We start from the raw sequence: 55,728 nt of genomic DNA, 5'->3' as shown, positions 1-55,728 counted from the left end.
TCGCCCTCCAGGCGCACGTTGAGTTCGTGCCGGGCGAGCGCGCCGCCCAGTTCCAGGTCCATGCGCCGGTACTGCGCGTCGCGCGCCAGCACCGCGTCGGTGCGCAGCAGCGCGGTGACGCCGGCCGCCTCGTCCTGCACGCGGGCGTGGGTCAGCTGCGCGCCGGCGGCCAGGTGCACGTGCGCCAGGCTGTTGCTCAGGTGCGCGGCGTCGCCGGCATGCAGGTGATGCTCGACCAGCGCCAGCGTCGCGTCCTGGCGCAGTTCGATCAGGTGGCGATGGTGCCAGGCCAGATCGGAATCGGCAGCGGTGGAGACGAACACCAGGTGCAGCGGCTGCGCCACGCGCACGCCGGCATCCACCCGCAGCACACTGCCTTCGTCGGCGAGGGCAGCGTTGAGCCGGGCGAACACCTCGTCGCTGCGCTCGAAGCGGCGGCCGAGGAAGCGCATGGCATCGTCGCCGCTTTGCAGGATCGTCGACAGGCGCTGCAGCTCCACCCCGGCCGGCAGGCCGGACAGGTCCGACAGCGTATCGCTGGCGCGGCCGTTGACGAACACCAGGCGCGGTGCCGGGATGCCGTCGAGCAGTGCCGCATCCACTGCCGGTGCGGTCTGCGGTGCGGGCGCGAAGCTGCGCCGTTCCAGCGCGCGCAGCGAGGTGTACTTCCAGGCTTCGCTGCGCGCGCCGGGCAGGCCGTCGCGCAGCGCCTGCTCCAGCGGCGCGCGGCGCGCGCCATCGCCGTGGAACGCGGCGGCCAGCGAGTCGAGCAGGGCGCTCATTGCACCGCCGCCTCGGGCGCCACGCGCTCCTTCAGCCAGGCATAGCCGTGCGCTTCCAGCTCCAGCGCCAGCTCGGGGCCGCCGGTCTGCACGATGCGACCATCGGCCAGCACATGCACCACATCGGGCTTGATGTAGTCGAGCAGGCGCTGGTAGTGGGTGATCACCACGAACGCGCGCTCCGGCGAACGCAGCGCGTTGACGCCTTCGGCGACGGTCTTGAGCGCGTCGATGTCCAGGCCGCTGTCGGTCTCGTCGAGGATCGCCAGCTTCGGTTCCAGCACCGCCAGCTGGAAGATCTCGTTGCGCTTCTTCTCGCCGCCGGAGAAGCCCTCGTTGACGCCGCGATGCAGCAGTTCGTCCTTGAGGTGCAGCACCGCCAGCTTCTGCCGCACCAGCTTGAGGAACTGCATCGAATCCAGCTCGGCCTCGCCGCGCGCCTTGCGCTGCGCATTGAGCGCGGCGCGCAGGAAGTAGGTGTTGTTCACGCCGGGGATTTCCACCGGATACTGGAAGGCCAGGAACAGGCCGGCGGCGGCGCGCTCCTCCGGTTCCAGTTCGAGCAGGTCGGCGTCGTCGAAGCGCACGCTGCCGTCGGTCACGGTGTAGCCGTCGCGGCCGGCCAGCACGTTGCCCAGGGTGGACTTGCCGGCGCCGTTGGGGCCCATGATGGCGTGCACTTCGCCGGGCTTCACCTGCAGCGACAGGCCCTTGAGGATGTCCTTGCCGGCGACGGAGGCGTGGAGGTTGTCTATGGTCAGCATGATATTGGGAATCGGGACTCGAGAATGGGGAATAGGGAAGAGCAGGTAGAGGTGCAGCGGAAAGATGCGGGAAGAGAACCGATTCCCGATTCTCCATTCCCGATTCCCGGCTTCGCAGGCGTCAGCCCACCGAGCCTTCCAGCGACACTTCCAGCAGCTTTTTGGCTTCCACCGCGAACTCCATCGGCAGTTCGCGGAACACCTGCTTGCAGAAGCCGTCGACGATCATCGACACCGCGTTCTCCTGGTCGATGCCGCGCGCGCGGCAATAGAACAACTGGTCGTCGCTGATCTTGGAGGTGGTGGCCTCGTGCTCGACGGTCGCGGTGGGGTGGCGCACCTCGATGTACGGGAAGGTATGCGCGCCGCACTGCTTGCCGATCAGCAGCGAGTCGCACTGGGTGTAGTTGCGCGCGCCCTCGGCGCTGCGTTCCACCTTGACCAGGCCACGGTAGGTGTTCTGCCCGCGACCGGCGCTGATGCCCTTGCTGACGATCTTGCTCTTGGTGCGCTTGCCGACGTGGATCATCTTGGTGCCGGTGTCGGCCTGCTGGCGATGATGGGTCAGCGCCACCGAGTGGAATTCGCCCACCGAGTCGTCGCCCAGCAGCACGCACGAGGGGTACTTCCAGGTGATCGCCGAACCGGTCTCGACCTGGGTCCAGGTGATCTTGCTGCGCGCGCCGCGGCACTCGCCGCGCTTGGTCACGAAGTTGTAGATGCCGCCGCGGCCTTCCTCGTCGCCCGGATACCAGTTCTGCACGGTGGAATACTTGATCTCGGCGTCTTCCAGCGCCACCAGCTCGACCACCGCCGCGTGCAGCTGGTTCTCGTCGCGCATCGGCGCGGTGCAGCCTTCCAGGTAGGACACGTAGGCCTTGTCCTCGCACACGATCAGGGTGCGCTCGAACTGGCCGGTGTGGCCGGCGTTGATGCGGAAATAGGTGCTCAGCTCCATCGGGCAGCGCACGCCCTTGGGAATGAACACGAAGCTGCCGTCGGAGAACACCGCCGAGTTGAGGGCGGCGAAGAAGTTGTCGCCGACCGGCACCACGCTGCCGAGGTACTGCCTGACCAACTCCGGGTGTTCCTTGATCGCCTCGGACATCGAGCAGAAGATCACGCCCTTTTCGGCCAGTTCCTTGCGGAAGGTGGTGCCGACCGAAACCGAGTCGAACACCGCGTCCACCGCCACGCCGGCGAGCTTGGCGCGCTCGTGCAGCGGCACGCCGAGCTTGTCGTAGGTGTCCAGCAATTCCTTCGGCACCTCGTCCAGCGAGGCGTACTTCGGGCCCTTGGGCGCGGAGTAGTAGCTCAGCGCCTGGAAGTCGATCGGTGCGATGTCCAGCTTGGCCCAGTGCGGCATCGGCATCTTCAGCCAGTGCCGGTAGGCGGCCAGGCGCCATTCGGTCATCCATTCCGGCTCGTCCTTCTTCACGGACAGGGCGCGCACGACGTCCTCGTTCAGGCCGGGCAGGAACGAATCGGATTCGATGTCGGTGACGAAGCCGGCGTCGTAGCGACGTCCCAGCCGTTCCAGGATTTCAGCGTTTTCGGTGGCCATCGGGCTGCCTACAGGTCAGGTGGTCGCGAACCGCACGGCGATGGGACGCCGTTTCGGATCGCCGGAGGGGAGGAGGGGGTGAAGCATCTGCGCCAGGGTCACGCCGCGCAGCGCGTCGGCGACCACGTCGTTGATCAGCCGCCAGTTGGAGCGCACGCCGCAGGTCTGGGCGATGCTGCACTGGCTGCCGTGGTGGCTGCATTCGGTGATCGCCAATGGGCCTTCCATCGCCTCGACGATCTGGATCAGGGTGATGGCGTCTGCCGGGCGCGCCAGCCGGTAGCCGCCGCGCACGCCGCGCAGGCCTTCGACCAGGCCGGCCTGGGCCAACGGCTTGAGCAGCTTGCTCACCGTGGGCGACTCCAGCCCGGCCTGCTCGGCCAGTTCGGTCGCGCTCAACACTTCGTTCGGACGCGCGGCGAGCACGGTCAGGACGACGGTGGCGTAATCGGTGAGCTTGGTGACGCGGAGCATGGCGACACGGTCGAATTTCAATGCGGACCGAAATTGTACTCTTTTGCGCCGCAGGGTCCAACCCGGCCGTTCATCTTTTCTTTCGATCGTGGCGATTCGGCCTCGCCGGGGTGGCGTCTGACGGCCTGACACGCGCGGGCTTGGGATCGCGGGCGATGTGCGCCAGAATCTAGGCTTTCCTGTCCGGATCGCCGCATGCCCCGCAAGATCGCCGCCCGCAAGTCCCGCATCCATGGCAACGGCGTGTTCGCCGTGCTGCCGCTCAAGAAAGGCGAGCGGGTCATCGAATACAAGGGCCGCCGCCGCACCCACGCCGAGGTCGACCGCGACGAGGCCGGCGACGTCGAGACCGGGCACACCTTCCTGTTCACCCTCAGCGACGACTACGTGATCGACGCCAACTACGAGGGCAACGACGCGCGCTGGATCAACCACAGCTGCGCGCCGAACTGCGAGGCAGTGATCGTCGAGGCCGAGGGCGAGGACCGCCGCAAGGACAAGGTGGTGATCGAGGCGCTGCGCGACATCAAGCCCGGCGAGGAGCTCACCTACAACTACGGCATCACCCTGGCCGAGCGGCACACGCCGCGGCTGAAGAAGATCTGGGAATGCCGCTGCGGCGCCAGGAATTGCACCGGTACCATGCTGCAGCCCAAGCGCTAGCGTCACGTCCAGCCGTGCACGCCGCGCCGACGCGTGGTTCACGGCCTTGCCACCGCGGCGCTCCTAGGGTGGGTGTTCCCCCATTCGAGGAGTGTCCCATGAGCGCAATGCCTTCCCTTGCCGGCAAGCAGGTGGCTGTCCTGGCCACCGACGGTTTCGAGCAATCGGAACTGCAGGAGCCCAAGCGCTTGCTGGAATCCTGGGGCGCCCAGGTCGACGTGATCGCGCCGGGCGAGGCCACCAGCATCCGCGGCTGGAACAAGAAGGACTGGGGCGACAGCGTGCCGGTGGACAAGCGCCTGCAGCAGGCCCAGGCCGGCGACTACGACGCGCTGGTGCTGCCGGGTGGGGTGATCAATCCCGACAACCTGCGCACCGAGCCTACGGCGATCGCCTTCATCCAGTCCTTCGCCAGTGCCGGCAAGCCGGTGGCGGCGATCTGCCATGGGCCGTGGCTGCTGGCCGAGAGCGGGCTGGTGCGCGACCGCCAGGTGACCTCGTGGCCGTCGCTGAAGACCGACCTGTCCAATGCCGGTGGACGCTGGGAGGATCAGGAGGTGGTGGTGGACGGCAACCTGATCACCAGCCGCAAGCCGGACGACATCCCGGCATTCGCGCAGGCCGTGGCCAAGGCGCTGGGCTGAGTCCGCGGCGGTGCGCCTGCGCCGCCATGCTGGTGGCGTAGGCCGAAGCGCGATCGACGTAGAAACGGCGGCCTTGGCCGCCGTTTCTTTGCGTGCGCGGTGCGCCGGACGCCCTTCGCCGGCATGCGCAGGCCAGCGTGTGGGTTATTGCCCGGGAAGCATGCCTGCAGGCACCAGCTTGCTGATGTCCTGATTGAAACGCACTACCAGCGCGCCGTTCTCCACGCCGGCCGACTGGATCTGCACGTCGCCGAGCATGGCGGTCAGGCGCGGATCCAGCTTGTAGATCGGCTCCTTGCGCGCATAGTCCTCCAGCCAGGCATTGAGCAGTTCGCGCGTGTTGGCGTCGAGCTTGCCGCCGTTGGCGGCCGGGCGGAAGTCGTCGATGGTCGGGGACTGCAGGTGGAAGCTCTGGCTCTGCTGGTCGTAGCGCAGCGCGCTGGTCAGCAGCACCTGCCCCAGCGGCGTCGCCGCGCCGCCGCCGGTGGTCATGCTCAGGTCGAACTGCATCTTCAGCCGATCGCCCGGCGGCAGGCTCAGCTTCGGGTCGCGAACGGTCATCTTGATCAGCCCGCCGAGCGCCTTGTGCGTCTGCGGGAAGCTGCCGTCGAGATAGTGCTGCACGTCGGCGGCACCGACGCTGACCTGGCGGCCCTGGATGGTCGGCTCGGCCTGGACCTGGGCGGCGGTGGCGAGCAGCAGCAGCGCCGCGGTGCGCAGGGTGAACTGGCGGAAGGTCATCGAGCGGGCCCTGGCAATGAAGAGGGGTTTCACCATAACCGCGGGCGGTGAATGCGCGATTAGCGGAATCGCTGCGCTCCCCGCGTCGCGGCCTTACGCGACAGGCGCAGGCGCCAGCCGCGCGAGCAGGGCATTCAGCGCCGGCTGCAACGGCGCCAGCAGCGCGCGCGCCTCGCCGTCGCTGCGCTCGCCCAGGCTGCGCAGCAACTGCGTGCCGACGATCAGCGCGGCGCGCTCGTCGCCGCGCAGTCCCGGCTGGCGCTGCGCCGCCTCCAGCAGGCGCATCCAGTCCTGCCGGCAGCGTGCCTCCAGTTCGATGGTGCAGCGGCCCTGGCAGGGCAGGCCGTCGTCCTGGATCGGGGTGACGGTGACGCGGTAGCGTTGGGAGGCGGTCATGGCAGTGGCGCACGCGGTGTGTGCCTCCAAGATAGGCGCGGCCAGGCGCCACCACGAGCCTGCTGCCCGCGACGCTCTGTTCCAGTGCTTCCGTTCAGCGTCCGGCGCGCAGCAGCGGCAACGGGTCGTAGGCGCCGCCCTCGGCGTAGATGCCGTAATGCAGATGCGGTGGGGTGCCGCGCGCGTTGCCGCTGTCGCCCACCGCGCCAAGCGGGTCGCCGGGTTCCACCAGGTCGCCGACCTGCAGCCCCGGCGCCCATGTCTCCAGGTGCGCGTAATAGTGCCGCTGCCGGGCCGGACCGAGCACCCAGACCTGGCGGCCGCCGAGGCCGCGGTCGGCGATGGCCACGACGATGCCGCGCGTGGCCGCCACCACCGGCGTGCCGCGTTTGGCGAAGATGTCCACGCCGGCGTGCTGGCGGTCGCGCCCGCGCGGCGCGCCGAAGGTGGCGGCGACGCGGCGCGGATCTACCCCTTCGACCGGCATGTGCAGCGCAGTCGGCGCCGGCGCCCGGGCCAGCTCCCAGCCGACGCGCAGGCGCTGCGCCCACGGATGCCGCCAGGCCCACGCGGCAGCCACTGCCAGTGCGGCAAGCAACGCCGCGCGCAGCAATTCGCGGCGCAGGCGCTGCGCTGGCGAAGGCGCGGGCGCAGCGGTCATGCGCTCAGTCCGCGTGCAGCGTCGCGGCCTGTTCCTGCAGGCGCTGCTTCAGGGCGTCGTCGATGCCGAGCTGCCGTGCCAGTTCGTCCAGGTAGCTGCGCTCCATGAAGCTCTGCGCGTCGGCGGCGAGCAGGCTGGCCAGGTACATTTCCGCGGCCATCTCCGGGGTGGTCGACGCGCGCGCCACCTCGGCCGGATCCAGCGGCTTTTCCAGTTCCGCATGCAGCCACTGCTGCACGTCGGCGTCGTTGCCATGGAGGCGGGCGAACTCGCCTTCGATCAGGCTGCGTTCGCGTTCGTCCAGGTGGCCGTCTGCCTTGGCCGCGCCGACCAGCGCGCGCAGCACCGCCTGACTGTGCTGTTCCACTTCCAGCGGCGGCAGCCGGTCCAGCGTCTGCGGTTCGGGTGCGGCGGCGCCGAGTTGCTGGCGGCGATAGTCGCCGTAGGCGCGATAGGCCATCAGTCCCAGCGCGGCCAGGCCGCCGTAGGTCGCCAGCTTGCGGGTGGTGCGGTGTTTGCCGAGCAGCAGGCCGAGCGCGCCGCCGCTGAGGGCTCCCTTGCCGAAGTCGGCGTTGAGCAGGCCGCCCAGGCCGCCGGCGGCCTGCTGCGCCGGTGCGGTCGGAGCGGCGGTGCCGGTCTTGCCCATGGCCTGGCCGGCGGCGCCCTGCGCCGATTGCAGCAGTTGGTCGAGAAAGCCCTGTAGTTTCATGCAGGTGATCCTGTCGAAGGGAAGCACCGGTATAGCCGCCGCGGCCTTAGCGGGCCGTCAACCCGATGCGCGGGCGGCCAAAAAAAACGAGACGGCCGAAGCCGTCTCGTCGATGTGCTTGCCTGGATCAGGCGACGCTGCTCAGAGCGCGGCGTCCTTGAGCTTCTTCAGCGGGCGCACCTTGAGCTTGGTGGTGGCCGGCTTGGCGGCGAACCACTGCTCTTCCTTGGTGAACGGGTTGATGCCCTTGCGCTTCGGCTTGGCCGGCACGCTGACGGCGGTGATCTTCAGCAGGCCCGGCAGGGTGAACGAGCCGGCGCCCTTCTTGCTGACCGAACCGGCCACGGCATGCTCCAGCGAGGCCATCACGGCGCGCACGTCCTTGGCGATGACGCCGCTGGTCTCGGCGATGTGCGCCACGAGCGCGGACTTGCTCAGCACGTCCTTGATCGGCTTGGGAGCGGCCGGTTTGGCGGCGGCCTTGGTCGCTACCTTCTTCACTGCCTTCTTCGGGGCAGCCTTTTTTGCGGTCTTTGCCATGATGTCCTGATTCCGTATTTGGTGGTTTTGGGTCGCGCCGACCCCGTCGGCATGGCGAAATGTAGGGCATGTGCTACGCCGCGCCAATAGGCCGGAAGCAAAAAAGCGCGAATATTCGCTGCGAACGCGGACTTTTCTGTCGGCGGCCGGCGCCGGCACCTTCAAATCCGCGGGGTGCCGCGGGTCCTTGCTACGGCACGCGCGGCCAACGCGATGGCCGCGCAGGAGCACGCATGCATAACGCCGCCTGGCCTATGGTCCGCGTTCCACTCACCGACAGGAGCCTCGCATGGGCATTTCGCGTCACGCCACCGCGCATTGGGAAGGCGATCTCAAGACCGGCCAGGGCCGGTTGCACACGCCGCAGAGCGGCCTGCTGGAGAACACCCGCTACGCGTTCAACAGCCGCTTCGGCGAGGAGAAGGGCACCAACCCCGAGGAGCTGATCGCCGCCGCGCACGCCGGCTGCTTCACCATGGCGCTGTCGGCCAAGCTGACGGAAGCCGGCTTCCCGCCGACCGCGCTGGACACGCGCGCCGACGTCGACCTGTCGATGGAAGGCGGTCCGCAACTGTCGCAGATCCGCCTGAAGGTCAAGGCCGTGGTGCCGAACATCGAGGCTGCGCGCTTTCGCGAGCTGGCCGACGACGCCAAGCAGAACTGCCCGGTGTCCAAGGCGCTCAGTGCGGTGCCGATCAGCCTGGAAGCGGAGCTCGGCTGAGCCCGACGCGGCCCGGCAGCAGGCCGGGCCGCCATTGCGGACATCGCGCCTGCGGCGCCACCGGCACGATGTCCGGCACGCAGCGCGCTTCGTTCTTAGCGCTTTTTCTCTCTCTGGCACGAGCGCTCGATGCAGTGCCTAGCTGTCGCGACGCTAAATGCGCGCGCCGCGGCGGTCCCAATTCAGTCTGGTTTCACCGCGTCGGATCGAGCATGCAGTCGCGCGATCCACGCGCTTGGAACCATCGCCATGAACAAGCTCTCGACCCGTCTGTTGACCGCTGCGCTCGCTGTCGGCGTCATCGGCTCCGCCGCCGCGCAGGATTACGGTTACACCCGCTACGACGACTACCGCGACCGCGGTTATGCGTCCGGCACCTACGAATACGCGCGCGTGGTACGCGCCGACCCGATCCTGGTGCAGGTCAATGGTCCGCGCGAGACCACCGAGCGCTGCTACGACCGTCCGGCCTCCGGCAGCTACGCCAGCGACTACGGCTACCGCGGCACCGATGGCGGCCGCACCGCCTCCTCGGTGGTCGGCGGCATCGCCGGTGCCGTGCTGGGCAGCCGCGTCGGCGGCGGCAATGGCCGTTTCGTCGGTACCGCGGTCGGCACCATGCTCGGCAGCCTGGCCGGCCGCTCGATCTACGACACCAATACCCGCGCCTATGGCGGCGGCTACGGTGGCGGCGTGGTCCACGAATGCGATCCGGTGTCCTATCGGACCGAACGCTACGACCGCGTCGACGGTTACGACGTGACCTACGAATACGGCGGCCGCTACTACCACACCCGCACCGCCTCGCCTCCGGGCGACCGCATCCGCGTCCGCGTCGACGTCCTGCCCGACTGACGTATTGCCTGGCTGACTTAAAGGGCGCCTCCTCGCGAGGCGCCCTTTGTTTTGCGCGCCCGTCCGCAGCTGCAGACGGGCGCGGCGACCGACGGCGATCAGGGCCAGTCGATGTGGCCTTCGATCACCGTCTGCACCTGCCCGCCCGACCACACCTCGCCGGCCGCGTCCACGTGCAGCGTCAGCAGCGCATCGTGGCCGACCTCGCGGCCCTGGCTGGCGACATAGCGGCCGCCGTGGCCGGGCAGGGCGTCGCTGTGGTCCAGCCATGCCGCCAGCACCGCATTGGCGGCGCCGGAAGCGGCGTCCTCGAACCGCCGGCCGTTGCCGACGAAAGCGCGTACCGCCAGTGCATAGGCCTGGCCGCTGGCGCGGGCGTAGGCGAACACGCCCATGCTGGCGGTGCTTTCGGCCAGGGCGGCGATCGCATCCCAGTCCGGTGCCAGCGCGCGCAGCGCGGCTTCGTCGGCCACTTCGACCAGCCACCAGCAGCGTCCGCCGTCCATGCGCACCGGCGGCAGCGCGCCCAGGGCCCAGCCGCGCAGCGCCGCCTGCAGGCGCGGATCGGCGGCATCGGCGATCTCGGCCACCTGCGCGCGCGGGGTACGGATGGCGATGCTGCGCACGCCAGCGTCCACGTCGACCCGGAGCGGCAGCAGGCCGGCGATGCCGTCCTGGACCAGCACGCCGTCGCGTGGCGTGGCGATGCCCGCTTCCAGCACGACGTGCGCGGTGCCGACGCTGGGATGGCCGGCGAACGGTACCTCTTTCTGCGGGCTGAACATGCGCAGGCCGTAGCTGGCGTCCGGCCGCGTCGGCGCGAATACGAAGGTGGTTTCCGGCAGGCGCGTCCAGCGCGCGATGGTCTGCATCGTGGCGGCGTCCAGGCCATCGGCATCGAGCACCACGGCCAAGGGATTGCCGTTGCCGGCGCGGGCGGAGAAGACATCGACCTGGAAGAAGCGGCGTGCGGCCATGGCGGGGAACTCCGGACGGCGGTGGGGGAGGCCGGAGCTTACCAAGCGATCTTGCAAACGATCACCGCTTGTACGAGGCCTCCCGATCCACACCTCTTCCCCATCACCAGGCGCTCGACGCGGGCGTCTCGGGCCAGTTCGCATCCCTGGTTGGCGACGCAGCGCCCGCCACGGCCCGGCAGTCGTCCCTGCGCGGGCAGCATGGCGGCGGTCAGTGCGTTGGCACTGCCGGTGACCGGGTCCTCGGCGACGCCGACGCCGGGAACGAAGGCGCCTACCGTCAGCCGGTGTTCGTGCGTGTCGTGCGAACGCGGCCAGCCCGTCTCCGGCAGGTTCGGCCAGGCTGCCAGGCGCTGCATGCGCCGTGCGCCCGGGTCGACGGCGCCGAGCATCACGCCTAGCGGATTGCCCAGCCCCGGGCCCGCGGAAACGCCGTCCAGTCGCTGGTCGCGGCGCTCGCTCACCGGCGCGCCGTTGGCAGTAGAATCGGGGGTTCCGCCCGAGCATTCGGGCGTTTTCCCCACACTCCAGACACCCCACTCCATGTCAGCTTCCTCTCCTGCCGATCGTTGGATCGTCCTCAAGTTCGGCGGCACCTCGGTGTCGCGTCGTCATCGCTGGGACACGATTGGAAGGCTGGCGAAAAAACGCGCGGACGAGACCGGTGCGCGGGTACTGGTGGTGGTGTCGGCCTTGTCCGGGGTCACCAACGAGCTGACCGCGATCGCCGACGGCAGTGCCGACAGCGCGCAGCGCGTAGCCGCGCTGGAGCAGCGCCACCGCGATTTCCTGGCCGAACTGGAGCTGGACGCCGAGGCGGTGCTGGGCGAACGCCTGGCGGCGCTGCGCGGCCTGCTCGCCGATCCGCGCGCGGTCGAGCGCACGCTGGACTGGCAGGCCGAGGTGCTGGGACAGGGCGAACTGCTGTCCTCCACTCTCGGCGCGGCCTACTTGCGCGCCAATGGCCTGGACATGGGCTGGATGGATGCGCGGCAGTGGCTGGACGCGCTGCCGCCGCAGCCGAACCAGAGCGCCTGGTCGCGGCGCCTGTCGGTGTCGTGCCAGTGGCAGTCCGATCCGCAGTGGCGCGCGCGCTTCGTCGCCCAGCCCACGCGCATGCTGATCACCCAGGGCTTCATCGCCCGGCACGAGGACGGCGGCACCGCCATCCTCGGCCGCGGCGGCTCGGACACCTCGGCGGCGTACTTCGGCGCGCTGCTCGGCGCCAGCCGGGTGGAGATCTGGACCGACGTGCCGGGCATGTTCAGCGCCAATCCGCGCGAGGTGCCGGATGCGCGCCTGCTGACCCGCCTGGATTACTACGAGGCGCAGGAAATCGCCACCACCGGCGCCAAGGTGCTGCACCCGCGCTCGATCAAGCCGTGCCGCGACGGCGGCGTGCCGATGGCGATCCTGGACACCGAGCGCCCGGAACTGCCCGGCACCAGCATCGACGGCGACGCCCGCACCGTGCCCGGGGTCAAGGCGATCAGCCGCCGCAACGGCATCGTGCTGGTGTCGATGGAAGGCATCGGCATGTGGCAGCAGGTCGGCTTCCTCGCCGACGTGTTCGCGCTGTTCAAGAAACACGGGCTGTCGGTGGACCTGATCGGCTCGGCCGAGACCAACGTCACCGTGTCGCTGGACCCGAGCGAGAACCTGGTCAACACAGACGTGCTGGCGGCGCTGTCGGCCGATCTGGCGGAGATCTGCCGGGTCAAGATCATCGTGCCGTGCGCGGCGATCACCCTGGTCGGGCGCGGCATGCGCTCGCTGCTGCACAAGCTCTCGGACGTGTGGGCCACGTTCGGCAAGGAGCGCGTGCACATGATCTCGCAGTCGTCCAACGACCTGAACCTGACCTTCGTCATCGACGAAACCGACGCCGACGGGCTGCTGCCGATCCTGCACGCCGAACTGATCGACAGCGGCGCGATGCCGGTGGAGGAGACCGAGGTGTTCGGTCCGCGCTGGCGCGAGATCGCCGGCACCGTGCGGCCGCGGCCGGTGCCGTGGTGGCAGGGCGAGCGCGCGCATCTGCTGCGCCTGGCCGAGGCCGGCACGCCGCGCTACGTCTATCACCTGCCGACGCTGCGCGAGCGCGCGCGTGCGCTCAAGGCGATCGCGGCGGTGGACCAGCGCTACTACGCGATCAAGGCCAATGCGCATCCGGCCATCCTGCAAACGCTGGTCGAGGAGGGCTTCGGCCTGGAGTGCGTCTCGCACGGCGAACTGCGCCGGGTGTTCGAGATCGTGCCGGAGCTGTCGCCGCGGCGCGTGCTGTTCACCCCCAGCTTCGCGCCCCGTGCCGAGTACGAAGCCGCGTTCGCGCTGGGCGTGACCGTGACCGTGGACAACGTCGAGGCGCTGCAGCGCTGGCCGGAGCTGTTCCGCGGCCGCAGCCTGTGGCTGCGCATCGACCTGGGCCATGGCGACGGCCACCACGAGAAGGTCAACACCGGCGGCAAGGCCTCCAAGTTCGGGCTGTCGGCGACCCGCGTCGACGAGTTCGTCGAGGCCGCGCGCGCGCTGGATATCCGCATCGTCGGCCTGCACGCGCACCTGGGCAGCGGCGTGGAGACGGCGCAGCACTGGCGGCGCATGTGCGATGAACTGGCCGGGTTCGCGCGGCGCATCGGCAGCGTCGAGGTCATCGACATCGGCGGCGGCCTGCCGATCCCGTACAGCGCCGACGACGAGCCGTTCGACCTGGACACCTTTGCGCAGGGCCTGGCCGAGGCCAAGGCCGTGCATCCGGCGTTCCGCCTGGCGATCGAGCCGGGCCGCTACCTGGTCGCCGAATGCGGCGTGCTGCTGGCCCGGGCCACGCAGGTGATCGAGAAGGACGGCATCCGTCGGGTCGGCCTGGACGCCGGCATGAACACCTTGATCCGTCCGGCGCTGTACGACGCCTGGCACGACGTGGCGAACCTGAGCCGGCTCGAGCAGCCGGCCGAGACCGTGTTCGACGTGGTCGGGCCGATCTGCGAATCCAGCGACGTGTTCGGCAAGCGCCGGCGCCTGCCGGCGGGCACCGCGCCCGACGACGTGATGCTGATCGCCGACGCCGGTGCCTATGGCTACAGCATGGCCAGCACCTACAACCAGCGCGAGTTGCCCCGCGAGGAGGCGATCGATGCGCGCACGGACTGAGTTCGTCGCGGGCAGCGCCGTGGCCGGCGCGTTTGCGATGGCGGCTGCCACCGCGGTGGATCAGTCCGGCACGTCGCTGCCGTGGACCGACAGCCTGAAGTGGGCGTTGCCGGCGCTGGCCGCCGCTGCCATCGGCGCATGGCTGGCGCTGCGCTGGCAGCGCCGCGGGCCCGTGGCGAGCACCGGCGCGCTCGCCCTGCGCACCTCGCTGCTGGCCGCGTTGGCCTACCTGCCGGCGCTGGCGCTGTATGTGCTGGTGGCCGTCCTGGCCTCCGCCGCGTCGGTGCCGGCCGGGCAGCACTGGCAACTGCTGCTGATGGCCTTCGTGTTCGGCTGCCTGCCGCTGCTGTGGGCCGCCTTGCCGTTTTCGATGCTCGAATTTCTTCTGTGCCGCCGCTATCTGCGGCACACCCGTGTGCTTGCAGGACGTCCATGACCGCTTTCGACAAACAGCAGATCGCCACCTTCCGCTTCGTGCGCTGCGGCTTCGACGCCGACAGCGGCGTGGCGCGCCTGGTCTATGCGTTCGACGACGGCCCGGAGCTGGTGGAGACCATCACCGTGCCCGGCGCGCCGTTCGCGCTCGATCCGGTGCGCGCGCAGGCGGCGCAGCGCGCCCTGCGCCTGCTGCACCTGATCGCCGGCGTCAGCTACTACAAGGCGGCGGTGCCGCCGCGCATCGTCATCGACGATTACGCGATCGATGCCGAGACCGCCGCGCTGCTGGACAGCGTGTACCTGCACGGCCTGGGCGAGTTCGCCTATCGCAACGGCCTGGACCTGCGCGGGCGCATCCGCTTCCCGGCCGCCGAGGCCGGCGTGGCCGATGCGGCAGCGCTGGGGCTGCGCGACCAAGCCCTGGTGGCGATCGGCGGCGGCAAGGATTCGCTGGTCAGCATCGAGGCCTTGCGTGCGGCCGGCGTGACGCAGACGGTGACCTGGATCGGCGGCTCGCAGCTGATCCGCGCCTGCGCCGAGCGCACCGGCCTGCCGACCTTGAACATTGGTCGCACGCTGGCGCCGGAGCTGTTCGAACTGAATCGGCAGGGCGCGTGGAACGGGCATATCCCGGTGACCGCGGTGAATTCGGCGATCCTGGTGTTCGCCGCGGTCCTGCACGACGCCGGCCAGGTGGTGTTCTCCAACGAACATTCGGCCAGCTACGGCAGCCAGATCGCCGGCACCGGCGAGGTCAACCACCAGTGGTCCAAGGGCTGGGCCTTCGAGCAGGCGTTCGGCACGCAGGTGCAGCGCTACGTGTCCGCGGACCTGCGCTACTACTCGCTGCTGCGCCCGCTGTCGGAACTGGCGGTGGCGCGGCAGTTCGCCAAGACCGACCACTACGACGCGCATTTCTCCAGCTGCAACCGCAATTTCCACATCCTCGGCGAGCGTCCTGCGCACCGCTGGTGCGGGGTCTGCCCGAAGTGCCATTTCGTGTTCCTGGCGCTGGCGCCGTTCATGCCCAAGACGCGGCTGGTGCGCATCTTCGGCCGCAACCTGCTCGACGACGCCGGCCAGGCCGGCGGCTTCGATGCGCTGCTGGAGTTCCAGGACCACAAACCGTTCGAGTGCGTCGGCGAAGGCCGCGAATCGCGTGCGGCGATGGCCGCGCTGGCGGCGCGCGCGGAATGGAAGGAGGACGCGCTGGTGGCGCGCTTCATCCGCGAGATCCAGCCGCAGCTCGACCCCACCGACCTGCGCGTGGAACCGCTGCTGGAACTGGACGCGCAGCACCGCATCCCGGCCGACCTGTGGGAACGCGTGCGTGCGAATTTCGCGGCTTGAGGCGCAGCGCGTCGCGTTGTGGGGCTGGGGCCGCGAGGGCCGTGCGGCCTATGCGGCGGTGCGAGGGCGGGAATCGGGGGCCGGGAACGGAGAAGCGCGACGTGCGCTGCCGCTGACGGTGTTCTGTTCGGCCGACGAGGCGGCGGAGATCGCCGCCTTGCACGATCCCGACCTGCACGTGGACACCGAGGCCAGCGCCGAGCGCCTGGCCGCGTTCGATGTGGTGATCAAGTCGCCCGGGATCAGTCCGTACCGGCCCGAGGCGCAGGCCGCCGCCGCGCGCGGCACGCGCTTCGTCGGCGGCACCGCGCTGTGGTTCGCCGAGCACGCCGGCGCGGACGGCGTGGTGCCCGGCAGCGTCTGCGTCACCGGCACCAAGGGCAAGAGCACCACCACCGCGCTGCTGGCGCACCTGCTGCGCGCCGGCGGCCACCGCACTGGCCTGGTCGGCAACATCGGCGTGCCGCTGCTGGAAGTACTGGCGCCCACGCCGCCGCCGCAGTACTGGGCGATCGAATTGTCCAGCTACCAGACCGGCGACGTCGCCCGCAGCGGCGCGCGGCCGCAGTTGGCGCTGGTGCTGAACCTGTTCCCCGAGCATCTGGACTGGCACGGCAGCCAGGCGCGCTACATCGCCGACAAGCTCGAACTGGTGACGCACGCGCGGCCGCGCATCGCCCTGCTCAATGCCGCCGATCCGCAGCTGGCCAGCCTGCAACTGCCCGACAGCGAGGTGCGCTGGTTCAACCGCGAGGACGGCTGGCACATGCGCGGCGAGGTGGTCTACCGCGGCGATACCGCGGTGTACGACAGCGCGCAGGCGCCGCTGCCGGGCCGCCACAACCGCGGCAACCTGTGCGCGGTGCTGGCCGCGATCGAGGCGCTGGGCCTGGACGCGGCGGCGTTGGCGCCGGCGGCCGATCGCTTCCGGCCGTTGCCGAACCGGCTGCAGACCCTGGGCACGCGCGACGGCGTGACCTATGTGAACGACTCGATCAGCACCACGCCGCATGCCAGCCTTGCCGCGCTGGAGTGCTTCCGCGGGCGGCGCATCGCGCTGCTGGTCGGCGGCCACGACCGCGGCCTGGACTGGCAGGACTTCGCCGCGCACATGCGCGACGGTGGCGCGCCGCTGGAGATCGTCACCCTTGGCGCCAACGGCCCGCGCATCCATGCGCTGCTGGCGCCACTGGCCGCCGGCGCCGGCTTCGGCCTGCATGCCGCGGCCGACCTGGCGGAAGCAGTGGCGCTGGCGCGCACGGCACTGGGCGAGCAGGGCGGCGTGGTGCTGCTGTCGCCCGGTGCGCCCAGCTTCGGCGCCTACCGCGACTACGTGGCGCGCGGCCGCCATTTCGCCGCGCTGGCCGGCTTCGACCCGGACGCGATCAGCGCCATTCCGGGGTTGGGCATCGCCTGAACCTCGGCGCCTCGGCGCATACATCGCGCTGGCGGCGCCTTGCGTACACTCCCGCGCGGGTTCCCACGGGAGAAGGGCGATGCGCACACGTTCGATGATGCGGTGGACCGGTTTGCTGGGGCTGGCCCTGGCGCTGCCGCTGCCGGCCTTGGCGGCGATGCAGGCCAAGCCGGTGGAATGGCAGGTCGGCAAGGACAGTTTCAGCGGCGTGTTGGTCTACGACGATGCCGAGCACGAGAAGCGCCCCGGCCTGGTGATGGTGCCGAACTGGCGCGGCGTCAACGACTCCGCGGTGGAGAAGGCCAAGCGCCTGGCCGGCGACGACTACGTGGTGCTGGTGGCCGATGTCTATGGCAAGGGCAAGCGACCGGCCAACGATACCGAGGCCGGGCAGTTCGCCGGCGCGTTGAAGAAGGATCCGGCCACGCTGCGCGCGCGGGCGTTGGCGGCGGTGGCGGCGCTGAAGGCGCAGGCCGGCAAGGCGCCGCTGGATCCGGCCCGGATCGGCGCGGTGGGCTTCTGCTTCGGCGGCACCACGGTGCTGGAACTGGTCCGTGCCGGCGCGCCGCTGGCCGGGGTGGCGAGCCTGCACGGTGGCCTGGCCACCGCCGCCCCGGCGGCCGCGGGCAGCGCCAAGGCACCGGTGCTGGTGCTCAACGGCGCCGACGACAAGAGCGTGAGCCGCGACGACATCGTCGCCTTCGAGCAGGAGATGAACCGCGCCGGCGCCGACTGGCAGTTCGTCAACTTCAGCGGCGCCGTGCACTGCTTCGCCGAAGCCGACGCCAACAGCCCGCCGGGCTGCCAGTACAACCCTCGCGCGGCCAAGCGCGCCTATCGCATGCTCGAGGACTTCTTCGAGGAGCGCTTCGGGCGGGATTAGGGAGGTGCCTCCGGGATTCGGGAGGTGCCTCGCGCTACGCGCTTGGCGGGATTGGGGATTGGCAAAAGCGGTACATCGCGCTTTGCCAATTCCACTGCGTAACCAGATCTAAGGCGTGTGCGCCGTTGACTTGGTCTGTGATCCAGCGGTGCGTGCGTCGGATCTCAGACAAGCCGCTTTTAACCAATCCCGAATCCCGACTCCCTAATCCCAATCCGGCGCGCGCAGCGCGCCGGCGATCAATGCTTCCGCGACACCGCGTACCGCGCCAGCCCGCGCAGGGCAGCCACGGCTTCGTTTTCCGGCAGGCCGTCCAGGGCGCGCTCGGCGGCGGTGGCGTAGTCGGCCGCACGGCGGCGGCTGTAGTCGATGCTGCCGCTCGCCTCGATCGCGGCCAGCACCTCCGGCATCGCGCTGGCGTCCCCCTGTTCGACGATCTGGCGCAGGCGTGCGCGGGTCGCGTCGTCGGCATGCGCCATGGCGTGGATCAGCGGCAGCGTGGCCTTGCCCTCGGCGAGGTCGTCGCCCAGGTTCTTGCCCAGGTCGGCGGCGTCGGCGGTGTAGTCGAGCACGTCGTCGGCGATCTGGAACGCATAGCCCAGCTGCATGCCGTAGTCGTACAGCCGCTCCTGCACGTCCTCGCTGGCGCCGGAGGCCAACGCGCCCAGGCGGGTGCCGGCGGCGAACAGCACCGCGGTCTTGCGCTCGATCACGCGCAGGTAGGCGGCCTCGTCGGTGTCCGGGTTGTGCACGTGCAACAGCTGCAGCACCTCGCCCTCGGCGATGCGGTTGGTGGTGTCGGCCAGCAGGCGCATCACCGCCATGCTGTCCAGCTCCACCATCAGCTGGAAGCTGCGCGAATACAGGAAGTCGCCGACCAGGACGCTGGGCGCGTTGCCCCACAGGGCGTTGGCGGTGCTGCGGCCGCGGCGCAGGTCCGATTCGTCCACCACGTCGTCGTGCAGCAGGGTCGAGGTGTGGATGAATTCGATGATCGCCGCCAACTGGTGCTGCATCGGCCCGCCGGCGCCGCAGGCGCGGCCGGCCAGCACCACCAGCATCGGCCGCAGGCGCTTGCCGCCGGCGGAGACGATGTGGTCGGCGATCTGGTTGATCAGCACGACGTCCGAGGCCAGGCGGCGGCGGATCAGGGCGTCCACCGCGGCCATGTCCGGCGCGGCGAGCATCTGGATCTGGGGTAGGCCCAGGGCGGGGCTGAGGGATTCGGCGATGCTCATGCGGACAGGACTGGAAACGTGCGCAAAGTATAGGCTGCGCGGCCACATCCGTCCCGCTGCGGGCCGGGGCAGGGGGCGGAGGGCTTGCCACGCCTGGGTCCGCGCGCCCTGTGGGCGGCGCCCCGGCAGGATTCCGACAGGCCAATGCGGCGTTTTCCGGGGTGCCCGCGGGCGCCTGGCGCAGGCCGGCCCAGCCCGGCGATGTTAGGATTGCTCCCCGAAATCTTCTTTACCGCTCCGCGTGCTCCCGGCCGCGGAGACCCCAGACGGAAGCAGCTCATGGCCCGCGGCATCAACAAAGTCATCCTCGTCGGCAACCTCGGCAACGATCCCGACACCAAGTACACCCAGGCCGGCATGGCCATCACCCGGATCAGCCTGGCCACCACCAGCGTGCGCAAGGACCGCGACGGCAACCAGCAGGAACGCACCGAGTGGCATCGCGTGGTGTTTTTCGGAAAGCTCGGTGAGATCGCCGGCGAGTACCTGCGCAAGGGCAGCTCGGTCTACGTCGAAGGCTCGATCCGCTACGACAAGTACACCGGCCAGGACGGCGTGGAGAAGTACTCCACCGACATCGTCGCCGACGAGATGCAGATGCTCGGCGGCCGCGGCGAAGGCGGTGGCGGCGGCATGGGCGGCGGCGACCGTCCGCAGCGCTCGGCCCCGCCGCGCCAGGAACGCTCCGGCATGGGCGGCGGTGGCGGTGGTGGCGGGCAGGACTATGCCCCGCGCCGGCAGCAGCCGGCCCCGCAGCAGTCCGCGCCGATGGACGATTTCGCGGACGACGATATCCCGTTCTGATTTTTAGTGGTTCTGCGATGCAGACAAACCCCGGTAAGCCAGTGTGCTTGCCGGGGTTTTTCTTTTTGCACGAGATATCTCCTTTCTGCCGGCCTGGGCTCTGTGTTCTGCGCCGAGATGGTGTAAACGATGGGCGATGGGCATCGGGGTGGGCCGAAGCGTGCATGCACGCGGCGAGTGCCCCGCTGTTCTCGCCTTCGCCGAACCAGGTTGATCGCCAACGTGGTTTCGCGCGCCGTCGCTTCGCGCGCCGCCTTTGCGCGGCGTCTCGTGCCGGGTTCATGCCGTCGCTTACGGCAGGCCGGCGTGGCCGGACGGACCAAGCGTCGTAGGAGCGGCTTTAGCCGCGACAGGCTTTCCCGGGAAAACCTGTCGCGGCTGAAGCCGCTCCTACGAAAAAGCACATCGGAGGCACTCGTCGCTGCACCACGCTCGTGTTCCATGAATGCGCGTAGCAGCGCGGCGAGGACGCTCTGAAACTCTCGGTCGCAATCGTCATCCCAGTCACCTTGCATGCCGTCCAGTGCCGTGGGAACACGGCTTTACCGGCTTGTCGCCATGCTTCGCTGCGCGGGCATGTCCACACGCATGTCAGCCAGCTTTTCGCTGCACATCTGCTCGGCCACCTCCGTGCGCCGGCCAAACTCCATCACCGTCACGCGGCGATCAGCGCCACAGACGTTGTGCCCTGCAACATGGCTTTTCGTGCGCCGCGTCTTGCAAAAAAGTCATTCCCTCCCGTATGGTTCAATCGATTGAATCGCGGCGATTCGTCAGCGTTTGACACCGGTTGGGAGGCCGGAAGGTGGATGTCTATCCATTCGATCGGACCGGCGCCGGCCTCGGGGTTCACGAGGCGAGACGCGCTGCGCTTGGCGATAGCTGGAAGCCTTGGCCTTGGGGCGGCGGGCATGCTGCCGGCGCGTGCTGCGGCCACGCCGCTCAGGGGCAACCTCAAGCATTCCGTCGCCCGCTGGACGTTTCCGCGGCTGTCCGTCGCACAGCTTTGCCAGGTGGTGAAGGGCATCGGTTTCGCCGCCATCGATCTGGTTGGGCCGGCGGACTGGCCCACGCTGAAGGCCAATGGCGTGTACAGCGCGATGTGCAACGGCGCGGAGATCGGTCTGGACAAGGGCTTCGCCGGCAGTCAGTTCCACGATGAGCTCGTCGAGCGCTACACGCGGCACATCGACCTGGTGGCCGATGCCGGCTATCGCAACCTCATCTGTTTTTCCGGCAATCGGAATGGCATGGATCCGCAGGAAGGCCTGGCCCATGCCGAAGTCGGGCTCAAGCGCATCCTCGGACATGCCGAGAAGCGCGGCGTCGTGCTGGTGATGGAGCTGCTGAACTCCAAGGTCGATCATCCCGACTACCTGTGCGACCACTCCGCCTGGGGCGTCGAGCTGTGCCGGCGGATCGGCTCGGACCATTTCGGCCTGCTGTACGACATCTACCACATGCAGATCATGGAGGGCGACATCATCGCCACCATCGGCAAGCATCACGCGTTCTTCAAGCATTACCACACCGCCGGCGTTCCGGGCCGGCACGAGATCGGGGACGCTCAGGAGCTCCACTATCCCGCCATCTGTCGCGCGATCCGCGATACCGGTTTCGACGGCTATCTGGCGCAGGAATTCGTTCCTGCGGCACCGGATCCCGTCGGCTCGCTGCGCGAGGCGATCCGCCTCTGCGACGTCTGAAACGATATCCACCCAGGTGAAGTAGAACCCATGGCAGACAATCATTACGACGCGATCGTCGTCGGCTCGGGAATCAGTGGCGGTTGGGCGGCGAAGGAACTGACCGAGAAGGGGCTCAAGGTCCTGATGCTGGAACGCGGACGCAACATCGAGCACGTCAAGGACTACGTCAACGCGATGAAGGAGGCGTGGGATTTCCCGCACCGCAACCGCCCGACCCAGGCGATGAAGGCCGATTATCCGGTGCTGATGCGCGACTACGGCCTGGTCGAGAACCTGCAGGGGATGTGGGCCGACGAAAAGGAATCGCCCTACACCGAGATCAAGCGGTTCGACTGGTTCCGCGGCTATCACGTCGGCGGCCGCTCGCTGCTGTGGGGACGGCAGAGCTATCGCCTGTCGGACCTGGATTTCGAGGCGAACCTCAAGGACGGCATCGCCACCGATTGGCCGATCCGGTACGCCGACATCGCACCGTGGTACGACCACGTGGAGAAGTTCGCCGGCATAGCCGGCACGCGCGAGGGACTGGACGTGTTGCCGGACGGCGAGTTCCTGCCGCCGATCCCGTTGAACATCGTCGAGAAGGACGTCGCCGCGCGGATCAAGAAGGCCTTTGGCGGCACCAGGCACCTGATCCACTCGCGCACCGCCAACATCACCCAGCCCAAGGTCGAGCAGGGCCGCGTCAACTGCCAATATCGCAACAAGTGCATCCTGGGCTGTCCTTTCGGCGCTTACTTCTCGACCCAGGCGGCCACGCTGCCGGCGGCCATGAAGACGGGCAACCTGACCTTGCGGCCGTTCTCGATCGTCAAGGAGGTGCTCTACGACAAGGACCGCAAGCGTGCGCGCGGCGTGGAGATCATCGACGCCGAGAGCGGGCAGACCTATCAGTACACGGCCAGTGTCATCTTCCTCAACGCGTCCTCCTTCAATTCGACCTGGTTGCTGATGAACTCGGCCACCGATGTCTGGGACGGTGGCCTCGGGTCGTCGTCCGGCGAGCTCGGGCACAACGTGATGGACCATCATTTCGGCGCCGGTGCCTCTGGCCGGGTCGAGGGCTACGACGACAAGTACTACTTCGGCCGACGTCCCTGCGGCTTCTACGTGCCGCGGTTCCGCAACGTCGCCGGAGACAAGCGCGGCTACCTGCGTGGCTTCGGCTACCAGGGCGGCGCGAGCCGCACCGGCTGGTCGCGCGAGATCGCCGAACTGAACATCGGCGCGGACCTGAAGGAAGCGCTGACCGTGCCGGGCGACTGGCGCATCGGCATGACCGGATTCGGCGAAATGCTGCCGCACCACGACAACACGATCCGCCTGGACCCGCAGCGCAAGGACAAATGGGGGTTGCCGGTGCTGGCGATGGACGTGGCGATGCGCGAGAACGAAAAGGCCATGCGCAAGGACATGGCCGCCGATGCCGCCGAGATGCTGGAGGCGGCCGGCGTCAAGGACGTGAAGATGCACGATGCCGACTACGCGCCGGGCAAGGGTATCCACGAGATGGGCACCGCGCGCATGGGCCGGGACCGCAAGAACTCCGTGCTGAACCAGTACAACCAGGTCTGGGACGCGCCGAACGTCTACGTGACCGACGGCGCCTGCATGACCTCCAGCGCCTGCGTCAATCCCTCGCTGACCTACATGGCGCTGACCGCACGTGCCGCCGATCATGCCGTGCGCGAACTGAAAGCGGGGAACCTGTGATGGAACGCCGCGAACTACTGAAGATGATCGTCGCCGCCACGGGTGCGGCCATGGTGGGCCTGCCCGCGCTGGTCCAGGCACAGGCGCCGGTCGCGGGGGCGAAGGCGCTCTTCTCCGTCACCGATGTCGCCACGCTGGACGAGATCGCCGAGACCATCCTGCCGCGGACCAAGACGCCGGGGGCGAAGGACGCCGGCGCCGGCGCGTTCATGGCCAAATTCGTCACCGACTGCTACACCGCCCGGCAGCAGGCGGCGTTCCGCGCCGGCCTGGCCGAGATCGACAAACGTGCCGGCGGTCGCTTCGTGTCGCTCACCCCACAGGCCCGCACCAAGCTGCTGCGCGCCCTGGATGCGGAAGCCAGGAAACACATCATCGACTTGACCGACACCGGGACCGCCAAAGCGGCGGACGCGATGCCGCATCCCTTCACGATGCTCAAGCAACTGACCATCTTCGGCTTCTTCACTTCCCAGGTCGGCGCGACAGACGTGCTGCGGTACGTCGCCGTGCCGGGCCGCTACGAGGACACCGCCTATGTTCCCGGCACGCCCGCTTGGGCAACCAGCTGATGGACCGCCACGCCTGGCCCTTCCTCCCGTTCCTGGAAACACGATGACCAGACCCCTGCTGATGGCCGCCTGCCTGCTGGCCGCGGCGCCTGCATTCGCGCAGGCCGACGGCGATCCCGCACGCGACCCGACCAAGACCGAAGTGTGGAAGCCCGTGCCTGCGATCGTGGCCACGCCCCCGGGCGGCGCGCCCTCCGATGCGATCGTGCTGTTCGATGGCAAGGATCTGTCGGCCTGGGAGTCGGAGCAGGGCGGACGCGCGCCCTGGACCGTCGCCGACGGCGTGCTGACCGTGGTGCCGGGCAGCAAGGGCATCCGCACCAAGCAGCGCTTCTGCGACATCCAGTTGCACGTGGAGTGGCGCACGCCCACCGCGACCCGCGGATTCGAAGGCCAGCAGCGCGGGAACAGCGGCATCTTCCTGCAGGAACGCTATGAGTTGCAGGTGCTCGACAGCGACAACAACCCGACCTATGCCAACGGCCAGGCCGGTGCGATCTACAAGCAGGCCATTCCGCTGGTGAATGCCTCGCGTGCGCCAGGCCAGTGGCAGGCGTACGACATCATCTGGAAGGCGCCCCGTTTCTCGCAGGGCGGCGGTCTCACGTCACCGGCCCGCATCACCGTCCTGCACAACGGCGTCCTGGTGCAGAACGACACCGTGCTGTCCGGGAAGACCGAGTACATCGGCGCGCCGTCGTACGCGCCGCATGCCTGCGCGCCGATCCTGCTGCAGGAGCACGATTCCAAGGTGAGCTACCGCAATATCTGGGTGCGCGAGTTGTAGCGCCGGCGCGTGGCCGGCGCCGCTCGGCTTGACCCGACGGCCAGTCCGGTCAAGCCGCCGGCCATGACCGATGCGGCATCCGTGGGAATGGCGATACGCCCTAGTGCGCCAGGAAGCTGGCGAGGTTGTCCACGTCCTGTTGGGACAACTGCGAGAAGGGCGGCATCAACCCGCCGCCGTTGCGGATCTTCTCCTTGATCTGCGCGGGCTGCAGGCGCTTGCCCACGTCGGTCAGCGCGGGGAACGTGGGCGGGACGCCCGCGCGATTCGCGCCATGGCAGGCCGTGCAGTGGGTTGCGTAGAGCTGCGCGCCGGCCGTCGGGTCGTCCTTGGACCGCGCCGTGGCCGCAAGCGTCGTCCCCAGCAGCACCACGGCCATCGTCAGGATCGTTTTCAAGCAGGCCTCCTTTAGGACTAACGCGGCGTGGCGGCGGGCAGGTGGTCGCGCAGGTACGCCGCTCCGGTCTTGATGACGGTGGCCGGATCGCGCGGTTGGTCGTGCTCGATGATGTACCACTGCACGCCGCTGGCCGCCGCGGCAGGCAGGATCGCGCTCCAGTCCAGCACGCCTTGGCCGACGGCGGCGAAGCCCCCTTCGTCTTTGGCCTGGCCTTTCGGTGCATTGTCCTTGGCGTGGACCGCGAACAGGCGGCCCTTGAACTTGCCCAGCATCGCCGCCGGGTCGTAGCCCGCGCGCGCGACCCAGGCCAGGTCCAGCTCGGTCTGCAGATCGGGGCCGGCCGCGGCGAACAGCAGTTCCAGGCCGGTCTTGCCATCGAAGTCGACCAGTTCGAAGTCGTGGTTGTGGTAGGCCAGGCGCATGCCCTTGGCCCGTGCCCGCTTCGCGAGTTGGCCCAGCTCCTTGCCCAGCGCGGTCCAGCCCGCGGCATCGGTGGGCCGCTCCTTCTGGTCCAGGTAAGGCACCACCAGCGTCGTGTTGCCGATCGACCGATTGAAGGCTACCGCGCCGTCCAGATCCTTGCGTAGATCGGCCAACTGCACGTGCGAAGAGATCGCCTTGATCGAATACTTGTCCAGCAGCTGCTTGAGTTCGACCGCGCCGACGTTCTGCGTGCCGACCGTTTCCACCGCGCCCACGCCCGCGTCATGGACGATCTTCAACTGTTGGTCGAGCGAGCCGGCGTTGCGCAGCGTGTACATCTGCACCGCGATGGGCGCCTGCGGACCGGCGATGTCGTGGGCGAAGGCGGGCAGGGCAGCGAGGAGCAGCAATGCGAGGGTTGCGGATCTGCGTGTCGGTATGTTCATCAAGAAGTCCTCCCGGGAGTCAATCGATGGATGTCCAGCCGCGTGTCCTGGCCGATGTGATGACGCGATCGACGATCAGCGCCGAGCGCAGCCCGTCGTCGAAGCTGGGCAGGCCGTCCGGCCGCTCGCCTTCGATGGCGCGGTAGGTGTCGGCGACGAACGCCTCGAAGCAATCGCCGTAGCCCTGCGCGTGCCCGGCCGGCAGCGTCGCCAGCCGGCGTTGTTCGGCGCTGCCGGCACCCGGCCCGCGCACGAAGACTTCCTCGCGCTGGTCAGGCCGGCCGATCCACAGCCGTTCCGCGTCCTCCTGGTCGAACGCGACGCTGGCGCTGGCGCCATCGATCTCGAACCACAGGCGATTGCGGCGGCCCGCCGAGACCTGGCTGACCGTCAGCGCGGCCAGCGTCCCCGCGCCGGTTCTGAGCATCGCCATGGCCACGTCTTCGCTCGCGACCGCCTGCATCGCGCCGCCGGCCGCCGGCGTGGTGAAGCTCTGCCCGGTGTTGGCGCCGCGCTCGGCGATGACGGTCGCGAACGCCGCGCTGACCTCGGCGAAGCGCTCGCCGCTCACCCATTCCACCAGGTCGCACCAGTGCGAGCCGATGTCGGCGAACACGCGCGACGCGCCGCCCAGCGCCGGGTCCACGCGCCAGTTGTTGCTGGCGGGGTCCAGCAGCCAGTCCTGCAGGTAGCTGCCGTGGATCAGGCGCAGCGGCCCCAGTTCGCCCTGGGCGATGCGGGCGCGCGCCTCGCGGACCACCGGATGGTAGCGGTAGACGAAGGGCACCGTGGCGACCAGTCCGGTCGAGCGGGCCAAGGCCGCCAATGCCCGGGCGTCCTCCAGCGTCGTCGCCAGCGGCTTCTCGCAGATCACGTGCTTGCCGGCGTCCAGCGCCGCCTGCGCCATGGCGCGGTGCAGATGGTTGGGCGTGCAGACGTGCACGACCTGCACCTGCGGATCGGCGACCACGTCCTCGATATCGCGATAGGCGCGCGGGACATCCCACGACTGGGCGACCTCGCGTGCGCGTTGCGGGGAAGAAGCGGCGACGCCGCGGACTGAGGCGCCGGCCAGCAGCGCCGCACGACGATGCACGGCGCCGATCATGCCGGTGCCGACGATGGCGATTCCAAGCTTGCGCATCGGTGGGATCCTCAAGACGCGGAAGGGGCGGCCGCAACGCTGGGCCGGTCGCGGAACAGCAGCAGGAAGGCGACCAGCACGACCAGCGCGACGCCGGCCGGGAACAGCCAGATCCGCTGCCAGTCCGGGCCCGCCGCGGTGGTGTAGTGCTCCACCACCGCGCCGGACAGGAACGTGCCGATCAACATGCCCACGCCGTACGTGGCCAGGGTGATGAAGCCCTGCGCGCTGCTGCGCGCGGCGGGGCCGGCATGCGCATCGGTGTAGATCTGGCCGGTGACGAAGAAGAAGTCGTAGCAGATGCCGTGCAGCACGATGCCGATCACCAGCAGGGCGAAGCCGCCGCCGGCATCGCCGAAGGCGAACATCGCGTAGCGCACCACCCACGCCGCCATGCCCACCGCCAGCATCGTCTTGACTCCCAGCCGCACGAACAGGAACGGCATGGCCAGCATCAGCAGGACTTCGGACACCTGGCCCAGCGATTGCAGGCCGGCCGCGCCGCGCACGCCCAGATCGTTGAGGTACGGGTTGGTGAAGTTGTAGTAGAACGCCAGCGGGATGCAGATGGCGATGGACGCCAGGAAGAACACCAGATAGGAGCGCGACTTGAGCAGCCGCAGCGCGTCCAGGCCCAGGATCTGCCCCAGCCCGGCATCGCGCTGTCGCGCCAGGGGCGGCGTGTGCGGCAGGGTGAAGGCATACAGGCCCAAGGCCAGCGACGCCACTGCCGCCATCCGGAACGTCAGCTCGAGCCGATGCGCCTGTTCCCAGCCCAGCCAGCCGATCAACACGCCTGCCACGATCCAGCCGACGCTGCCGACGACCCGCACCGGCGGAAACTGCTTTTCCGGCGATTGCATGTGTCGCATCGCCACGCTGTTGGCCAGTGCCAGCGTCGGCATGAACAGCAGCATGTGCCCCATCACGCAGGCGAAGAACACGCCGAAGGTGGTCGCCGTGGACGCCAGCCACAGCAGCACCGCGCCAGCCAGGTGCAGGAGTGCGAGGATGCGTTGCGCCGCGAAGTAGCGATCGGCGATCAGGCCGACCAGGAACGGCGCGACGATGGCGCCGATGGACTGGCTGAGGAACGCCGTCGCCACCTGGCTCGCGCTGGCCTGCAGGGGACCTTGCACCAGGTACGTCCCCAGGGTCACGAACCAGGCCCCCCAGATGAAGAACTGCAGAAACATCATCGCGCCCAAGCGCGACATGGTGTGCGTCATGACGTCCCCTCCCAGGGCGGTAATGGCTCAGGTCCCCAACATGCGGCGCAGCGATTCCGGATCGGCGCCGCTGCCGGCAAAGTCGTCGAAGGCGCGTTCGGTCACGCGGATGATGTGGTCGCGAATGAACGCCGCACCTTCGCGTGCCCCATCTTCCGGGTGCTTCAGGCAGCACTCCCACTCCAGCACGGCCCAGCCCGGGAAATCGTATTGCGCGAACTTCGAGAAGATCGCCTTGAAATCGACCTGACCGTCCCCGAGCGACCGGAACCGCCCCGGACGATCGATCCAGTCCTGGTAACCGCCATAGACGCCGCTGCGCGCGCTGGCCCGGTACTCCGCGTCCTTGACGTGGAAGATGCCGATGCGCGCGTGGTAGCGATCGATGAAACCCAGGTAGTCCATCTGCTGCAGCAGCAGGTGGCTGGGGTCGTACAGGATCTTGGCGCGCGGATGGTGATCGACCACGTCCAGGAAGCGCTCGAAGGTCGCGCCGTCGTGCAGGTCCTCGCCCGGGTGGATCTCGAAGCACAGGTCCACGCCGCAGGCGTCGAAGGCGTCGAGGATGGGACGCCAGCGCCGGCCGAGTTCGGCGAAAGCTTCTTCCACCAGGCCGGGCGGGCGCTGCGGCCAGGGATAGAAGTAAGGCCAGGCCAGCGCGCCGGAAAACGTGGCATGCGCCGTCAGCCCCAGGCGCTGGCTGGCCTTGGCGGCCAGCTGAAGCTGCTCCACCGCCCAGGCCTGGCGGGCGGCGGGGTTGCCGCGCTTGTCCGGCGGCGCAAATCCGTCGAACAGGCTGTCGTAGGCGGGATGGACGGCGACCAGTTGCCCCTGCAGGTGGGTGGACAGCTCGGTGATCTGCAGGCCGTGCCCGGCCAGCATGCCGGCGAGGTCGTCGCAGTACGCCTGGCTGTCCGCGGCCTGGGCCAGATCGAACAGGTGGGGCGCGCTGGTCGGTACTTGTAGGCCAGAATAGCCCAGGGCCGCAGCCCACTCGGCGAGCGTGTCCAAGCGATTGAAGGGAGGTGTGTCGGCGATGAACTGTGCCAGGAACAGCGCTGGACCCTTGAGCGTCTTCAACGTGATTCGACCTCATGCAATCGATTGAATCATCCTAGCATGGGCTTCCCGCGAGACCCGTTGTGCACTGCACAGCAGAAAGAAGAAGAGCTCAGTTCATGGCGACAACCATCTACGACATCGCAAAGCACGTCGGCGTCACCGCCGGCACGGTGTCGCGGGCGCTTTCCCGGCCGGAAAAAGTCCTGCCCGCCACGCGTGCGCGCATCGAACAGGCCGCCGCCGCGCTGGGCTATGTCCCCAACACGGTGGCCAGGACGCTCAAGACCCAGCGCAGCGCCAAGCTCCTGGTCACCGTCCCGGACATCGCCAATCCGTTCTTTGCGCAGATCCTGCAGGGCGCGGAGGACGCTGCGCAGGCGGTCGGCTACGCGGTCCTGCTGGGCGATACCCAGCACCAGCCCGACCGCGAGGAGCGCTACGCGCAGATGCTCCGGCGCAACGAGGCGGACGGCCTGATCGTGCTGGGGCACCGCCTCCCGCCGACGGCGCGCGAGATCGTCAAGCAGCAGGGCGCTGCCGCGCCGGTGGTCAACGGCTGCGAGTTCGACCCGGCGCTGGGGATTCCCAGCGTCCACATCGACAACGCGGCCGCCGCGCGCGCCGTGATGGAGCACCTGTATGGCTTGGGGCACGAGCGGATCGCCGTGGTGGGCGGACCGCCCGACAACCCCCTGCATCAGCAACGCCTGGAAGGGGTCCGGGCCTGTGCCAAGGCGCACCGCCGCCTGCGCAGCCTGGCCGTCGTGCCGGGCGACTTCTCCGTGGAATCCGGCCATGCGGCTGCGGTGGCGCTCCTCGGCCGTGCACCCGCACCGACCGCGATCTTCTGCTTCAGCGACCAGATGGCACTGGGTGCCCTGGCGGCCTGCCGGGACCTGGGCATCCGCGTGCCGGACGACCTGTCCATCGTCGGCTTCGACGACCTGGCGTCGTCCAGTTACCTCACGCCCCCGTTGACGACCATCAGGCAGCCCATGCGCGACATCGGGGTGCGTGCGGTCAACCTGCTGCTCGCCATCATCGAGCGGGGGGACGTGCCGCTGCAGCAGACGCTGGATTTCAGCCTGATGGTGCGCGGGTCGACTGCGGCGCCGAGGGGGTAAGCGACCGCAGGGACGTGGGGCGATCGGTTCGATCGGTGCCCGCTTCCGTTTCCGTGGCAGATGAAGGGTGTGCGGCCTCGCGGGCTGCACGCCCTTTTTGGGTTTTCAGCCGTGACGTCGCTGGAGGTCGGCGCCCGGTTCCAGTGCGCGTCGACACGTGCTTGGATTAGACTTCACGCGGACGTCACGCCAACAGGAACAGGGGAACAAGGAATGAAGAGGGGACTGCGCGCAGTCGCGTTGTTGTGTCTGCTGGGAGCGGGGAATGCATGGGCGCAGGTGGATCTGGCGCCGTATCTGGTCAAGGAACAGGTCGAAACACTGAAGTTGTCGCCGACCGGCGAGTACTACGCGGCGACGGTGCCGCTGGAGGATCGGACCGCGCTGGCGATCATGCGCCGATCCGACAACAAGATCGTCGGCAGCTTCTCGATGGAGAAGAACACGCACGTCTCCGATTTCGTGTGGGTCAACGACACGCGCGTGCTGTTCAACATGGTCCAGAAGATCGGGCAGCGGGACCGGCCCTGGGGCACCGGAGAGCTGTTCGCGATCAACGCCGACGGCGGCGCGGCGGAGTTGTTGGTGGGCCAGCGCGTCACCGGCAACGGGCCGGGCACGTTGATCCAGACCAAGAAGGTGGAGAAGGTCATCGCCCAGTGGGTGGGGCCGCTACCCGGCGACGATCGCAACTACATCATCCAGGCGCAACCGTTCAGCACCAGCCAGGATCCTTACAGCCGTACCGAAGTCATGGACGTCTATAGCGGTCGTCGTCGATTGCTGACTGGTTCGCCGAAGGTGCGTGGTGCAGATTTCTACAGCGATGAGCAAGGCAAGGTGCGCTTTGCCTTGGGTGCGGATGCCGACAACGCCAAGAAGCTGTTCTATCGCGATGCGCAGGGCAGCGACTGGAAGCTGATCAACGACGAAAACGTCAGCCAACACGTCGAATTGCCGATCGGGTTCTCCGAGGATGGACATACCGCCTATCTCCTGGTCCAGCAGGCCAAGGGCAGCGACGTGGTCGAGTCTTGGAATGTGGACAACGGGGAGCGCAAGGTGGTGGCGCGCGATGCCCTGGCCGATCCCTACGCGATCATCTATCGCCATGGCACCCGCGTTCCGGTTGGTGTCCAAGTGCTGGGCGACACGCCGCGTAGCCTGTTCTTCGATAGCGCCTCGCCCGAAGCCAAGACCCAGCGTTCGCTGGAAGCGGCCTTCCCCGGGCAGGCGGTCTACGTCACCTCCAGCACGCGCGACGGCCGGCTCAACCTGGTCAACGTGCAGTCCGGGCGCAATCCGGGCGAGTTCTACCTGTTCGACACCGTCGCCAAGAAGGCCGATTTCGTGTTCGCACGCCGTGCCGCACTGCAGCCGCCGAAGCTGGCCGAGGTGCGGCCGATCGCGTTGCAGGCGCGAGATGGACTGCCACTGCATGGGTTCGTGACGCTGCCGGCGGCGGCCAAGTCCGGCAAGGTGCCAATGGTGGTGATGCCGCATGGCGGCCCGTTCGGTGAATCCGACAAGGGCATGTTCGATGACGATGCGCAGATCCTGGCCAGCGCCGGTTATGCGGTGCTGCAGGTCAATTATCGCGGCTCCGGCAACTATGGGCGGGCGTTCCAGCAGGCGGGCGCCGGTCAGTGGGGCGGCAAGATGCAGGACGACGTCACCGACGCCACGCGCTGGGCGATCGACCAGGGTATCGCCGACCCGCAACGCATTTGCATGTACGGTGCCAGCTATGGCGCCTATGCGTCGTTGATGGGTGTGGCCAAGGAGCCGTCGCTGTATCGCTGCGCCGCTGGTTATATCGGTGTTTACGATCTACCAATGCTGTACGTCAAAGGTGATACTCAGCAGCGCGATTCAGGCAAGACCTATCTGAGCGAATGGGTGGGCTCTCCCAGCGAGCTGGCCGCAGTGTCGCCGGTGAATCTCGCCGACAAGATCAAGGTGCCCGTGTTCCTGGCGGCGGGTGGCGAGGACGAGCGCGCGCCCATCCAGCACTCCAAGAAGATGGAAGCCGCACTGAAGAAGGCCGGGGTGCCGGTGGAGACGCTGTATGTCCCGACCGAGGGCCATGGCTTCTACACCGAGGAGCATCGACGCGAGTTCTACACCAGGCTGCTGGCGTTCCTGAGCAAGTCGTTGGGTGGTGCGCAGGCGGCGCCGGCGCCAACGAAGCAGTAAGTGATCGGCGCCTGACGAGTCGCGCCGGGACCCCGTGCGCCACAGCGAAGCGGCATCAGTGCGGTCCGGTGCGTCCGGATCGCACTGATGCGGGTGGAGCAGTAGCTCAGTGCGAGTAAACGGCACTTGGAGGTCTTGCCGCCGTCATCGTCGTGGATGGCGCGCACGTCGGCATTGCCGGGCTGAGTCGCGATCCTCGGCGCCCCTGCTCAGCACATGCTGCAGGTTGTTTGCGAGGTGAAAAACCCGCCCTGCATCACTGCCGACGGCTGCTTTTGCGTCGTCGTGCAGCCGCATCTGCACGCCGGGACAGCGGCTGCGGGGCCTGCTGAACGTGGTTGTCAGGCAAACTGCCGAACGAAGCGCTCCAGCCAAAGGAACGAGATCAACGGCGCCGTCAGCGGACGCGCGCGTGTCGACACCAGTTCGTCCAGCAGTTGCAGTACGGCGTCTCGGTCGACCAGGCCCAGGTCGGCAAGGGCGCACTCGCTCAGTTGCATGGCGATCGTCTTGGCGTGATGTGCGATCAACTCGGGAAGCACGTGAGCGAACGTTTCCTTGCAATAATCCCGTGGAAATATGTCGCCTACGTTGGCCCGTAAATAACGCCACATCGTTTCTCGATCTTGACGGCACTCGAGGGGGAGGCCCCGGCAAAAGGCAACCAGATGTGGATCGCTTAGGGGATTGACCGGCCAAAGGCCTCGCCGAAGCAGGTGGGGAGCCTGGCACATGCTCGATGCCAACACCGATGCAGATAAAGGGCCGGCGGGAGCATCGAATCCATTGACCGAACGCGATGCATTGAGCGCGCTGGGCGTCAATAACAATTCCGCGCGGCGCTTGGCTTCTGCGGCCACACTGCCATGACGGCTGCCGTTGGAGCGTTCCTCATTCCGGTACGTCGGGAACAGCTGGTCTCCGCCAACGCCGGTGAAAAGCCGATCGCTGCCCTGCGCTTGAGCACGGTCCCACACGCTTTCGAATGCCTCGAGGTAGAACTCGGCAAGGGGATAGTCCGGTCGACGCGCGCTCGGTTGTAGATCGAGCGTTGGCGGGAACGCGTCGATATTCACGGCGGTGTCGCGAAGACCTAGCGTTTCGACAAGCAGGCGGCGGCGTTCGGTCTGGGTTTGACTGTGTCCCTGATCGAGCAAGATTCCCAGGCTCAGGATGTTGTGCTGCGATCGCGTCAACGCGCACGCGACGGTCGCCGAATCCATGCCCCCACTCAACTCGACGGCCACCTGTGTCGACGCAGGTCGAATCGAAACCGCGCGATGCAACAGTTGCCCGAATCGCTCCATGCCGTAGTCGATCAGTGCTTCATCGGAAGGCGCGACGGTTTCGGCTGGCGAGGGATAGACGTAACGGGCCTTGCCCGGCTCGGCGAAAAGGGTGGCGCGTTCTGTCAGCATCAGAACGCCCGAGCACAATTGCCTGGCGGAATACGCTGCGCTAAGCGCGAGACGCCGGCTGGCCATCTCCAGGTCGATGGTGGTGGGCCGGGAAAAAAAGTCGGCCAGATCGTAGGAGATTTCTACTGCGTCATCGGAGACCCGGCAATAGACTGGCGCCGATCCGAGCAGGCCGGCGCGCAACTTCAATCGGCATCCGGCCTGCGCCACTTCGATCATGAGATAGTCGAGCGGCCATAGCAGCGCCTCTTTGTAGAGCTGGTTGAATCGATCGGCATCGACCAGTATGCCCGTATCGTCTTTTTTCCATTCGACATCCGTGCAACGTTCGCGCACCGTGGCGAACCACTGTCCCTGTGTGCGGACCACGACGGTTTCCACAGCAGAGTGACAGTAGGGGGTGATCCAGCTTTTCCCGAGACGCAGGGTGTTGGCCTGCCACAGCGGCGGTTGCTCGAGGTCGGAAAAGGCGATGTTGCCCTTGATCATGGAGGCTCGTCTGCCTGAGGACGCTGTCGTATGGTGATCGCGTTTTCGAACAAAAGAACGCCGCCTGATGGCGGCGTTCTCTATCGCGACGTCTTGATCCAATTGCCTTCGCGTTAGCCGCCTGGCTGGGTGGAGTACCAGCGAGAATCGTCGCCAAGGTAAGGCTTCATCTCGCAGACGCCGGGCGCTGCGATAGTTTGCATGGGCTCGTCGATCTGGATAGCGAAAGGATTGGAGAGAGAATCTTCCTTCTCAAGCTTGCCATCTTGGATTTTCATCACAAAGCTCCTTTTTCTAGATGTCGTCATGCGGCGACGAGCCAGAAGCTAGCACCGTGCCTATGGCAAGACAAGGTTTTTCGGCCTCCATGGTTTCACGCGAAAAATAGTGGGTTGGGTGATTCGAATGCAGGGCTGCATTTATGTGCCAACAATGCGCCTATACATCGTTATACGCATTAAGGCGGCGCTGACGGATGCCGTGTGCCGACCGGGGAGGCTGTTCTGCGGCGGGTGGCCATGGGGTTTAGGCCGAAGGGAGCACCGCCGCGCGTTCTACACTCGCCTGCTGGATGTTGAGTCGCTCGCTGGGCGACACGCAGGCGGTGCGCGCGTCAGCCAAACCGTGAGCGCCTGTGCCTGACCATGCCGCTCCAGTGGGATGGATCGCCGCTGCACTGGCTCTGGTTGGATTTGAGGATCCGCATGACTCGCGGCACTTATTGCCGCTGTCGTCGCTGACCATGCGAACTGCGCCGCGTCGATGTGAACCGAGTGCGTCGCCGCTCGGGCGACGCAACCGCTCAGCGCACCCCGTGCATCATCCGCCGCAGCAGCGGCGCGGCAAGGAAGGCAAGTACGCCGCAGCCGACGCCGATCCACAGCAGCAGCCAGAACAGGTGCGCGTACTTGGCCGCGGCGTCGGCGATGTTGAGGGTCTGGCCGTCCGGGACCTCGATCGCGGCGAGCTTGCCGAACAGCGCCGCCAGCGCCTCGGAGAATGCCGTGGCCAGGAACCAGGCGCCCATCATCAGGCTGACGACGCGCGGCACCGCCAGTTGCGTCACCGCCGACAGGCCGACCGGCGACAGGCACATCTCGCCGGCCTCCAGCACGAAATAGGCCAGCACCAGCCACCACACGCTCGCCATCTGTCCGGTCGCGCCGACCTGTTGCGCGGCCAGTGCCAGCGGCACGAAGGACAGGCCGGCCAGCAGAAGCCCTAACGCCGACTTGGCCGGCTTGGACGGCTCGCGCCCGCGCCGCGCCAGCCATGCCCACAGCGCCGCGAACAGCGGTGCCAGCAGCACCAGAAACAGGGCGCCCAGGTAGGTCAGGGAGCCGGCGGTCTGCGGCAGCACCAGGCAGTCGCGGATCAGGAACAGCAGCATCAGGGCGCTGACCCCGACGAACAGCAACCGCGGCGCCGACGAGCCGGGGCGCCGGTCGGACAGCGAGGCCGCCAGCACGAAGCCCAGCGGCGCCAGCAGCAGCGAGGCGATCGACCAGGGCAGGGGCGTGCCGCCGCGGATCACCAGCGACGGCACGATGTCCTTGGTCATCAACCGGTCGGTGAAGGTGACCCATGAGCCGTAGGTCTGCTCGTACAGGGTGAAGTACACCAGCGCCATCGCGATCAGCACCATCAGCGCGATCATCTGCTGGCGCTGCACCGCGGTGCACTGGGTGCCGGTGAACCAGGCGAACCACAGCAGCACCGCGCCGAGCACCAGCAGCATCAGCAGCAGGGCCAGGGAGATTTCCCCGCCCAGGCTGAAGGCGCCGTTGGCCGCGGCCCACATCAAGGCGGCCACCGGCAACACGCCCAGCACCGCGCATAGATAGATCGCCCATTCGCGCGGCACGCCGAGCACGCGCTCGCGCAGTAGCGCCGGCTGCGCCGGTTCGGCGTGGCCGTGCAGGTATTTCTGGCCCCACAGGAACATGCCCAGGCCGAGCAGCATGCCGATGCCGGCCGCACCGAAGCCGTAGCGCCAGCCGTAGGCTTCGCCGAGAAAGCCGCACACCAGCGAGGCAAACAATGCGCCGAGGTTGATGCCGGCGTAGAACAGCGAGAAGCCTGCGTCGCGGCGCGGATCGTCGGCCGGGTACAGCTTGCCGACGATGGTGGAGATGTTGGGCTTGAGGAAGCCCACGCCCATGATGATCAGCGCCAGCGACAGGTAGGTCACGCCCAGGGATGCGGTATCGCGGACCACTTGGCCGTTGATCCGGGCGGCGGCGTGACCCTCGAAGGCCATGCCGATGTGGCCGAGCACCAGCAGCAGGCCGCCGAACACCACCGCCTTGCGCATGCCCAGCCAACGGTCGGCGAGCAGTCCGCCGAGCACCGGCACGCAGTACACCAGGCCGCCGTAGGCGCCGAGCAGGTCGAGCCCGGCGTCGTCGCCGAACAGGTGGTACTTGGTCAGGTACAGCAACAGCAGGGCCTTCATGCCGTAGAAGGAGAAGCGCTCCCACATCTCGGTGAAGAAGCAGACGTAGACGCCCTTGGGATGGCCGAGGAAATCGTCGCGCGCGTCGCGCAGCGGCAGGGAGGACACGGACACGGCGGCTCTCGGCGCAGGAAGGCAGCGGCGGAGTATAGGGGCGCGGGCGCCCGCTCGAATGGCGGTGCGCGGCATGGACGGTTCGGCGAGGCGCATACCCTCACCCCAACCCCTCTCCGGTGGGGAGGGGCTGCTCGCTGTTCCTTCTCCGATCGGGAGAAGGTGCCCCGCAGGGGCGGATGAGGGTCGGGCAGGGCAGGCATGGCTGGGGTGCGCTGCGTGCCGCCGGACCCTCACCCCAACCCCTCTCCCGGTGGGAGAGGGGCTAGCAACTGCCGCTGCCTTTGCGAATCCCCAATCCCAACGCCCCAATCCCCGCCCCCCAGGCATGTGCCACAAGCTGGGTGCCATTAGGCTGGACTTGCCCCGCCCCAGACGCTAGCGTGCAAAGCGTTTTTGTCGTTTCAGGGGTAACCATGAACAACGCTGCCGCGCCGCGCCAGCTCACGTTCCGTGCCGTGGTGCTGGCGATCGTGCTGGCCGTGGTGCTGTCCGCCGCCAATGCCTACCTCGGTCTGTTCGCCGGCCTGACCATCGCCACCGCGATTCCGGCGGCGGTGGTGTCGATGGGGGTGCTGCGCCTGCTCGGCGGCGGCACCATCCTCGAGAACAACATCGTGCAGACCGGCGCCTCGGCCGGTTCCTCGATCGCGGCCGGGGTGATCTTCACCATCCCGGCGCTGGTGATCATGGGCTACTGGCCAGACTTCAAGTACTGGTGGGTGCTGGGCATCGCCGGCATGGGCGGCCTGCTCGGCGTGCTGTTCTCGGTGCCGCTGCGGCGCTCGATGATCGTCGAGGATCCGCTGCCGTTCCCGGAGGGCAAGGCCGCCGCAGAAGTGCTCAAGGCCGGCGAGAATCCCGGGCCGGGGCTGAAGATCCTCGGCCTGTCGGCGGCGATCGGCGGGCTGGTCAAACTCGGCGCCGCCAGCGGCCTGAAGGTGATCCCGGATACCTGGGCGCAGGCCGCCTACATCGGCAGCAGCAAGATGGTCGGCTACGTCGGCACCAACCTGTCGCCGGCACTGCTGGGCGTGGGCTACATCGTCGGGCTCAACGTCGGCATCGTGGTGCTGTCCGGCTCGATCCTGTCCTGGCATCTGGCCATTCCGCTGTACCAGCAGTTCTTCATGGGCTCCGATCCGGCGCTGGCGCAGGGCCTGGCCAATGCGCCGGCGGCCGAGGCCGCGTTCGGCATCTGGTCGGCCAAGGTGCGCTACCTAGGCGTGGGCGCGATGCTGATCGGCGGCGTGTGGACCCTGTTCTCGCTGCGCAAGTCGCTGCTGTCGGGTGTCAAGAGCGGCTTCGCCGCCGCGCGCAAGAGCACCGGCGGTGGCGTGGTGGCCGATACCGACCGCGACTTGCCGATGAAGTGGATGCTGATGGCGCTGCTGCTGTGCACGCTGCCGCTGCTGGGCCTGTACCAGGCCATCGTCGGCCAGTGGCACGTCAGCGTGCCGATGACCATCATCATGATCGTCGCCGGCTTCCTGTTCGTGTCGGTGTCCGGCTATCTGGCCGGCCTGATCGGCTCGTCGAACAATCCGGTCTCCGGCATCACCATCTCCACCATCCTGTTCGCCTCGGCGGTGCTGGTGCTGCTGCTCGGGCGCGATTCGCCGATCGGTGCGGTCGCCGCGATCATGATCGGCGCGGTGGTCTGCTGCGCCGCCGCGGTCGGCGGCGACAACCTGCAGGATCTGAAGGCCGGCTACCTGGTCGGCGCCACCCCGTGGAAGCAGCAGCTGATGCTGGCGATCGGCGCGTTCTCGTGTGCGCTGATCATGGCGCCGGTGCTGAACCTGCTCGCCCAGGCCTACGGCATCGGTGCGGCCACGCCGCAGCATCCCAATGCGCTGGCGGCGCCGCAGGCCACGCTGATGGCGTCGGTGGCCAAGGGCCTGTTCGGCGGCGAACTGCCGTGGACCATGATCGGCATCGGCGCCGGCGTCGGCGCGGCGATCATCGCCCTGGACGAGTGGCTGAAGAAGACCGGCAAGCGTTTCCGCGTGCCGGTGCTGGCCGCGGCGATCGGCATCTACCTGCCGCTGGAGCTGATGGTGCCGATCTTCCTCGGCGGCCTGCTGACCCATCTGGTCGAGCGCTTCCACAAGATCCGCGCCGACGACGAAGAGGGCCGCGACCGCGTGCACCGTCCGGGTACCCTGTTCGCCGCGGGCCTGATCACCGGCGAGGCGCTGATGGGCATCGCCATCGCGGTGCCGATCGTGGCCTCGGGCCGCGCCGACGTGCTGGCGCTGCCGGAGGCGTTCCACCTCAACCAGTGGTATGGCCTGGCCCTGCTGGCCTTCGTCGGCTGGCTGCTGTACCGCACCGGCCGCAAGGGCGAAGCCGCGGCCCCGCCGCGCGCGTAACCGGCGCAACCGCCTCCCGCAACGCAACATCCGAAGCCCGGCCCCGCGCCGGGCTTCGCATTTGCGGCCGAGTCCATCCGTGTGCCGATCCCATCAGATCTCACCAGCTGCCTGGTGCCGCGTGCATCGCTTGGACGCATGACCGAATCGCGCTCAGATGCGGGGGCTTGCCTACGCGCCTCCGCCCGAGGCCAGCTCCGGTCAATCCCGATCCACCGCACTTCCAGTCGCGCGTACCTAGGATCGCGGTCCGCCCGCCGTCCGTCACCGGCCGGTGCGGGTCCTCGTAGTTCCAGCCGAGCCAGCGCCTCGCGCTTACCAATCCCCAATCCGGATTCCCCAATCCCAGCCCCTCCATGACTTCAGTCCTTTGCGCCACGCCCACCACGGCCCCTACCATCGACGTTTTGCCGTGTTCCGGAGACACCCGATGACCCTGCGCTACGCCTTGCTGCCCCTGGCCCTGCTGACCGCGCTGCCCGCGCTGGCCGCCACCCGCGGTTTCGATGTCCGCGACATGGTCGCGCTGGACCGGGTGTCCTCGCCGCTGCTGACGCCCGACGGCGGCACGGTGATCTTCGCCAAGCGGCAGATGGACAAGGCGCTGGAGAAGTCCAGCACCAGCCTGTGGCTGCGCGACCTGCGCACCCGCGATGCGGCGCCGCCCAAGCGGCTGACCCCGGACGGCTGGAACGTCAACTCGCCGGAGCTGTCGGCCGACGGCAAGACCGTGTACTTCCTCAGCGCCAAGTCCGGCCGCCAGCAGCTGTACGCGCTGCCGCTGGCCGGCGGCGCGCCGCGCCAGCTCACCGATTTCGCGCTGGACGTGGACAGCTACCACGTCGCCCCGCAGGGCGACCGCGTGGCCTTCAGCGCCGGCGTGTTCCAGGACTGCGGCTCGGACCTGGCCTGCACGCAGAAGCGCCTGGACGCCAAGAAGCAGTCCAAGACCAGCGGCGTGGTGTTCGACCAGTTGTTCGTGCGCCACTGGGATACCTGGAACGATGGCCGCCGCAACAGCCTGTTCGTCGCGCCGCTGCCGACCGGCGCCAAGGCCAAGCCGGTCGCCGGTGCCTCGGCGATCAGCGTGACCCTGGCCGGCGACATCCCCTCCAAGCCGTTCGGCGGCGGCGAGGACTACACCTGGGCGCCGGATGGGCAGTCGCTGGTCGCCAGCGTGCGCGTGGCCGGCCGCGAAGAGCCGTGGTCGACCAACTTCGACCTGTACCGGCTGGACGCCGCCGGCAAGGCCGCGCCGGTGAACCTGACCGCGGCCAACCCGGCCTGGGACGCCGGCCCGGTGTTCTCCGCCGACGGCAAGACCCTGTACTACCGCGCAATGAAGCGCCCCGGCTTCGAGGCCGACCGCTTCGGCCTGATGGCGATGGACGTGGCCAGCGGCAAGAGCCGCGAGATCGCCCCGCAGTGGGACCGCTCCGCCGGCGACATCGTGCTGTCGGCCGACGGCAAGACCGTCTATACCACCGCCGACGACATGGGCCAGCACCCGCTGTTCGCGGTCGATGTGGCCGACGGCAAGGTGCGCACCGTGGCCGCCGACGGCAGCGTCGGCGCGCCGGTGCTGGCCGGCAACACCCTGGCCTTCACCCGCAACAGCCTCAAGAGCGGCGACCAGATCATGGTCGCCGATGCCGACGGCCAGCACCCGCGCGCCATCACCCCCAGCGCCGGCGAGATGCTGCCGGACGTGAAGTTCGGCGACTACGAGCAGTTCTCGTTCAAGGGCTGGAACAACGACACCGTGCACGGCTACGTGGTCAAGCCGTACAACTACCAGGAAGGCAAGACCTACCCGGTGGCGTTCCTGATCCACGGCGGCCCGCAGGGCAGCTTCGGCAACGGCTGGAGCTACCGCTGGAACCCGCAGACCTACGCGGGGCAGGGCTACGCGGTGGTGATGATCGATTTCCACGGTTCCACCGGCTACGGCCAGGCCTTCACCGATGCGATCAGCCAGCACTGGGGCGACCGCCCGCTGGAAGACTTGCAGAAGGGTTGGGCCGCGGCGCAGAAGCAGTACGGCTTCCTCAACGGCGACAAGGCCTGTGCGCTGGGCGCCAGCTACGGCGGCTACATGGTGTACTGGATGGCTGGCAACTGGAACCAGCCGTGGAAGTGCCTGGTCGACCACGACGGCGTGTTCGACAACCGCATGATGGGCTACGCCACCGAGGAACTGTGGTTCAGCGAGTGGGAGAACGGCGGCACGCCGTGGCAGAACCCGGCCGGCTACGAGAAGTTCAACCCGATCCTGCACGTGGACAAGTGGAAGGTGCCGATGCTGGTGATCCATGGCCAGCAGGATTTCCGCATCCCGATGGAGCAGGGCCTGGCTGCGTTCGGCGCGCTGCAGCGCAAGGGTATCGAGTCCAAGTTCCTGTACTTCCCGGACGAGAACCACTGGGTGCTGAAGCCGCAGAACAGCCTCATGTGGCACGACACGGTCAACGGCTGGCTGAAGCAGCATATCGGGCAGTGAGGGGACCTGGGGCTCGGGTTTCCGGGCCCCATCCTCAGGGCCCAGGTCTCGGGATTGGAGATTGGGGATTCGGGATTTCCCGCGATCCCGGTAATCCGAGCGCCCTTGTGGGAGGGGCTTCAGCCCCGACGCCTTGCCGATGAAGCGTCGGGGCTGAAGCCCCTCCCACAAAAACAGGGTGCTTGCAGCGCGTCCACCTTGCGAACTCGCGCGCATTTGCTGCTTTTTTCGATCCTTGTTTCACCGCCAGCCGCCAGCCGCCAGCCGCCAATCCCCAACCCCGAATCCCAAATCCCGAATCCCAGCCCACAGCCTGATGCCCTCGACGCCCCTGATCACCAACGACATCGTCATCTTCGGCCTGATCGCCGCCACGCTAGGCGCGGTGTTCTGGACTGCGGCGCGGCCGTCGGGATTCTGGAAGCGCTTCTACGGCATCGTGCCGGCGCTGCTGCTGTGCTACCTGATTCCGGGCATCTACAACACCGTCGGGTTGATCGACGGCCAGCACAATTCGCTCTACAACCCGGTCGCGCGCGACGTGCTGCTGCCGGCGGCGCTGGTGCTGCTCACCCTCACCGTCGACCTCAAAGGCATCCTGCGGCTGGGGCCCAAGCTGGTGGCGATGTACCTGGGCGCGTCCTTCAGCATCATGCTCGGCGCGGTGGCGGCGTTCCAGATCATGAAGTGGCTGCACCCGGTCACCGTCGCCGGCGACACCTGGGCCGGCATGGCGGCGTTGGCCGGTAGCTGGATCGGCGGTGGCGCCAACATGCTGGCGATGCGCGAAGTGTTCCAGGTCGATGCCACCACCTTCGGCCAATTCGCGGTGGTCGACGTTGGCGTCGGCTACGTGTGGATGGCGCTGCTGATCTTTCTGGCGCAGCGTGCGCCGGCCATCGACGCGCGCACGGGCGCCGATACCCGCGGCATCGACGAGCTCAAGCGGCGCATCGCCCAGTTCCAGGCCCAGCACGAACGCGTGGCCAGCCTCACCGACCTGATGCTGATCGTCGGCGTCGCCTTCGGCGCGGTCGGCCTGGCGCATGCGATCGCCACGCCGGCGGCGGCGTGGTTCGACGCCAACGTCAGCTGGGCCAAGCAGTTCAGCCTCGGCTCGCCGTTCGTGTGGGTGGTGGTGCTGGCGACCACCTTCGGCCTGCTGCTCAGCTTCACCCGCGCACGCACCCTCGAGGGCGCCGGCGCCTCGCGCATCGGCACGCTGCTGCTGTACTTCCTGATCGCCTGCATCGGCATGCAGATGGACCTGCTGGCGCTGTTCGATCGCCCCTGGATCTTCGCGCTCGGCCTGATCTGGCTGGTCGTGCACGTCCTGCTGCTGCTGGCGCTGGGCAAGCTGCTGCGGGTGCCGTTCTTCTATTTCGCGATCGGCTCGCAGAGCAACGTCGGCGGCCCGGCCTCGGCCCCGGTGGTGGCCGCCGCGTTCCATCCGGCGCTGGCGCCGGTCGGCGTGCTGCTGGGCACGATGGGCTACGCCACCGGCACCTATCTGGCCTATGTGGTGGGCATCGTGCTGCGCGCGATGGCCGGCGCCGGCTGAGCCGCGGCTGCGTGACGGTCGGCCGCCGCGTGCTGCGGCGGCAACTGCGGCCGGTGTGAGGTTTTACCCGCTGGTGCGTATCACCTCAACGACCTCTCCAACGGGACCGCCATGTCGCCCCGCGCCGCCTCCGACTTCACCGACCTGCTGCGCACGCACCGCGGCATCGTCTACAAGATCGCCGCCAGCTATGGCCTGGGCTACCACGACCGCGAGGATCTGGCCCAGGAGATCGCGGCCGCGCTGTGGCGCGCCTGGCCGTCCTACGATCCGGCGCGGCCGTTTTCCACCTGGATGTACCGCGTCGCGCTGAACGTGGCGATCTCGCACCAGCGGCGCAGCCGCCACCGCGACCGCGAGGTGGCGGCCGAGGACGTGCCGGACGCGATGGGTGCCCAGGACGTCGATATCGAGGCGCGTCAGCGCGTGGCGCTGCTGCAGCAGGCGATCCACCTGCTGTCGCCCGTCAATCGCGCGCTGTTGTTGCTGCAGTTGGACGGCTGCAGCCAACGCGAATGCGCCGAGGTGCTGGGCACGAGCGAGGGCAACGTGGCGACCCGCCTGGGCCGCATCAAGGATCAATTGCGCCGCACCACCGGCGGTCACTGAGGAGACGGCAATGGAACTCGATGAACTCAAGGCGGCCTGGATCGACTACGGCCGGCAGATGGAACGGCAGGCGGCGCAGCGCGATGCGCTGCAGCGCGCACGCGGGCTGCACGGCATCGGCCGGCGCGTGCGCCTGCTGGCAGGCGCGCAACTGCTGCAGTTGGCGATCGGCCTGCTGTTCAGCCTGTGGGGCGGGGCGGCCTGGACCGAGCACTGGGGGACTTGGCATCTGGTCGCCTACGGCCTTGCCTTGCATGGCTACGGCCTGGCGTTGCTGGCGACCGCAGCGGTGCAGTTGCGGCGCATCGGCGCGATCGACTACGCCGGTCCGATCGCCGACAGCCAGCAGGCGATCGTGCGCGCGCGCCGCGCGCGGCTGCGCAGCGATCGCGTGCTGTTCGCGTGCGGCGGCGTGATGTGGGTGCCGGCGCTGGGCCTGCTGCTGTACGCCGCGGGCGTGGATCTGTGGGCGCTGCGGCCGGCGGTGGTGCTGGCGAACCTGCTGGCCGGGCTGGCGGTCTCGGTCGTCCTGGTCGCGGCATCGCTGCGCTGGCCGGCATGGTTCGAGCGCTCGGCGCAGCATCGGCGCCTGGCCGAGATCGAGCGCGATCTGTGCGACCTGCACGAAGCGCGTTCTGACGGTGGACGCCCCGGCCCAGCCGCGTGAGATCCGTCGCGGGCCTGCGCTCGGGCAACGCTGACATGGGCGATTGCATCGACTGCGCGGTCAGGCGAGGGCGGCGATGCTCTCGATGCGGCCAGATGCCGGCCGTCGTGCTCAGGAGCACGACGTGTCGCAACGTGGCGCATCGAGTGGAACGTCTCGCGGCGTCTATCCTGCGGCGCGAAGGCCTGCCGCGGTTCGCCGCTGCCGAAACGTCTGCGGCGTCATCGCGATACCGCGCGTCGTAGTGGATGTCGGCAGGCGTCTCCCAGGACGCCTGCCGCGCTGCGACACCTGGCGGCTACTGCATCGCCACGCTGCGCTGCCGTTCTTCCTGCTGCTGCGGCGGCGCCTGCAGCGTATTCTGCTGCTGCAGCTGGCCGACGTTGGCCTGCGACGGCTCGTGGGCGGCGGTGGCGGTCTGCACCTGGCTGCGCAGGTGCGCCGGGTTCTCCGGTTGCCCCTGCACCGCGAACAGGCGATCGCCATCGCGGCTGGGCAGGACCTGGTCGATGCGCTGCAGGCCGTCCTGGCCGGCGCGCGCGGCGACGCTGGCGGCGGTGTTGAGGAAGGCCGCATCGTCGTGCAGGCCGAGCCGGTCGCGCTGCCCGTCCAGTTGCACCACCGCGTCGTTGAACAGGCGGCTGCCGGTGGACAGCGTGCCGGATCGCGCCTGGCCCTGCTGCTGCGCCAGGTCCTCGGCCTTCATCACCGAGTCGATGCCGTGCAGGTCCAGGCGATGCTTGAGCATCATGCCGGGAATCAGGCGCTGGCCGAACGAGAGCGGATCCGGTTCCGGCAGCTGGATCTGGCGGCCGGCGGCGTCGGGCATCAGGCCGCGGGTGAGCAGGTTGTCCTCCTGCAGGTAGGTCAGCAGCTCGTTCTTGACGTGATAACCGCGGATCAGGCCGTCGGCGGCATAGGCCTTGGCGGCGTCGGCGTCCAGGCCTTCGCGCTCCAGGGTCTTGTTGTTGACGCCGGCGGCATTGAAGGTCACCGCGGGCACGTCGTTGACCATCGACGAGGCCGCGGCCAGGCCGCCGCCCAGCGAGTGTCCGGAGATCAGCAGGTTGTCGCCGAAGGCCTGCTTGGCCTGGCTGCCGAGCTGGATCGCCGAGGCGTACTGCGCGTCGGAAAAGCCCAGGCCCTGGCCGAGGTTGTGCTTCCAGTCCTTCAGTTCGTCGGTGCCGCAGAACCCCAGCACCACGTTGCCCTGCGGGTTGCGGTAGAACGCGGCATCGAAGCCGCTCTTGGCGTCGTGCTGCAGGCGCGGGTCGATCCCAGCTCGCTGCAGCGCTGCGTCGTCCATGCGCGACCAGCCATCGGGCAGCGCGGCGAAGGTCTCGGCGCCGCCGGCGCGGCGCTCGGCCGCGGTGTGGTAGAGGTCCTGCAGCAGCGGCGGTAGTTGCCGGTCCACCGCCTGCGGCTGCTGGCCGCGGACGGACTCGGAGAACGCGGTGGACGGATCGGACGGGGAAAGATCGCTCTGGTTCATGCGCGGCTCCGTGCGAGTGTGGCGACCGACCGCATCAGCGGGTCGCTTCCAGGGGGATGGCGTGGGCGCTCAGCCAGTCGCGCACGGCGTTGCGGGTCTGTTGCGCGCTTGCGTTGAGCAGGCGCTCGGGCGTGTTGAAGAAGTACGCCTGGAACGTCTTGCCCTGGGCGTTGCGCAGGCTCGGGTCGACCCCGGCCTGCAGCAGCTTGGGCACCCAGGGATTGCCGGCGCTGCTCTGCGCGGCCAGGTGCAGCAGCGAGTTGCCGGTGGCGTCGACCCGCTTCGGATCGGCGCCAGCCTTGAGCAGCATCTCGATCTGCGCATCACGCTTGCTCTGCACGGCGCGGAACAGCGGCGTCCAGTTCGCGCGCGCACTCACCGGGTCGACCGGGGCGCCGTGCTGCAGCAGGATCTGCAGGTACTGCGGATCCTTGGCCATGGCCGCCATGTGCACCACGGTTTCCTGATCCATGCCCGGCAGCGACGGGTCGGCACCGGCGTCGAGCAGCGCCGCCAGCGCGCGCGGCTGTTCGTTCCAGATGGCCCATTCGAGCAGGGTGACGTGCTGGTCGCCGTGCGCGGACAGGTCCGTGCTGGGCGCCAGGGCGGCGATGCGGGCGACGTCGCCGCGCGCGATGGCGGCGGCGATGTCGGCGAGTGCGGGGTCGCGGAACGCGACCGAATGATCCTGCAGCGAGGCTGACATGGCGGAATGCTCCTTGGCGCCGGACTGTGCGGCGCAACTGACCGAGAAGAACAGCGAGGTCGCGAGTGCGATCAGGGCGGGGACGGGCGTACGCATGCAAGGCTCCTTTCCTGGTCGCGGTCCTGGATGACGGCGCGTGTCCTGGCGCCGTTGCCGATGCTAGCAGCCGATCGCCGGGGTTTCGCGGCGGTTTTGTGACGCGGTCTGCGGATCTTGGCCGGCGTCGTCTCGGGTGGTCGGTGGTTTAACCGGAAACCAACGGTTGCCGGACAGGATGCCGTTGCGACGTGGTCGCGGCGGCGAACGGGCTGGGGGGCGCACAGGGCGTGCGGGGCAGTGCTGCATGCGTGTGCGTTGCATGCGCCCCTGCATCCAAGGATCGGTCGCGCTGCTGCGGCTGCAAGCGCCGCACAGGCGAGGGACATGTGGCCAGCGGCATAATGGGCGTTTCCCCACAGGAGTGCGCGATGACGGCGACCCCCTTCGACCTGTTGATCAGCGATTGCGACGGCGTGCTCGTCGACAGCGAAGTGCTGGCCGACCGGGTCATGCTCGACGCACTGGGCGCCTATGTGCCGCGGGTCGAACTGGAACAGTTTCTGGCAGGCAGCTTCGGCCTCACCGCGCAGGAGATCGTGCAGCGCGTGCAGCGGCAGTACGCGCTGGACCTGCCGCCTGGCTTGTACCAGGAGATCCGCACACGCTCCGAAGCGCTGATCGCCGCGGAAGTGCAGCCGATCGACTGCGTGCGCGAGGCCTTGCTGGCGTTGCCGCTGCCGCTGGCGGTCGCCTCCAACAGTATGCGCGAGAGCGTGGTCGCCTCGGTGGCGCGCGCGGGCCTGCGCGAGCGCGTCGGCGAGCGCATCTTCAGTGCCGACATGGTGGCGCGGCCCAAGCCCGCGCCGGATGTGTACCTGCTGGCGGCACGCACGCTGGAGGTGGCGCCGGAACGCTGCCTGGTGATCGAGGACAGCGCCACCGGCGCCAGCGCCGCGCTGGCCGCGGGCATGACCGTGATCGGCTTTACCGGTGCCGCGCACATTCCCGCCGGGCACGCCGCGACCCTGCGCCAGCTCGGCGTGGCCGCGGTGATGGAACACATGCGCGAGTTGCCGCAGACCTATGCGGCGTTGGTGCGCGCCGCGGCGGCCTGAAGAGCCGGGATTGGGGAATCGGGATTGGGAAATGGGAGGTTTCCGCGAGTGCCCGGCATCGCGGAAAATCGTGCTGTCGTAGGAGCGGCTTCAGCCGCGACGCGCTATCGGTAAGGCCTCGCGGCTGAAGCCGCTCCTACAACAGCGCCGCTGGCACTGCTCCCCGTACGTTAACCCGGCGCTCAACAACGAAACGGCGATGCCTGTCGCAGGCATCGCCGCGTTCAGAACGAGAGCCGCCGTGTGATCCGGTCCAATGGTCAGGCGCCTTCAGGCGCCCGCCACCAATCCCCAATCCCGACGCCCCGATCCCAGCCTTTCAACAACACCGAAACCCGCTCTTGCCGCCATACCGCGCCTCCTGGCGCTCGCGGAAGAAGGTCTTGTAGTCCATCGGTTGCCGGTCCGGATGCTTTTCCAGCATGTGCCGCACGTAGTTGTCGTAGTCGGGAATGCCGCAGCACAGGCGCGCGGTCTGCACCAGGCGCCGCCACAGCCGGCGGTGCGCCTGGTACTGCCCGATCGGAACCAGTGCGCCGCCCATTACAGGTCCGCCATCTGGTGCGGCTGCAAGGCCACGTACGGGGTCTCGCGGTCGCTGCGCTGGGGAGTGCGGCGGGCGACGAGGATGGTCTTGATCGCGTAGACCAGCACCGCGAACACCACGCACAGGAACAGCACGGTCAGGCCGGTGTTGACGTAGGCGTTGGTGACGATCTGCTGCATCTGCGCCACCGACTTGGCCGGTGCGGTGACGGTGCCGCTGGCGATGGCGTCCTGGAACTTGTGCGCCTGCGCCAGGAAGCCCTGCGACGGGTTGGCGTCGAAGATCTTGATCAGGCCGGCATAGGTGGTGCAGATCAGCAGCCACACCGCCGGCACCGCGGTCACCCACGCGTAGCGGTCGCGCTTCATCTTGAACAGCACCACCGTGCCCAGCATCAGCGCGATGCCGGCCAGCATCTGGTTGGAGATGCCGAACAGCGGCCACAGCGTCTGGATGCCGCCGAACGGATCGACCACGCCGGTGTACAGCAGGTAGCCCCACAGCGCCACGCAGCCGGCGGTGCCGATGATGTTGGCGGTCCACGACTCGGTCTTCTTCAGCGCCGGCACGAAGTTGCCGAGCAGGTCCTGCAGCATGAAGCGGCCGGCGCGGGTGCCGGCGTCCACCGCGGTGAGGATGAACAGCGCCTCGAACAGGATCGCGAAGTGGTACCAGAAGGCCATCATCGCGTCGCTGCTGTTGGGAATGGCCTGGTGCAGGATCTGCGCGATGCCCACCGCCAGCGTCGGCGCGCCGCCGGCGCGATGCAGGATGGTGGGTTCGCCGATCGCCGCGGCGGTGGCGGTCAGTTGCTCCGGGGTGATGGCGAAGCCCCACGTGGTGCTGATGTGGTGCGCGGCGGAGGCGACGTCGGCGCCGATCACCGCGGCCGGGCTGTTCATCGCGAAGTACACGCCCGGGTCGATGATCGAGGCCGCCACCAGCGCCATCACCGCCACGAACGATTCCATCAGCATGCCGCCGTAGCCGATGTAGCGCATGTGCGACTCGTTGGCGAGCAGCTTGGGCGTGGTGCCCGAGGAGATCAGCGCATGGAAGCCGGACACCGCGCCGCAGGCGATGGTGATGAACAGGAACGGGAACAGGCCGCCCTTCCACACCGGGCCGTCGCCGCTGGCGGCGAACTGGGTCAGCGCCGGCATCTTCAGCTCCGGCATCACCACCAGGATGCCGATCGCCAGGGCGATGATCGTGCCGATCTTGAGGAAGGTGGACAGGTAGTCGCGCGGCGCCAGCAGCAGCCACACCGGCAGCACCGAGGCAACGAAGCCGTAGCCGATCAGCATCCAGGTGATCTGGGTGCCGGTGAAGGTGAAGGCCGGGCCCCAGGTCGGATCGGCGGCGACCTTGCCGCCGAACCAGATCGCCGCCAGCAGCAGGATCAGTCCCACCACCGAGATCTCGCCGATCTTGCCTGGGCGGATGTAGCGCATGTACACGCCCATCAGGATCGCGATGGGCATGGTCGCGATCACCGTGAACATGCCCCAGGGACTTTCCGCCAGCGCCTTGACCACTACCATCGCCAGCACCGCCAGGATGATGATCATGATCAGGAACGCGCCGAACAGGGCGATGGTGCCGGGCACCTGGCCCATTTCCTCGCGCACCAGGTCGCCCAGCGAACGGCCGTTGCGGCGGCTGGACAGGAACAGCACCATGAAGTCCTGCACCGCGCCGGCGACCACCACGCCGACCACCAGCCACAGCAGGCCGGGCAGGTAGCCCATCTGCGCGGCCAGCACCGGCCCGACCAGCGGCCCGGCGCCGGCGATGGCGGCGAAGTGGTGGCCGAACAGCACGTGCTTGTTGGTCGGCACGTAGTCCAGGCCGTCGTTGTTGAGCACCGCCGGGGTGGCGCGGGTGGGGTCGAGCTGCATCACCTTGTTGGCGATGAACAGGCTGTAGAAGCGGTAGGCGATCAGGTAGATCGACACCGCGGCCACCACGATCCACAGCGCGTTGATGTGTTCGCCGCGGCGCAGGGCGATGGTGCCCAGGCAGAACGCGGCCAGGAGGGCGAGTGCGGCCCAGGCCAGCTTGGAAAACCCTTTCATGTAGAACTCCCCCACGAGATGCGTGCAAGGGTCGCCCCGATGGCCTGGGGGGTCAATGGTGGGGGCGGCCACGGGGCTAGTACTTTGGTCGTAGACAGCCCTGGCGATGCCCTTTGCGGCGCGGATGGTCGGCGCGGCGCTTGAGTCCCTATCCACCCGGGAGAGGGGGTGGGGTGAGGGTGCGGGGCGAAGCCCTCGCGAAACCAGCCTGTGTCACCACACGCTGCACGAGGCTGCGCCCGTACCCTCATCCGCCCCTGCGGGGCACTTTCTCCCGGGGGGAGAAGGGGATTCATGGCCTCGAACAGGAGGAGGTGTCAGGGCGCTCAAGCCTCTCTCCCCTCGGGAGAGGGGTTGGGGTGAGGGTACGGAGCGAAGCGCTCGCAAGACCAGCCTGTGGTGGCAGACACCTCACGAGGCTGCGCCCGTACCCTCATCCGCCCCTTCGGGGCACCTTCTCCCGGGGGGAGAAGAGGATTCATGGCCTCGAACAGGAGAAGGAGGCGTCAGGGTGCTCAAGCCCCTCTCCCCTCGGGAGAGGGGTTGGGGTGAGGGTACGGGGGCGAAGCCCCTCGCAAACCCGGGTTGCGCTGCCGGACGCCGCACGAGGCTGCGCCCGCACCCTCATCCGCCCCTGCGGGGCACCTTCTCCCGGGGGGAGAAGGGGACCGCCGCAGGCGATGGAACGATGGGTTGCGCCGGGCACGGTTGGCCGCGCTGGCGGTGGCACCCATGGTGGGGATCTCATCAGGAGATCGTCCCATGACTGCTTCCACCGCCGTCGTCCCCGCGCGCATCCTGCGCGCCATCCGCGGCCACGCCACCGCCGACGGCGATGGGGTCAAGCTGACCCGCGTCATCGGTGGCGGGGCGCTGCCCGAGCTGGATCCGTTCCTGTTGCTCGACGAGTTCGGCACCGACCGTGCCGAGGACTACATCGGCGGTTTCCCCAGCCATCCGCATCGCGGCTTCGAGACTGTCACCTACATGCTCGACGGGCGCATGCGGCACAAGGACAACCACGGCAACGAGGGCCTGCTGACCCCGGCAGCGTGCAGTGGATGACCGCCGGCCGCGGCCTGGTGCATTCGGAGATGCCGGAGCAGGAGCAAGGGCGCATGCGCGGCTTCCAGCTGTGGGTGAACCTGCCGGCGCGCGACAAGATGACCGCGCCGCGCTACCAGGAGTTCTCGCCCGAGCGCATCCCGGTGGCGCAGCCGGCGCCGGGGGTGACGGTCAAGGTGATCGCCGGCCAGGTCGGCGAGGTGCACGGCCCGATCGTGCAGCCCGCCACCGATCCGCTGTACCTGGACATCGCGCTGGACGCGGGTACGCGCTGGGCGTTCGAGCTGCCGTCCGGGCACAACGCCTTCGCCTACATGTTCGAGGGCGAGGCGGCGCTGGGCGAGGGCGAGGCGGCGCGCATGTTGCCGGCGCAGACGCTGGCGGTGCTCGGCGGCGGCGACCTGCTGCCGTTGCAGGCCGGCGCGCAGGGCGCACGGCTGATCCTGGTCGCCGGCCGGCCGCTGCGCGAGCCGGTGGCGCGGCACGGGCCGTTCGTGGTGAACACGCGCCAGGAACTGATGCAGGCCTTCGTGGATTTCCAGGAAGGGCGCTTCTGAGGGGTGATTCGCACTGTCGCTGGTGCGAGGGTTTGTTTGCTCGTAGGAGCGGCTTCAGCCGCGACACGCGTTCCCGTGAACCGCTGTCGCGGCTGAAGCCGCTCCTACGTCATGTCTCGGACCTGTGGCCTTAGCGCTCCAGCGCCAGGCTCGACTGGCGCATGTCCAGGCCCTGCACCAGCGATTGCAGGGTCTGCAGTTCCTGGGTGTCGGCGGCGTCGATCCACACCTGCGCGAATTGACCCTTCTTCAGTTCCGCCACCGCGATCCGGCGCGAGGCCAGGCCCGGCAGGTCGGCGCCGCCGAGGTCCGGCCGGTACCAATACACCTGCTCGCCGTCGATGGCCCCCTTTTCCTCGCGCAGCGTGCGCTGCAGCGGAATCTTCGGGTCGCGCGCAGTGAGCATCATGCCCAGCACCTGACGGCCGCTGGTATCGCTGGCGCGGCAGACGATGAAGCCCTTGTCGCTGCGCTCGCTCCATTGCAGCTTGCTCTGCGGCGGCAGCGGGGGGCAGTTCTGGGCCTGCTGCGCGGTGGCGGCAGCGGCGGGCAACGCCGCCGCAGCGGTGAGCAGCGCCTTGCGCAAGAATGTCTTCATTCGCGATGTTCCCCATACGCCGCGATGCGACGCGTTCGATCCATACGCACGCCTGTGGCGTCGTCTGCGGGAGCGCCCATCCTGTGCGGGATCCCGGCAGTGCATCCCCGACGCAGTGCGTGTCCCGTGTGCGGCCACGCGTGCGCTGCCGCGTCTGCACCATAGCCCAGCGCAGCCGCGCTGACAATTGGGATGCGGATTCCGGGAATATCCGCACGCGCGGTATGGCGTGGCGGCACCCGCCTCGCTGCGCCGACAGGCAGGTCTTTATGGAATGCGGCGCCGGCGGACGAGGGACGGGAGAGGGAGCGATGGCGACCGCACGGGCCGCTCCGCTGTGGCGGCGATTGGGGTCTCAGCGGCCCGGTTCGGGCAGCGGGATGAATTCCTGGTCGTCGCCCGGGATCGTCCCGAAGCGGCCCTCGCGCCAGTCCTGCTTGGCCTGCTCGATGCGCTCCACCGAACTGGACACGAAGTTCCACCACAGGTGGCGCGGCCCATCCAGCGGTTCGCCGCCCATCAGCATCGCCTTGAGCGGGGTCTTGGCGCGCAGCCGACCGCGCGCGCCCGGCTCGGGCAGGACCAGATGCCGCGCCGGGATGTCCACGCCATCCAGTTGCGCCTCGCCTTCCAGGATGTACAGCGAGCGCTCGGCGTGGCGGGCGTCCAGGTCGAGTTCCGCGTCCGCGTCGAGATCCAGGGCCACGTTGAGGGTGTCGGCGAACACCGTCACCGGCGATTCCTCGCCGTAGGCGCGGCCGGCGATCACCCGCAGCCAGGCGCCGTCGCGGCGTTGCTGCGGCAGGCTGGCGGCGGCGTGGTGGTAGAACGCCGGCGCGGTCTCTTCCGCCGATTTCGGCAGCGCCACCCAGGTCTGCATGCCGTGCAGCGGGTGCGCATGCGCGCGTAGCGCGGTCGGCGTGCGTTCGGAGTGGGAGATGCCGCGCCCGGCGGTCATCCAGTTGACGTCGCCGGCGCGGATCACCTGGTCCGAGCCGAGCGAATCGCGGTGGCCGATCTCGCCGGACCACAGGAAGGTGACCGTGGCCAGGCCGATGTGCGGATGCGGGCGCACGTCCACGCCGTGCCCCGGCTCGAACACCGCCGGTCCCATGTGATCGATGAAGACGAAGGGGCCGACGCTGCGCGCCTGCACGCTGGGAACGGCGCGGCGCACTTCGAAGCCGCCGATATCGTGGACGCGGGGGGCGATCAGGGTGGGCATGCGGGCGCTCGCAGTCGCAAAAACGGAAGCGAAGCTTCGCATGCGCGACGGCCGCAGTGCGGCGCCATGGCAAGACGGACTGTCCCGCATGCGCTCATGCGCGGCAGGCCGATCCGCGATGCATTCGCGCTATGTCGCGCGGTTATGCCGGTGTCCCGGAATCGCATAGTGCGACTTGCGCGCGCGTCTTGTCTGCAACGCGGCGAATGGCCTGTGAATAATCGGCGCGCGTCGTGGCCGGTCATACGCGCGCACGGCCCGTGGCGCTGCATCGATCCCTCTTCCCCCGACGGAGTACACACATGAAGAATGTCGCATCGCACATCCGCTGTCGCCGCCCCGTCTGGGCGCGCCTTGGCCTGGCCCTCATCGCCTGCGCGGGGTTTTCCGCCCAGGCGCAAGGCGTGCCGGACATGAACGTGCCCACCGAGATCATCAACGATCTGTGGGACGCGAAGGCCTTGCTGGTCACCGGCGGACAGGGCGCCGGCTGTTATGCGGTGTCCAACGGCCATCGCATCGCCGGCCCGACCCTGCGCACCAATGTCCGCTACACGGCGATCGGCATGTCGACCGCCAATTGCGCCGCCGCCAGCGGCATCGCCGGCGTCAACCTCCAGTTCCTCGCGCGTCCGCGTCCGGCGGGCATGTACATCCAGATCGTCGACACTGGCATCAACATCAGCAACCGCTGAGCGACGCGGCTGCCGGCCGCAGCGCCCGGTTCAGAACAGCGATCGGGTGTCCGCGGCCGGCGCCGGCATCTCGCCGCGGCGCGAGGCCAGCCGGTCGGCCAGCCGGGTCGGTTCCGGCAGGCGGTAGCCGCGCAGGTAGCGCTGGGTCCAGTGCAGCGCGCTGTCCACCGCCACGCGGTGCCCGGGCGAGACGATCAGCGGATTGCAGCGCAATTTGCTGCGCAGCGCCCAGCCGACCACTTCGCCGCGGTGCACGATGGGGCTGTGGTCGCCGGCCTGCGCGCCGGGTTCCTCGAAGCGGCCAGCCAGCAGGGTCTTGGCCACGCCGATGCTGGGCAGCCCGGTGACCACGCCGAAGTGCGCGGCGATGCCGAGCCGGCGCGGATGCGCGATGCCCTGGCCATCGACGAACACCAGGTCCGGGCGCTGCCGCAGCAGGCCCAGCGCGGCCAGCAGCGCCGGCAGTTCGCGGAAGCTGAGCAGGCCGGGCACGTAGGCCATCGAGGTGGGCACGCGGGCGATCTCGGCCTGGTGCAACTGCAGGGTCTGCGCATCGAGCAGCACCGCGGCGGCGCGGGTGACCTGGCCGTCGTCCTCGAAGCCGACGTCGAAGCCGGCCAGCCAGCGCGGCGGGTCGGGAACCTCGTCCTGCAGGCTGACCTGGCGCGCCAGCGTCGCCTGCAGCGCGCGCGCCTGCACGATGCTGCCGTCCCAGTCGCCGAACACGGGGTGCGTTGACGTCTCCATGCGCCGATGATCGCGCTGCGGTCGTGGCTGGGGTGTGGAGGGGCGGGATTGGGGATTCGGGATTCGGGATTGGGGATTCGTTGAGGCGCTTCCCGCG

The 55,728-nt window shown here is 68.6% G+C and carries 49 protein-coding genes and 2 pseudogenes (1 of these 51 running past the window's edge); 24 read left to right on the top strand and 27 right to left on the bottom strand.

What is annotated here, in order from left to right:
* The 4 genes from sufD to NUG21_RS13260 form a co-directional block, all read right to left on the bottom strand.
* On the bottom strand, positions 1-782 hold the 5' portion of the coding sequence (gene sufD, locus NUG21_RS13275; protein WP_160947048.1) for a Fe-S cluster assembly protein SufD. It extends 481 nt beyond the left edge of the window; the window shows 782 of its 1,263 coding nt (coding positions 1-782); the start codon lies at positions 780-782; the stop codon falls past the left edge of the window.
* Positions 779-1,546, bottom strand: a complete 768-nt coding sequence (sufC, locus tag NUG21_RS13270; RefSeq protein ID WP_019797168.1) for a Fe-S cluster assembly ATPase SufC — start codon at positions 1,544-1,546, stop codon at positions 779-781. The genes sufD and sufC overlap by 4 nt, the downstream gene beginning before the upstream one ends.
* A 121-nt stretch (positions 1,547-1,667) precedes the next feature.
* Positions 1,668-3,110 (bottom strand): Fe-S cluster assembly protein SufB, encoded by a 1,443-nt coding sequence (gene sufB / locus NUG21_RS13265; protein ID WP_160947047.1) that lies wholly within the window; start codon positions 3,108-3,110, stop codon positions 1,668-1,670.
* A gap of 15 nt (positions 3,111-3,125) precedes the next feature.
* Positions 3,126-3,584 (bottom strand): SUF system Fe-S cluster assembly regulator, encoded by a 459-nt coding sequence (locus tag NUG21_RS13260; protein WP_019796608.1) that lies wholly within the window; start codon positions 3,582-3,584, stop codon positions 3,126-3,128.
* Positions 3,585-3,779: 195 nt separating this feature from the next.
* Between NUG21_RS13260 and NUG21_RS13255 the strand changes: the two genes are divergently transcribed.
* Positions 3,780-4,247 (top strand): SET domain-containing protein, encoded by a 468-nt coding sequence (locus NUG21_RS13255; protein ID WP_160947046.1) that lies wholly within the window; start codon positions 3,780-3,782, stop codon positions 4,245-4,247.
* Positions 4,248-4,345: 98 nt separating this feature from the next.
* Positions 4,346-4,891, top strand: coding sequence for a type 1 glutamine amidotransferase domain-containing protein (locus tag NUG21_RS13250; protein WP_160947045.1), 546 nt, complete (start codon positions 4,346-4,348; stop codon positions 4,889-4,891).
* A 144-nt stretch (positions 4,892-5,035) separates the two neighbouring features.
* On the opposite strand, the gene NUG21_RS13245 is transcribed toward NUG21_RS13250, so the two are convergent.
* From NUG21_RS13245 to NUG21_RS13225, 5 genes are all read right to left on the bottom strand, one after another.
* Positions 5,036-5,632, bottom strand: coding sequence for a DUF1439 domain-containing protein (locus NUG21_RS13245; protein ID WP_263391112.1), 597 nt, complete (start codon positions 5,630-5,632; stop codon positions 5,036-5,038).
* A 93-nt stretch (positions 5,633-5,725) separates the two neighbouring features.
* Complete coding sequence (locus NUG21_RS13240; protein ID WP_263391111.1) at positions 5,726-6,028, bottom strand: DUF3861 family protein; 303 nt, start codon at positions 6,026-6,028, stop codon at positions 5,726-5,728.
* A 94-nt stretch (positions 6,029-6,122) separates the two neighbouring features.
* A complete protein-coding gene (locus NUG21_RS13235) occupies positions 6,123-6,689 on the bottom strand; it encodes a M23 family metallopeptidase (RefSeq protein WP_242156806.1) in 567 nt (188 codons plus the stop codon).
* A gap of 4 nt (positions 6,690-6,693) precedes the next feature.
* Positions 6,694-7,398, bottom strand: coding sequence for a tellurite resistance TerB family protein (locus NUG21_RS13230; protein ID WP_242156809.1), 705 nt, complete (start codon positions 7,396-7,398; stop codon positions 6,694-6,696).
* Between the two features lie 141 nt (positions 7,399-7,539).
* Entirely contained in the window at positions 7,540-7,938 is a 399-nt protein-coding gene (locus NUG21_RS13225) for an HU family DNA-binding protein (RefSeq protein WP_026143706.1), read from the bottom strand.
* A 289-nt stretch (positions 7,939-8,227) separates the two neighbouring features.
* Here NUG21_RS13225 and NUG21_RS13220 point away from each other — a divergent pair, with 289 nt between their 5' ends.
* Entirely contained in the window at positions 8,228-8,659 is a 432-nt protein-coding gene (locus NUG21_RS13220; RefSeq protein ID WP_019796894.1) for an OsmC family protein, read from the top strand.
* A gap of 249 nt (positions 8,660-8,908) precedes the next feature.
* On the top strand, positions 8,909-9,514 hold the full coding sequence (locus NUG21_RS13215; RefSeq protein ID WP_263391110.1) for a glycine zipper 2TM domain-containing protein: 606 nt from the start codon (positions 8,909-8,911) through the stop codon (positions 9,512-9,514).
* A 98-nt stretch (positions 9,515-9,612) separates the two neighbouring features.
* Here the strand turns inward: NUG21_RS13215 and NUG21_RS13210 are convergent, their stop codons facing one another.
* Both NUG21_RS13210 and NUG21_RS13205 read right to left on the bottom strand, forming a co-directional pair.
* On the bottom strand, positions 9,613-10,491 hold the full coding sequence (locus NUG21_RS13210; protein WP_160947039.1) for a PhzF family protein: 879 nt from the start codon (positions 10,489-10,491) through the stop codon (positions 9,613-9,615).
* A 38-nt stretch (positions 10,492-10,529) separates the two neighbouring features.
* Positions 10,530-10,775: pseudogene (locus tag NUG21_RS13205) on the bottom strand (PhzF family phenazine biosynthesis protein); the annotation flags it as partial.
* A gap of 259 nt (positions 10,776-11,034) precedes the next feature.
* Here NUG21_RS13205 and NUG21_RS13200 point away from each other — a divergent pair.
* From NUG21_RS13200 to NUG21_RS13180, 5 genes are all read left to right on the top strand, one after another.
* Positions 11,035-13,644, top strand: a complete 2,610-nt coding sequence (locus NUG21_RS13200) for a bifunctional aspartate kinase/diaminopimelate decarboxylase (protein ID WP_263391109.1) — start codon at positions 11,035-11,037, stop codon at positions 13,642-13,644.
* Positions 13,628-14,080 carry a hypothetical protein gene (locus NUG21_RS13195; RefSeq protein WP_263391108.1) on the top strand — a complete coding sequence of 151 codons (453 nt, stop codon included), beginning with the start codon at positions 13,628-13,630 and terminating at the stop codon, positions 14,078-14,080. Before NUG21_RS13200 ends, NUG21_RS13195 begins: the two co-directional genes overlap by 17 nt.
* The gene (gene murL, locus NUG21_RS13190; protein ID WP_263391107.1) at positions 14,077-15,432 is read left to right on the top strand and encodes a UDP-N-acetyl-alpha-D-muramoyl-L-alanyl-L-glutamate epimerase; all 1,356 of its coding nucleotides are present in this window, start codon (positions 14,077-14,079) and stop codon (positions 15,430-15,432) included. Before NUG21_RS13195 ends, murL begins: the two co-directional genes overlap by 4 nt.
* Positions 15,413-16,849, top strand: a complete 1,437-nt coding sequence (murD, locus tag NUG21_RS13185; RefSeq protein WP_263391105.1) for a UDP-N-acetylmuramoyl-L-alanine--D-glutamate ligase — start codon at positions 15,413-15,415, stop codon at positions 16,847-16,849. The genes murL and murD overlap by 20 nt, the downstream gene beginning before the upstream one ends.
* 79 nt (positions 16,850-16,928) lie before the next feature.
* Positions 16,929-17,732: a dienelactone hydrolase family protein gene (locus NUG21_RS13180; protein ID WP_263391103.1), complete on the top strand. Its 804-nt coding sequence runs from the start codon at positions 16,929-16,931 to the stop codon at positions 17,730-17,732.
* 239 nt (positions 17,733-17,971) lie between these two features.
* Here the strand turns inward: NUG21_RS13180 and NUG21_RS13175 are convergent, their stop codons facing one another.
* Complete coding sequence (locus tag NUG21_RS13175; RefSeq protein WP_242081231.1) at positions 17,972-18,970, bottom strand: polyprenyl synthetase family protein; 999 nt, start codon at positions 18,968-18,970, stop codon at positions 17,972-17,974.
* A gap of 279 nt (positions 18,971-19,249) precedes the next feature.
* Between NUG21_RS13175 and NUG21_RS13170 the strand changes: the two genes are divergently transcribed.
* The 5 genes from NUG21_RS13170 to NUG21_RS13150 all read left to right on the top strand — a co-directional run bounded on the left by NUG21_RS13170 (position 19,250) and on the right by NUG21_RS13150 (position 24,555).
* A complete protein-coding gene (locus NUG21_RS13170) occupies positions 19,250-19,774 on the top strand; it encodes a single-stranded DNA-binding protein (RefSeq protein WP_010341990.1) in 525 nt (174 codons plus the stop codon).
* Positions 19,775-20,583: 809 nt separating this feature from the next.
* Positions 20,584-21,480, top strand: a complete 897-nt coding sequence (locus NUG21_RS13165; protein ID WP_242081230.1) for a hydroxypyruvate isomerase family protein — start codon at positions 20,584-20,586, stop codon at positions 21,478-21,480.
* A 30-nt stretch (positions 21,481-21,510) separates the two neighbouring features.
* Positions 21,511-23,196, top strand: coding sequence for a GMC oxidoreductase (locus tag NUG21_RS13160; RefSeq protein ID WP_160947030.1), 1,686 nt, complete (start codon positions 21,511-21,513; stop codon positions 23,194-23,196).
* Positions 23,196-23,768: a gluconate 2-dehydrogenase subunit 3 family protein gene (locus NUG21_RS13155; RefSeq protein ID WP_019796785.1), complete on the top strand. Its 573-nt coding sequence runs from the start codon at positions 23,196-23,198 to the stop codon at positions 23,766-23,768. The genes NUG21_RS13160 and NUG21_RS13155 overlap by 1 nt, the downstream gene beginning before the upstream one ends.
* Before the next feature lie 43 nt (positions 23,769-23,811).
* Complete coding sequence (locus NUG21_RS13150) at positions 23,812-24,555, top strand: 3-keto-disaccharide hydrolase (RefSeq protein ID WP_019796784.1); 744 nt, start codon at positions 23,812-23,814, stop codon at positions 24,553-24,555.
* A gap of 100 nt (positions 24,556-24,655) precedes the next feature.
* Here the strand turns inward: NUG21_RS13150 and NUG21_RS13145 are convergent, their stop codons facing one another.
* From NUG21_RS13145 to NUG21_RS13125, 5 genes are read right to left on the bottom strand one after another with little or no spacing between them, the layout of a single operon-like run.
* On the bottom strand, positions 24,656-24,952 hold the full coding sequence (locus NUG21_RS13145; RefSeq protein ID WP_237473147.1) for a c-type cytochrome: 297 nt from the start codon (positions 24,950-24,952) through the stop codon (positions 24,656-24,658).
* A 17-nt stretch (positions 24,953-24,969) separates the two neighbouring features.
* Entirely contained in the window at positions 24,970-25,824 is an 855-nt protein-coding gene (locus NUG21_RS13140) for a sugar phosphate isomerase/epimerase family protein (protein WP_263391102.1), read from the bottom strand.
* Between the two features lie 19 nt (positions 25,825-25,843).
* Positions 25,844-26,968, bottom strand: coding sequence for a Gfo/Idh/MocA family protein (locus NUG21_RS13135; RefSeq protein WP_263391101.1), 1,125 nt, complete (start codon positions 26,966-26,968; stop codon positions 25,844-25,846).
* A gap of 11 nt (positions 26,969-26,979) precedes the next feature.
* On the bottom strand, positions 26,980-28,197 hold the full coding sequence (locus tag NUG21_RS13130; RefSeq protein WP_263391100.1) for a nucleoside permease: 1,218 nt from the start codon (positions 28,195-28,197) through the stop codon (positions 26,980-26,982).
* A 27-nt stretch (positions 28,198-28,224) separates the two neighbouring features.
* A complete protein-coding gene (locus tag NUG21_RS13125; protein WP_019796012.1) occupies positions 28,225-29,277 on the bottom strand; it encodes a sugar phosphate isomerase/epimerase family protein in 1,053 nt (350 codons plus the stop codon).
* Positions 29,278-29,375: 98 nt separating this feature from the next.
* Between NUG21_RS13125 and NUG21_RS13120 the strand changes: the two genes are divergently transcribed.
* Both NUG21_RS13120 and NUG21_RS13115 read left to right on the top strand, forming a co-directional pair.
* The gene (locus NUG21_RS13120; protein ID WP_263393081.1) at positions 29,376-30,383 is read left to right on the top strand and encodes a LacI family DNA-binding transcriptional regulator; all 1,008 of its coding nucleotides are present in this window, start codon (positions 29,376-29,378) and stop codon (positions 30,381-30,383) included.
* Between the two features lie 213 nt (positions 30,384-30,596).
* Positions 30,597-32,579, top strand: coding sequence for an alpha/beta hydrolase family protein (locus NUG21_RS13115; protein ID WP_263391099.1), 1,983 nt, complete (start codon positions 30,597-30,599; stop codon positions 32,577-32,579).
* Positions 32,580-32,920: 341 nt separating this feature from the next.
* Here NUG21_RS13115 and NUG21_RS13110 read toward each other — a convergent pair whose 3' ends face one another.
* The 3 genes from NUG21_RS13110 to NUG21_RS13100 form a co-directional block, all read right to left on the bottom strand.
* Complete coding sequence (locus NUG21_RS13110; RefSeq protein ID WP_263391098.1) at positions 32,921-34,486, bottom strand: asparagine synthase-related protein; 1,566 nt, start codon at positions 34,484-34,486, stop codon at positions 32,921-32,923.
* Between the two features lie 113 nt (positions 34,487-34,599).
* The gene (locus tag NUG21_RS13105) at positions 34,600-34,764 is read right to left on the bottom strand and encodes a hypothetical protein (protein ID WP_019796288.1); all 165 of its coding nucleotides are present in this window, start codon (positions 34,762-34,764) and stop codon (positions 34,600-34,602) included.
* Positions 34,765-35,288: 524 nt separating this feature from the next.
* Entirely contained in the window at positions 35,289-37,049 is a 1,761-nt protein-coding gene (locus NUG21_RS13100) for a peptide MFS transporter (protein WP_263393080.1), read from the bottom strand.
* 422 nt (positions 37,050-37,471) lie between these two features.
* Here NUG21_RS13100 and NUG21_RS13095 point away from each other — a divergent pair, with 422 nt between their 5' ends.
* The 5 genes from NUG21_RS13095 to NUG21_RS13075 all read left to right on the top strand — a co-directional run bounded on the left by NUG21_RS13095 (position 37,472) and on the right by NUG21_RS13075 (position 44,767).
* On the top strand, positions 37,472-39,430 hold the full coding sequence (locus NUG21_RS13095; RefSeq protein WP_242081221.1) for an OPT family oligopeptide transporter: 1,959 nt from the start codon (positions 37,472-37,474) through the stop codon (positions 39,428-39,430).
* A gap of 430 nt (positions 39,431-39,860) precedes the next feature.
* Positions 39,861-41,930: a S9 family peptidase gene (locus NUG21_RS13090; RefSeq protein WP_263391097.1), complete on the top strand. Its 2,070-nt coding sequence runs from the start codon at positions 39,861-39,863 to the stop codon at positions 41,928-41,930.
* 316 nt (positions 41,931-42,246) lie between these two features.
* Positions 42,247-43,491, top strand: coding sequence for a DUF819 family protein (locus NUG21_RS13085; RefSeq protein WP_160948227.1), 1,245 nt, complete (start codon positions 42,247-42,249; stop codon positions 43,489-43,491).
* 111 nt (positions 43,492-43,602) lie between these two features.
* Positions 43,603-44,100 carry an RNA polymerase sigma factor gene (locus NUG21_RS13080; RefSeq protein ID WP_263391096.1) on the top strand — a complete coding sequence of 166 codons (498 nt, stop codon included), beginning with the start codon at positions 43,603-43,605 and terminating at the stop codon, positions 44,098-44,100.
* 10 nt (positions 44,101-44,110) lie between these two features.
* Positions 44,111-44,767 carry a hypothetical protein gene (locus NUG21_RS13075; RefSeq protein ID WP_263391095.1) on the top strand — a complete coding sequence of 219 codons (657 nt, stop codon included), beginning with the start codon at positions 44,111-44,113 and terminating at the stop codon, positions 44,765-44,767.
* A gap of 298 nt (positions 44,768-45,065) precedes the next feature.
* Here NUG21_RS13075 and NUG21_RS13070 read toward each other — a convergent pair whose 3' ends face one another.
* Together NUG21_RS13070 and NUG21_RS13065 are read right to left on the bottom strand one after the other, a co-directional pair.
* Complete coding sequence (locus tag NUG21_RS13070) at positions 45,066-46,259, bottom strand: Tle-like phospholipase domain-containing protein (RefSeq protein ID WP_263391094.1); 1,194 nt, start codon at positions 46,257-46,259, stop codon at positions 45,066-45,068.
* 34 nt (positions 46,260-46,293) lie between these two features.
* Positions 46,294-47,061, bottom strand: a complete 768-nt coding sequence (locus NUG21_RS13065; RefSeq protein WP_242081216.1) for an ankyrin repeat domain-containing protein — start codon at positions 47,059-47,061, stop codon at positions 46,294-46,296.
* 371 nt (positions 47,062-47,432) lie between these two features.
* On the opposite strand from NUG21_RS13065, the gene NUG21_RS13060 reads away from it, so the two are divergent.
* Complete coding sequence (locus tag NUG21_RS13060) at positions 47,433-48,119, top strand: HAD-IA family hydrolase (protein ID WP_263391093.1); 687 nt, start codon at positions 47,433-47,435, stop codon at positions 48,117-48,119.
* A gap of 319 nt (positions 48,120-48,438) precedes the next feature.
* Here NUG21_RS13060 and NUG21_RS13055 read toward each other — a convergent pair whose 3' ends face one another.
* Together NUG21_RS13055 and NUG21_RS13050 are read right to left on the bottom strand one after the other, a co-directional pair.
* Entirely contained in the window at positions 48,439-48,663 is a 225-nt protein-coding gene (locus NUG21_RS13055; RefSeq protein WP_019797654.1) for a YbdD/YjiX family protein, read from the bottom strand.
* Positions 48,663-50,744, bottom strand: coding sequence for a carbon starvation CstA family protein (locus NUG21_RS13050; protein WP_263391092.1), 2,082 nt, complete (start codon positions 50,742-50,744; stop codon positions 48,663-48,665). Before NUG21_RS13050 ends, NUG21_RS13055 begins: the two co-directional genes overlap by 1 nt.
* Before the next feature lie 762 nt (positions 50,745-51,506).
* On the opposite strand from NUG21_RS13050, the pseudogene NUG21_RS13045 reads away from it, so the two are divergent.
* Positions 51,507-52,366, top strand: a pseudogene (locus tag NUG21_RS13045) (pirin family protein).
* A gap of 130 nt (positions 52,367-52,496) precedes the next feature.
* Here the strand turns inward: NUG21_RS13045 and NUG21_RS13040 are convergent.
* Complete coding sequence (locus tag NUG21_RS13040) at positions 52,497-52,964, bottom strand: hypothetical protein (RefSeq protein ID WP_263391091.1); 468 nt, start codon at positions 52,962-52,964, stop codon at positions 52,497-52,499.
* Between the two features lie 355 nt (positions 52,965-53,319).
* Positions 53,320-54,189 (bottom strand): pirin family protein, encoded by an 870-nt coding sequence (locus NUG21_RS13035; RefSeq protein ID WP_019798001.1) that lies wholly within the window; start codon positions 54,187-54,189, stop codon positions 53,320-53,322.
* Between the two features lie 413 nt (positions 54,190-54,602).
* Between NUG21_RS13035 and NUG21_RS13030 the strand changes: the two genes are divergently transcribed.
* Positions 54,603-54,884 carry a hypothetical protein gene (locus NUG21_RS13030; RefSeq protein ID WP_263391090.1) on the top strand — a complete coding sequence of 94 codons (282 nt, stop codon included), beginning with the start codon at positions 54,603-54,605 and terminating at the stop codon, positions 54,882-54,884.
* 30 nt (positions 54,885-54,914) lie between these two features.
* Here the strand turns inward: NUG21_RS13030 and nfi are convergent, their stop codons facing one another.
* Positions 54,915-55,631: a deoxyribonuclease V gene (gene nfi / locus NUG21_RS13025; protein WP_263391089.1), complete on the bottom strand. Its 717-nt coding sequence runs from the start codon at positions 55,629-55,631 to the stop codon at positions 54,915-54,917.
* Positions 55,632-55,728 lie beyond the last annotated feature (97 nt).

The sequence above is a fragment of the Xanthomonas sp. CFBP 8445 genome, from assembly GCF_025666235.1.
GTDB lineage: Bacteria > Pseudomonadota > Gammaproteobacteria > Xanthomonadales > Xanthomonadaceae > Xanthomonas_A > Xanthomonas_A indica.
Note: the sequence above shows the minus strand (reverse complement) of the source record. Positions and strands in the feature narration are given on the sequence as shown.

What these genes read in the sequence shown, in the direction of transcription:
- NUG21_RS13215 (WP_263391110.1), top strand. Translation starts at nt 8,909, where the DNA reads ATGAACAAGCTCTCGACCCGTCTGTTGACCGCTGCGCTCGCTGTCGGC.
- NUG21_RS13220 (WP_019796894.1), top strand. Translation starts at nt 8,228, where the DNA reads ATGGGCATTTCGCGTCACGCCACCGCGCATTGGGAAGGCGATCTCAAG.
- NUG21_RS13040 (WP_263391091.1), bottom strand. Translation starts at nt 52,964, where the DNA reads ATGAAGACATTCTTGCGCAAGGCGCTGCTCACCGCTGCGGCGGCGTTG.
- NUG21_RS13235 (WP_242156806.1), bottom strand. Translation starts at nt 6,689, where the DNA reads ATGACCGCTGCGCCCGCGCCTTCGCCAGCGCAGCGCCTGCGCCGCGAA.
- NUG21_RS13175 (WP_242081231.1), bottom strand. Translation starts at nt 18,970, where the DNA reads ATGAGCATCGCCGAATCCCTCAGCCCCGCCCTGGGCCTACCCCAGATC.
- NUG21_RS13075 (WP_263391095.1), top strand. Translation starts at nt 44,111, where the DNA reads ATGGAACTCGATGAACTCAAGGCGGCCTGGATCGACTACGGCCGGCAG.
- NUG21_RS13135 (WP_263391101.1), bottom strand. Translation starts at nt 26,968, where the DNA reads ATGCGCAAGCTTGGAATCGCCATCGTCGGCACCGGCATGATCGGCGCC.
- NUG21_RS13095 (WP_242081221.1), top strand. Translation starts at nt 37,472, where the DNA reads ATGAACAACGCTGCCGCGCCGCGCCAGCTCACGTTCCGTGCCGTGGTG.
- NUG21_RS13115 (WP_263391099.1), top strand. Translation starts at nt 30,597, where the DNA reads ATGAAGAGGGGACTGCGCGCAGTCGCGTTGTTGTGTCTGCTGGGAGCG.
- NUG21_RS13225 (WP_026143706.1), bottom strand. Translation starts at nt 7,938, where the DNA reads ATGGCAAAGACCGCAAAAAAGGCTGCCCCGAAGAAGGCAGTGAAGAAG.
- NUG21_RS13160 (WP_160947030.1), top strand. Translation starts at nt 21,511, where the DNA reads ATGGCAGACAATCATTACGACGCGATCGTCGTCGGCTCGGGAATCAGT.
- NUG21_RS13170 (WP_010341990.1), top strand. Translation starts at nt 19,250, where the DNA reads ATGGCCCGCGGCATCAACAAAGTCATCCTCGTCGGCAACCTCGGCAAC.
- NUG21_RS13200 (WP_263391109.1), top strand. Translation starts at nt 11,035, where the DNA reads ATGTCAGCTTCCTCTCCTGCCGATCGTTGGATCGTCCTCAAGTTCGGC.
- NUG21_RS13230 (WP_242156809.1), bottom strand. Translation starts at nt 7,398, where the DNA reads ATGAAACTACAGGGCTTTCTCGACCAACTGCTGCAATCGGCGCAGGGC.
- NUG21_RS13150 (WP_019796784.1), top strand. Translation starts at nt 23,812, where the DNA reads ATGACCAGACCCCTGCTGATGGCCGCCTGCCTGCTGGCCGCGGCGCCT.
- NUG21_RS13065 (WP_242081216.1), bottom strand. Translation starts at nt 47,061, where the DNA reads ATGCGTACGCCCGTCCCCGCCCTGATCGCACTCGCGACCTCGCTGTTC.
- NUG21_RS13250 (WP_160947045.1), top strand. Translation starts at nt 4,346, where the DNA reads ATGAGCGCAATGCCTTCCCTTGCCGGCAAGCAGGTGGCTGTCCTGGCC.
- NUG21_RS13130 (WP_263391100.1), bottom strand. Translation starts at nt 28,197, where the DNA reads ATGACGCACACCATGTCGCGCTTGGGCGCGATGATGTTTCTGCAGTTC.
- NUG21_RS13055 (WP_019797654.1), bottom strand. Translation starts at nt 48,663, where the DNA reads ATGGGCGGCGCACTGGTTCCGATCGGGCAGTACCAGGCGCACCGCCGG.
- NUG21_RS13140 (WP_263391102.1), bottom strand. Translation starts at nt 25,824, where the DNA reads ATGAACATACCGACACGCAGATCCGCAACCCTCGCATTGCTGCTCCTC.
- NUG21_RS13260 (WP_019796608.1), bottom strand. Translation starts at nt 3,584, where the DNA reads ATGCTCCGCGTCACCAAGCTCACCGATTACGCCACCGTCGTCCTGACC.
- NUG21_RS13120 (WP_263393081.1), top strand. Translation starts at nt 29,376, where the DNA reads ATGGCGACAACCATCTACGACATCGCAAAGCACGTCGGCGTCACCGCC.
- NUG21_RS13110 (WP_263391098.1), bottom strand. Translation starts at nt 34,486, where the DNA reads ATGATCAAGGGCAACATCGCCTTTTCCGACCTCGAGCAACCGCCGCTG.
- NUG21_RS13070 (WP_263391094.1), bottom strand. Translation starts at nt 46,259, where the DNA reads ATGAACCAGAGCGATCTTTCCCCGTCCGATCCGTCCACCGCGTTCTCC.
- NUG21_RS13255 (WP_160947046.1), top strand. Translation starts at nt 3,780, where the DNA reads ATGCCCCGCAAGATCGCCGCCCGCAAGTCCCGCATCCATGGCAACGGC.
- NUG21_RS13030 (WP_263391090.1), top strand. Translation starts at nt 54,603, where the DNA reads ATGAACGTGCCCACCGAGATCATCAACGATCTGTGGGACGCGAAGGCC.
- NUG21_RS13240 (WP_263391111.1), bottom strand. Translation starts at nt 6,028, where the DNA reads ATGACCGCCTCCCAACGCTACCGCGTCACCGTCACCCCGATCCAGGAC.
- NUG21_RS13210 (WP_160947039.1), bottom strand. Translation starts at nt 10,491, where the DNA reads ATGGCCGCACGCCGCTTCTTCCAGGTCGATGTCTTCTCCGCCCGCGCC.
- NUG21_RS13085 (WP_160948227.1), top strand. Translation starts at nt 42,247, where the DNA reads ATGCCCTCGACGCCCCTGATCACCAACGACATCGTCATCTTCGGCCTG.
- NUG21_RS13180 (WP_263391103.1), top strand. Translation starts at nt 16,929, where the DNA reads ATGCGCACACGTTCGATGATGCGGTGGACCGGTTTGCTGGGGCTGGCC.
- NUG21_RS13035 (WP_019798001.1), bottom strand. Translation starts at nt 54,189, where the DNA reads ATGCCCACCCTGATCGCCCCCCGCGTCCACGATATCGGCGGCTTCGAA.
- NUG21_RS13165 (WP_242081230.1), top strand. Translation starts at nt 20,584, where the DNA reads ATGTCTATCCATTCGATCGGACCGGCGCCGGCCTCGGGGTTCACGAGG.
- sufB (WP_160947047.1), bottom strand. Translation starts at nt 3,110, where the DNA reads ATGGCCACCGAAAACGCTGAAATCCTGGAACGGCTGGGACGTCGCTAC.
- NUG21_RS13155 (WP_019796785.1), top strand. Translation starts at nt 23,196, where the DNA reads ATGGAACGCCGCGAACTACTGAAGATGATCGTCGCCGCCACGGGTGCG.
- sufC (WP_019797168.1), bottom strand. Translation starts at nt 1,546, where the DNA reads ATGCTGACCATAGACAACCTCCACGCCTCCGTCGCCGGCAAGGACATC.
- NUG21_RS13060 (WP_263391093.1), top strand. Translation starts at nt 47,433, where the DNA reads ATGACGGCGACCCCCTTCGACCTGTTGATCAGCGATTGCGACGGCGTG.
- nfi (WP_263391089.1), bottom strand. Translation starts at nt 55,631, where the DNA reads ATGGAGACGTCAACGCACCCCGTGTTCGGCGACTGGGACGGCAGCATC.
- NUG21_RS13195 (WP_263391108.1), top strand. Translation starts at nt 13,628, where the DNA reads ATGCGCGCACGGACTGAGTTCGTCGCGGGCAGCGCCGTGGCCGGCGCG.
- NUG21_RS13080 (WP_263391096.1), top strand. Translation starts at nt 43,603, where the DNA reads ATGTCGCCCCGCGCCGCCTCCGACTTCACCGACCTGCTGCGCACGCAC.
- NUG21_RS13105 (WP_019796288.1), bottom strand. Translation starts at nt 34,764, where the DNA reads ATGAAAATCCAAGATGGCAAGCTTGAGAAGGAAGATTCTCTCTCCAAT.
- murL (WP_263391107.1), top strand. Translation starts at nt 14,077, where the DNA reads ATGACCGCTTTCGACAAACAGCAGATCGCCACCTTCCGCTTCGTGCGC.
- NUG21_RS13090 (WP_263391097.1), top strand. Translation starts at nt 39,861, where the DNA reads ATGACCCTGCGCTACGCCTTGCTGCCCCTGGCCCTGCTGACCGCGCTG.
- NUG21_RS13050 (WP_263391092.1), bottom strand. Translation starts at nt 50,744, where the DNA reads ATGAAAGGGTTTTCCAAGCTGGCCTGGGCCGCACTCGCCCTCCTGGCC.
- NUG21_RS13245 (WP_263391112.1), bottom strand. Translation starts at nt 5,632, where the DNA reads ATGACCTTCCGCCAGTTCACCCTGCGCACCGCGGCGCTGCTGCTGCTC.